Here is a 53,986-nt window from a genome sequence, read left to right as displayed (position 1 = left end):
GGCTGGAGGCGAGCGCCCAGATCGCCCACGCCGAGAGTTCGCGGGGGACGCCGACGTCACGGTGCCGGCCGTGTGCACCACAGCGATCAAGTGTGGTGACGGAGTGGCTGGAGGGGGTGCCGTTGTCCGAGGTGATAACGGACGGCACCCAGAGCAGCGGGACCGGCAGGTCCAGTTGCTGGCCCGCTTTCTCTTCTCGGCACCGCCCGCACGGGACTGCTGCACGCCGACCCGCACCGGGCAACTTCCGTCTGGTCACCGGCGACCACCCCGACGGGCCACCGGAGAAATGGCGCCTGGGCGTCCTGGACTTCGGCACGTGGACCGGCTGCCGCAGGGACTGCCGGCCGAGATCGGGACGGCGCTGCGGCTGACGCTGGACGGCGAGGCCGAGGCGGTCCACGAGCTGCTCCGTGACGAGGGTTCGTCAGCCGAGATCGAGCTCGACCCGGAAGCCGTGCTCGACTATCTGCTGCCGATCATCGAGCCTGCCCAGGTGGACGAGTTCACCTTCACGCCGCGACTGGATGCGGTCCCAGGCCACGCGGATCGCCGATCCCCGCTCTCCCGCGTACCAGCTGGCCCGTCAGCTCAACCTGCCCCACGGCCGTACTTGCCTCATCCACCGGGTGACCACGAGCACCCATAGGGTGACTCTGTCAGCTGGGCGCGACGGTGCGGCTGCGCGACGAGATGGAGGCGTGGGTCCCGGGCTTCGCGGACAGCCGGCCCGGTGGAGGACTGCGGTCAGGGGACTCCGCCTGAGCGGGGCGGGCGGGTCCGCCGGAGGCGCGGGCCCCGTTCCCTCACCACCAGGCGGAGTCGAGATCGGCCCTCGAGTCGCTCTGAGGTTGGCGCGGAGCCAGTCGTACGCCAGAAGTAGTGGCGGCCGCCGTTCTTCCACGGAGCAGGTCAAGGTCGGCGGGAAGCCGTCTGCGGTGGTTCCGCAACGGGCACACGTGAGGGTGGTGCCGGTGGCCTCAGGGTCCAAACTGCGCTTGAATCAGGCGTCTTCTGGTCCACTCCCAGACGACTATCCCCGTGAACGGTTCGTGAGGGTTCAACGCCACCCGAACGCACCGGGGGGGCCGGTCCCTTTCGGACCGGCCCCCCGGTTCACCAAGTCGCGTTCGGCGGAATGGCCTAGTGCTGCATCACGGCCAATGGCCAATGCCCGTCGGGCGCGCAGCGAGGCCCGCTCGGCGCGGCGCTGCACGCGCCGGGCCGCCGCGAGCCGGAACGGCCCTGCCACTCGTGCATATGGGCACGGGCCAGGACTTCTGGGATGAGTTGCATTTCGAGGTTCCTGTTCTGACGCGAGGTGATCGGCGCCGGAGGTGGTGCGTGCGGGGAGGGCGGAGCCGGCGGGCTCGGGGGACCGTGTGGGTGCATCGTCGGTTCCTGCTTCGTGGGGTCGTGTGCGCGAGGGGGAGCGTCGATCGTGCCGGGGAGACTCATGCGGCGACCGGGTTCTTGCGCGGGCGGCCACGGGGGCGCTTGCGGGCCACGACGACGCCCTGGACGAAGAGCTCGCCGCCCCAGACGCCCCACGGCTCGCGACGGTCCTTGGCGCCGTGCGAGGCAGGCCTCGCGCCAGCGGGCAGGTCTGGCAGAGCGACTTGCGTACTCCACGTCCGCCGGCGGACTCGGCGAAGAAGACCTCCGGGTCGTAGCTGCGGCACGGGACCGGTGGCTGCCCAGGTTCTCGATCGCGTCGTCGAGGTCGGTGAGCGCGGTCAGGGGGGGTCAAGGTGTCCTCCGTGGGACGGCGGGGGGATCAGTGTCGGTGGCTACTGACGGGGTGTGTGCCTTGATCTGCACGGTTGGTGTTCCTCGTCTGTTGTTCCGGCTGGTGTCCGGGCTGGTTTCCCCCGGCTGGGGGCAAGCAAAAGGGCCGCGGATCCCGGTGTGGGTCCGCGGCCCTGGAAGGTGCCGACCTGATCTGCCGATCAGGCTGGATTCTCTCAGGGTTCGAGCCCACGCGAAGGCCCACATCGTGTGGTGCTGCGTACTGCTCGTCCGATTCGGCGCCGTTGGTCTCTGCTGCGAAGGCGTGAGAACTGTGCCTCTGCCGCCATTGCCGCTGCCCGTGGGCGCCTTGGTCGGTCGCTCATTCCCCCAGGGCCGCGCGTTGGCCGGGAGGGCGATGGAGGACAGACCGGTGCCGTTGACGGAACCGAGACCGGAGGCGAGGACGACACCGGAGTACGGCGTCGACCGCGCGCAGGCCGAGCGGACGCATGGCGAAGACCGGGCGATCGGTCATTTTGTGCTGGGGATGAAGCTGATCATGGTCTCGCCTCCTCTCGGCGTCTCGGGACGGACCGCGGTCCGTCGCAATCTTCGGTTCAGTACAGCACGGAGCCGGCGGATCCGTAAGGACCCGTCGTTTCCCTGCTCGGAAGGCTATGGGTATGCCCTCCGCGCACGCAAACTATTTTTCCGGAGAGATTTCCGAGCCCTCGCACGACCCCGGCTCGCGGCCGGCGCACAGCGCCAGGACGTCGGCCCCGAACGTGCCGAGCTTGCGCCTTCCCCACACCGGAGATGACGGAAAGCTCGCCTCGGTTCCGGCGCGGCCTCGGCGATCGCCAGCACGCGTCTTGTCGGTGACCACGCAGAAGGCGGGCTGGCCGAGCCGTTCGGCCTGCCCGGCGCGCCAGTCCAGCAGCCGCTCGTGCAGCCCTTCGTCAGCTCGCTGGGGCAGGTGCCTCCGACAGCGCAGCAGCTCTGATCTCCCCCGCGTCGCGTCAGGGTGCGCCGCAGACGCGGGCAGCGGCACCGGTCTGCGCCCTGCGCCCGGGGGGCGGGGCCGTCGCCGGAGCGACGCCGGAGCCGGACGAGCCCGATCCGTACGGAGACGTGGCCCAGCGGACCCGTGGCGTCCGGCTAGCGTGCCCGGGCGGGGGGGCCGTGGAGCCCGGCCGCAGGCCGGACAGGAAGCGGCTGGGGCGACGGGAGGGGCGCCCGCCCGGCGCCCGGGAGAGCGCCCACGACAGGGTCAGGTGGCGCGGCGGGCCCGGGTGACGCCGACGTAGAGCAGCCGGCGCTCCTCCTCGATCTGTCTCGTCCGTCTTCGCGTAGGTGATCGGCAGCATGCCCTCGGTGAGGCCGACCAGGAAGACGGCGTCCCACTCCAGGCCCTTGGCGGCGTGCAACGAGGCGAGCGTCACACCCTCGACGGTGGGGGCGTGTTGCGCCTCGGTCCGCTCCTGCAGCTCGGTGACGAGGTCGGCGAGCGTGGCGCCCAGGGCGGGACCGGGCGAAGTCCTCGGCGAGCCGCACAGGGCGGCGAGGGACTCCCAGCGGTCGCGGACCGCGCCCGAGCCGGCGGGGCGGCTCGGGCGTCCAGCCCCGGGTGGAGAAGACGGCCCGGACCTGGTCGGCCAGATCCTCGGCGGCGGCCAGCCGGGGGTCGGTGCCGTCCGCCGCCCGGGCCGCGCCGCGCAGCAGCACCTGGGCCTCGCGGACCTCGGGGCGCTCGAAGAACCGCTCGGCCCCGCGCAGCTGGTAGGGCACGCCCACGTCGGCGAGGGCCTGCTCGTAGCCCTCGGACTGGGCGTTGATGCGGTAGAGGACCGCGATCTCGCCGGCGGCACGCCGGAGGCGATGAGGTCGCGGACGCGCCCGGGCGACGCCCTCGGCCTCGGCGGGCTCGTCGGCGAACTCCGCGTAGGCCGGCTCCGGGCCGCTCTCCCGCTGGGAGACCAGCTCCAGGCGGTGGTCGGCGGCGCGGGCCCGCGGGCCTGGGCGAGGAGCCCGTTGGCCAGGCGCACCACCTGGGGGGTGGAGCGGTAGTCGCGGACGAGCCGGACGACGTGGCGTTGGGGTGCGGGTGCGGAAGTCCAGCAGGTGGTCCGGGTCGCGCCGGTGAAGAGGAGTAGATCGTCTGGCTGGCGTCGCCGACCACGCAGAGGCTGTCGCGCTCCCCCAGCCAGAGCTCCAGGAGTCGCTGCTGGAGGGGGCTGACGTCCTGGTACTCGTCGACCACGAAGTGCCGGTACTGGCGGCGGACGGTCTCGGCGATGTCGTGCCGGTCCTGGAGGACGCCGACGGTCAGCAGCAGGACGTCCTCGAAGTCGATCACTCCGCGCTCGCGCTTGAGCTGCTCGTAGACGCCGTAGACCTTGGCGATCTCGGCGGTGTCGCGGGGGGGCCTCGCGGCCGCAGCGGACGACGGCGGCCGGATACTCCTCGGGGACGGTCTGGGTGACCTTGCCCACTCGATCTCGGCGGTGGTGTCGCGCAGCTCGCTGCGGTCGAGGCGGACCCGGCAGCGGGCCGCGGCCTCGGCGACGAGCTGGACCTTTGCGCTCGAGCAGCCGGGGCAGCTCGCCGCCGACGGCCTTGGGCCCAGAAGTACTGGAGCTGGCGCAGGCGGCCGAGTGGAAGGTGCGGGCCTGGACGCCGGCGGCGCCCAGCTGGCGCAGGCCGCCGCGCATCTCGCCCGCCGGCGCGGTTGGTGAAGGTGACGGCGAGCACACTCGCGGCTGGAGCAGCCCGGAGCGGACCCCGAGGCGATCCGGTGGTGATGGCGCGGGTCTTGTCCCGTACCCGTCGCCGGCCAGCACGCACACCGGCCCGTCGAGCGCCGTCGCGGACCGCGCGCTGCTCGGGGTCGAGCCCGTCGAGCACGGCGTCGGCGGTCTCCGGCACCTGGGGGAAGAGGGTGGTGTGCGTTGCTGGTGTCACCCCGCCATGCTGCCAGGTTCCGGGAGGCGACCGGGACGGTTGTCCACAGGCGGGGCGCCTGCGGTCGTACTTATGCTGGCACGGGAAGAGCGGCGTCGAGGGAAAGGTGCACGTTCTACCACCGGAGCAGCGCTCCCCCACCACAGCACGATCCTAAGGAGCCCCATGTCACGCCGTGACGATGTACAGCACCACCTGGTGCTGCGTACTGCGTACGCCTCAAGCGCCAGATGGAGCGGGAGGGCATCGAGTACACCGAGGTGAAACATCGAGCCTCGACCCGGAGTCGGCGGTCCTTCGTGGAGAAGGCCAACGGGGGGCAACCAGACGGTGCCGACCCTGCTGTTCGCCGACGGCTCCACGCTCACACCAACCCCTCTCTCGCCCAGGTCAAGGCCAAGATCGGGGTCGGCGTCTGACCCCCGGCTTACGGCAACTCCGCCTACGGCAGGGCGCTCGCCGTACCAGAGCTCGACCAGCCGGGCTGCGATCGAGATTCCGGTGGGAGGCAGCACCTCCCGGACTTGAACGCGGCCCGCAGCTCTTCCCGAGAGAACCAGCGCGCCTCGTGGATCTCCTCGCCGTCCACCTGGATCTCGGAGGAGACGGCACGCGCCCGGAAGCCCCAGCATCAGGCTGGACGGGAACGCCAGGGCTGCTGGCGACGTACTCCACCTCGCCCACCACCACGACCGGCCTCCTCGGCGACCTCGCGCCGCACCGCCTGCTCGATGGGACTCGCCGGGCTCGACGAAGCCGTGCGAGCGTGGAGAAGCGAGGCCTGCTCCGGCCAGTGCATCTGGCGGCCCCAGCATGCGCGGTCCCGGTCGTCCGTGACCAGCATGATCACGCGCGGGGTCGGTCCGCGGGTAGTGCTCGGCGCCGCAGGCCTGGCAGCGGCGGATGTGACCGGCGGCGGCGATGACGGTGCGCTCAGCCGCAGCGCGAGCAGAAGCGGTGCACGCCGCTGCCAGTTCTCCAGGGCCACACCGCGTGCACCAGCAGGCCGGCGTCGCGCGGCGACAGGAGCAGGCCCGCCTCGCGCACGCCCGGCCGGGCGCGCCGACTGGGTCCATGCGGCCGGGCAGGGTGTCCTTCTGCAGGGCGAAGTAGGCCACCCCGTCCTCGTCCTGGCCGAGGAAGTAGCGGTGCGTCTCGGTGACGGGGGCCTCGAAGGCCGGCGTCATCACCAGCTCCGTACGGCCGTCGGGGGTGTCGTCGATCAGCGCCTGTCCCCCGGAGACACACGAAGACCCGGGTCGAGGGGTGGCTCCAGGCCGCCGCCAGCCATGCCTCGTCCAGGCGGTGGTGCGCGGCGCGGTCGATGGCCGCTCGCGCCGCTGAGCGTGATGGGACGGTCGGCCGGGATGCGGTCCAGGTGGTCACGGCTGCTTCCAACTCACCCCCTGTGGTGATGGTCGTGGTGCGTCTGGGGCCGGTGCGGCCGCTAGTGCCCGCCCGGGCCCGCGGCGAGGTCGCCCCAGAGGGTGGGCCGCGGTCTCCACGCCCTTCATGAGGAGGTCGAGCTCGACCTTCTCGTTCGGCGCGTGCCAGCCGTCCGAGGGCACCGAGATGCCGACGACAGCACGGGGACGCCCAGGACGTCCTGCAGGTCGGCGGCGGGGGCCGGAAGCCGCCCGTCGCGGCGTGAAGCGGATCTTCTGCCCGAAGGCGCGGCCCATGGCCCGACGACGGACTGGAGGCGCGGGGTGGTCCAGCGGCGTCAGACAGGGGGCGGGTGGCCCCGGTGAACGTGATCCCGTGACGGATGCCGGCGGGGAGGCGGATCGCCGTCCACTCCCGCACGGCCTGCTGGATCCGGTCCGTGTCCTGGCCCGGGCCACCAGGCGGAACGACAGCTTCAGCCGGGCCGAGTCCGCACGATCGTCTTGGCCGCGGGGCCCTGGTAGCCGCCGCCGATGCCGTTGACCTCGGCGGTGGGACGGGCCCACGACGCGTCTCCAGGGTGGTGAAGCCGGCCCATCGCCCAGCGTGGCGTGCGAGTGCGCGGTGCGCCGCCAGCGCTCCTCGTCGAAGGGCAGCTCGGCGAAGAGCTCGCGCTCACGGTCGTGAGGCTCACGACGCCGTCCGTAGAAGCCGGGGATCGCCACGCGGCGGTCCTCGTCCGTGCAGGGCGGCGACCAGCCGGGCGGCCTCGGTGGCCGGGTTGGGCACGGCCCCGCCGAAGGAGCCGGAGTGGATTGTCCTGGTCCGGCCCGTACAGGTCGATCTGGCACTCGACGAGTCCGCGCATGCCGGTGCAGACCGTCGGGGTGTCCTCGGACCACATGCCGGTGTCGGAGACGATCACGCTGTCGCAGGCGAGGCGGTCGGCGCGGTCGCGGATCAGGGCCGGGAAGTTCGGGGAGCCGAACTCCTCCTCGCCCTCGACGATCAGCTTGAGGTTGACGGCCGGGGCCGTCCGGCCGGTGGCCGCCAGGTGCGCGCGGACACCGAGCGTGTGGAAGAACACCTGGCCCTTGTCGTCGGCGGCGCCGCGCCCGTAGAGCCGGCCGTCCTTGAGGACGGGCTCGAACGGGTCGTGTGCCAGGCCGTCCTCGCGGGCGGCCGGCTGGACGTCGTGGTGGCCGTAGACCAGGACCGTGGGGGCGTCGTCGTCCCCGGAGGGCCACTCCGCGAAGACCGCGGGGGCGCCGTTGCCCTCGCCGCCGTCGCCGTCCGTCCCCGTCTCCCAGACCTCGACGGTCGGGAAACCCGTCTCCCTTGAGCTTCGCCGCGAGCCAGTCGGCGCTGCGGCGGACATGCCAGTCCAGTTACCAGACCTGGGTGGCAGCAGGGCGCAGCGCACCAGCCCGTCCCTGCTCAGCGCCGGGCGCGGGCGCAGCGCCTCGACGCCCTCGTGCGCTCGCGCCCCCCCAGCGGCGCGGCCAAGCCGTTCGGCAAGGGATGAGTCGGACGCCGCCATGCGCCGGTTCTCGCCGATGAGCCACCGTAGCGGTCGCGGGGCGGCCGCGGCGTGCGGGAAGTGGCGCGGAAAGTCTCGAGGTTGCCACGGAGGCGCCCGTCCAGCACCGTATATGGCCTGCCAGGGGTCGCCGACGGGGCGGTGACGCGTGGCCCGTGACCTCCCCCGAAAGGCAGGCGAGCAGGACGCCGTTGGGCACCGGAGGTGTCCTGTAATCGTCGAGAGGACCACCTCGAACTGCTCGACCAGGATCCACGAGCGGCCCAAATCGGGCGGGTACGGGCCCCGCGTCTCGGCGGAGAGGGCTATCTGGTCGCCGAAGTCGAGGAGGATCGCGGCGCGCTAACTCCGCGCGTACGCCTCGACGAGCCGGTCAGCTCGCGGCGGGCGCGGGCGGTCTCGGGGCCTTGACGCAGCGGAGTTCGGTGAGCCTGCCTCCCGAGCCGCGGAGAGCAAGCTCCTCGTCTGGGCCCGCAAGCGGCCGGGTCGACAGGTGCTCGGCAGCATCGCCTCAGGGCGAGGAGGTCGGCGACGAGGTCTGCGAACGGGCGGCCATGTGAGCGCGTGGTGCGGGCCCGGCGAGGCTGCGCAGGACGCTGGGCGGCGACATGGGAAGCGCGGTGGCGTCCGCGAGGAGCCGGCATGTGGGCTACCAGGCCGATGCGCAGCCGTGCCCCCTTGCAGCAAAGGCGGCCGGCGAAAGGCGTTGGTACGTGAGATCCGCGGCTCGCTGGCGTCCTCGTCGGTGGCCTCACGGCGGTGACGCCGGCCTTGGCCAAGCGCCTTGCGGACGCGGCGGCGAGTTCGCCGACCGCCTGTTGTGAAGTGAGGCCGAGTACGCTCTCGTGTGCCACCTAGGACGGCGCCGACCAGCCAGACACGCGGCGGCCACACAGTGGTCTTGCCGAAGCCGCGCCGGCGACGATCACCTGGGGGGCCGGCGCGGCGGCGTACTGCAGGCCGTCTGCTCGGGTGTGAAGGGATGCCGACAGGTCCCTGAGCGCTCGGGGTCCAGTGACGCGCCGGGTCATGTCCCTCACTGTAACGGGGAACGCTGACAGGGCCCGCGGTCCTTGCACACTCCACACCTGCCGCCACCTACGGCCTCGCGAGCACGCTGCCCGGAAGGCACAGTGCGTGCAGTGCTGGCCGTGGGCGCGGGGCGAAGCGTTCGTCCAAGGACCCGGCCGGCCGCCCGTGGCAGGAGTTCGCAGACCCAGCCGTCCCCGAGTCTCCAGGGACTCCTTGCGCCTGGCACCTTCGGCAGCGCGTCCCCGCCCCGTCCCGCTTCAACCGCGCCCTGCCGCAGCTGGACCAGTTCCGCGCCGCCGTACCGGGGCCACTCGCCGTCCGAACAGGTCGTTCACCGCGCCCGCCCGACCCGCCAGCTGGTAGACGGCGAGCTGCGGGTGGCGGGGCGACTCGGCGGCGCTCGGGGCGCTCCTGCCGGTCTTGAAGTCGACCAGTACGCCCGGCCCGCCTCGTCCCTCTCCACGCGGTCCATGGAGCCGGCCGCACCCGCACCGGTACTGCTCCGCCTTCAGCGTGACGTCGAAGGGGTGCTCACTGGCGACCGGCGTGCGCCGCGTTCCAGGAACGTGCCAGCGCAGGAAGCGTTCCAGGGCGGCCGCGCGTTCTCCTTCTCCTGGCGGGACTTCCAGGGGGCATCGAAGGCGAGCGCGTCCCAGACGGTGTCCAGGCGCTCCATCAGGACGGCGAGCCGGCCGGGGTGCGGCCGACGCGACGTCGTCGGCGAGGACCGTGGACCACGTTGCCGAAGCCTGGGCGGGGCCGGCCGGGGCCTCCGCCCGCACCTCGCGCCCCAGGAACCACTGGAGGGAGCAGGTGTCCGCGAGCTGGCCGAGCGCGGAGCCGGAGAGCGCCACCGGCGCTCGCGCGTCGCGCGCGGCACCCCGCTGTGCGTCGGTTCGTACAGCCCCCACCAGCGGTCGGGGTCGGCGGCGGGGACGAGCGGCCGGCTCCTCCGCGCTCAGCGCGGCGGAGCCGGCGAGGCGGGCCGCGGCGGGGACCGCAGGGCGGGGACGCGGCGGGGTCACGGTGGTGGACCGCAGCTCGGCGACGAGGCGGCGACGGCGAGCGGCCGCCGGGGGCGCTGGGTGACGTCCACCGGCTATCGACGCCGAGTTCGGCGAGGAAGCGGGAGGGCTGGTCGCCGTCCTCCGCCGACGCCTTGACCGCCCGTGACGACCAGGCGCTCCCGGGCGCGCGCGTGGCGGCCACGTAGAACAGCCGCCGTTCCTCGGCCAGGAGGGCGCCGGGCGGCAGGGTTCGGCCCGAGGCCGTCGCGCCGATTGCGGTCCGCCTCCAACAGCGGGCGCGGCGGCGAAGGTCGTGCCAGAGGCCCTCCTGGACCGCGGCGACGACGACGAGCCGCCACATCCGTCCCTGGAGCGGGAGCGCTGTCATCAGCCGCGACGGCGTCCGTCCGCACCGGCGGCGGGTGAGGGTGTCGGCGCGATGTCCTGGGCCTCCATGCTCGTCCAGGAGTTGAGGACGTCCGGGCCGCCGACGCGTTTCCCGGCGCGGGCCGCGTCTCGAACAGGGCGCACACCGCGTCCAGTATCGCGGTCCGCGTGCGTCCGACGCCCCGCGCGGTCGCGTCGGCGCGCGCAGCCGGTCGGGCAGGGGGTGCCGTCCCACACGCCAAAGGCGCGTCCTCCGGCGGTGCCGCCGGCCGCAGACGCGCGCGGGCGGTGCGCAGCAGCCGCGCCAGGCGAGGGCGCCCTTGGCGTACCGCCGGGTCTGTGCGCGACCAGCGCTCGCGGATCGGGGAGCGCCTCGGCGACGAGCACTCCGGAGGGCCTGGACGGGGGGTCCGGCCGGCGGCCCGTTCCTCCTCGCGCAGGGCGCGGCACGAGCCGGCGCAGGTCGGTGCAGTCCATGCCGCCGAGCGGCGAGGTGAGCAGCGGCGAGGGGCGGGTCTCGGGGGCGATCGGACGAGGGGGCTGCGGCAGCGTCGGGATCTGCGTGGCGGACCCTGCCCGCCGCCACTGCTCCGCACCACCCGCAGCGCCGTCAGCAGCGGCGCCCACCGGCCGAGTTGTGGCGCAGCGGGGCGTCGTCGCCGTCGACCTCCAAACCGGTACGCCGACGAGGGTCAGCGCGCGGCGCAGCACCGGCAGGGAGCGGGAGCCGGCGCGGGACCAGGACGGCCATTGTCGCCCAGGGGGACGCCGTCCTCCAGGTGGGCGGGCGCAGGATGTCGGCGACGTTGTCGGTCTCGGCGCCTGCGGTGGGGTAGGTGTACGCCTCGACCGGCGACGGGCGGTCGGCGGTCAGGTGCGGTGCGGGCGCGGACGGGGCGGCCGGGAGTCGCGGTGAGCGGCCCAATCCGGGTCGGTGCTGGAGGCCGGGTGGCGGCAGCCAGCGCCGGGCGCGGAGCGGCGCGAAGGTGGTCAGCCACGCGCACCGGGCGGGCGTGCCGTCGCGGCGCGGGAAGTGCGTCCGGGAAGTGAGGATGCCGCCCACGTCCGCCGCCGCGGAAAAGGCGTAGATGACTGGTCCGGATCGCCGAAGGCGATCAGCGGGCGGCCCCCGCCGGCCCAGCGCGCGCAGCAGCCGCACCCTCGCGCGGCGTCCGGTCGTCCTGGTATAGTCCACCGAAGACCGCGTCCGTAGCGCGCGGCCAGGTCCCCGCTACCTCGGCGTTCGGCGCAGCAGGACGGGCGCGGCCTGCAACCAGCTCCCTTGTCAGCGTAGTCGAGCAGCCGCGACGGCGTCGAGACGTCGAGGTACCGTCGATGGAAGGCGCCGCGGCCGCCCAGTCGCCGCGCCGGGGTGCGCTTCGGGATAGGCGGCCAGTTCGCCGGGCCCAGGCCAGTTCGCGGCTGCGGGCGGGGACGGCGCTGCCACCCTGTCGGCGAAAAGCCGCGCGTGGTCAGGCCGCGCGCAGCTCGTACGGCCCAGCGCCACCGCCCCGCGCCCCTCGCGTCCAGCTTCGGCTGGCCGGACAGCAGGTCGCGCACGGTGACGGTCCCTGCTCGGGCCGGAGAGCAGCACGCGGCGGCTCGTACGAAGGGCTCGCTCCGTCGGTCGCGCGCGGACCAGCGGCGTGGCAGCTACGAGTGGAAGGTGGTTAGCCCTGCCGGGGCGCGGGCTCCCACACGAGCCGGGCCGCCATGCGGTCGCGGCAGCGCGGCGCCCTGCGCTGAAGGTGAGGACCAGACGCGCTCGGGGCCGGCGCCCCCGCCCGCACCGTTCGGCGACGCTCTCGACGAGCGTGGTGTCTTTGCCCGTCACGAGGACGGAGATGGCACCAGCAAGCGGCCACCGTGAGTCCAGTGCTCAAACCCACCGCGCGCTGCGCCGCGGACAGCGACCGTGCGGGGACCCGGGAACAGGCGGGGTGCGCACCAGGCGTCACGCGCCGGCGCCCCGTCACGAAGCGTACCGCCGGTGCTCCGGGACCGGTCCGGGCGCGACGAGCCGGAGGGGGATGGGGATCTCACGTGGGTTACGGTCCTGGTCGGTTGACGGGGGCGGTCGGGGCGGTAAAGGGCGAGTTCCCCGACGCTACGCAAGGAGACGGCGGGGCGGCAGATCGTCCCGGGAGTCACCCGGGGCGTTCGAGCACTCATCCGTTCGGGTGGCCAGGGTTGCATCCGTGGACAGGTGTCGCGTTTCACCCGTCGCACACGCGAACCGTCCGGGACGGGCCGTCCCCAGCGCGCCCGCGCCATCGCGAGCGGAACGGTGACCCGTCCGGGCCGGCGCGAACGCAGCGGCCGTCCCCTTCCTCCCGGTGTAGCGCTCCAGGCGCGCCGCCGTGGCCCGGGGAGAGATGCATCCGAGCACGATCCATCGGCGACGCGAAGCGAAGGTGGCTCGAAGGTCGACCCATACCGCGGTCGGGCCTGTGCTGTTCGCGAAACCGGGTCGTGCCGATGTGCGGTCGCAGTGCATGAGGACGAGGGCGTGCACCCCGGCTGGGAGCGGATCGTCCGGCGGCGATGGTGCGCCGTGGGCGTGCTGGGGCTGTTTACTGACGCGTCTCGTCCAAGCGGCCACAATGCGTAAGGCCCTCCGCGGCCCGGTCGGGGCGCGGCCCGGCCCCGCGTCGCGGCAGCTGTGGCGCCGCGGACCCGCCGGGCGGTAACGTCGGGCGTGGTACGAACACGACCCCACGGACAACCAGCCCATCCGGATGCTCCACGACCGCGGTGCTGAGTGAGTACGACACTTTCCGGAGAGGCGAGCGCCGGTCCACCGCGGCCATCGTCTCCGGCGACGGCCCGGCGGTGGGGCCGCGGCTGCCTGGGCGAGTCGTGGCGGTCGGCGCAGAGCGTACGGACACGGTCGAGTCACGGCGGACCGGGTCCTGTACGAACCGGAGGACCGCGCACGCGGTGGAGGCCGCGCTTCGCGACCCACCCCCCCCCCCCCCCCCTGAGCGCGACCTGCACGCGGTGGCCGCGGAGCGGATGGAGGGCTCGGAGACTACGACGGCGTCTGTACCTGTAGATCTGACAGGACCTTGCAGGACCTGTAGCTGGATCATCCCGACGAGACCGCGCACCGTACCGGGTCACGACAAGACGACGACACACCCTGAAGCGAATCACTTCGGAGGTGCGCGTCCGTCATGGCATGGCGCTCTGTTGATCGTCGCCGCAGTCTGCTCGAGTCAGGCTGGTACGATCGGGATGAAGTACACCGACGGGTTTCACGCGGCTGTGTGCGAGCGTGTTCACGGTCGCGGGCATCGTCGGCCAGCATGATCCATGCTGTCGCAGCGGCGCTGCTTCGCTGCGACGGTACGGCGTACGGCGTGTGGACGCTCGGCATCGGGCGCCGAGCCGGCTGGGTGTGCTGGCATGTGCGTGCTGGGCGAGCGGCGGCATCGGCGGCGCGAGATCTTTTTGTGGTGTTGCTGTTGGTGGCGGGGTCGGGCCATGAAGGCGACGTCGGTGTCACTAGGGGGTTCTCTCTCCCGCCCCGCCCTTTCCCCGATTTCCGCTGGGGTCATGCGCCCCTGCGGCCCGCTGGCGGCGCGAGTGCGCGCCGTGGCCCGCGCTCCGCGCGGTGAGGACCGCGGGACCGCGCTCGCGCGAGGTGGGCGGGGCTGCCGCCCTCTGCGCCCCACCGGGGGCTGCGCATGGACCCCTGCCCGGGCTCACCCCCTCGGCCCGCAGCGCCTGCGGGCGCTGTCCTCAAACGCCGCGGACGGGCTGAAATGGCGCGCCGGCCTGAAATCAGCCCGACGGCGGGCAATCAGCCCGTCCGCGCTGAGACAACGCGCGGAGGTCGCGGTTCGCTGGGTCCGCGGGCGGAGCGCCCGGCCGGTCGCCAGGGGCGCCAGCCCCGGTATCGCGGCAGCCGCCGCGTTGTGGGTCGAGGGGCGCGCAGCCGGGAGAACAATGGTTCTTTTGAAAGGGCGGGCGGGGCAGACCCCACACCCGGCCCACGCCTCAGTAGTGCGTACCCGAGCAGATCATGATCGCTCCCCACTCACGTCCTCCCGACGCGATTCGGCCCCCGAGCGTGATGATCGGAGTGACGGTCCGCGCGCCCGTCGGCGGGCACGGTCGGCGGGGCCGCCGCGTCGGCGGGCGCGGCGGGGGCAGTGCGAACGACGTGTCGGCGGACGGCGCGGCGGCGCGGAGGAGGACGGCGGACTGAGGAGGAGAGCGGCGGCGGCGCGACTCAGTCGTAGGGCGACTCCGGCGGCGGGCTCCCGGCCCCCTGCGCCAGCTCCAGGTCGAAGTCCCGCGCGGCGTGACCTCCAGCGCGCCGGCGTGTACTCGGCCAGATCCGCGGCGGTAGCCGCACACACCGTGATGCTGCGCAGCCCGTCGACCCGATAGAGCGACTTCTGCTGCCGCTGTCGGAGTCCTCTGCCCACACTGACGCCACCACGGTCGCCAGGTCGCCCCGGGGTGTAGCCGGCGATTACCAGGCCGCCTTGTCCTCCTCCGCCGTGACCCGTCTTGCACGGCCGACGCGTCCCGCGTTTCCCCGCCCAGGAGTTGCGGGCGGCGGCCGGTTGCGCCGGGGCTGTCGACCGACGCTCTGCAGGGATGGACGTGGTGGTGTCCGCCGATCGTCCGCGGCACACGGCCTGCATTCTTGTCGCCGACGTTCGCAGGTGCAGGCTCTACGCTCGCCTTGCTGGCCTTCATCGACCAGCGTGTATCGGCCGGCCGGCCGTGGTTGGCGAGCGTGGCGTAGGACCTGGGCATGTCCAGGACGCTGCGGTGAGCGGCCCGATGCGCGATACGAGGGCGGAGGCGGTCAGGTCGGGGAGTACTTCTCGCGGGACGCGAGGGCGGATGGCCGTGGCCTTGACCTTCCCGGGGCCGACGTCCTGCGGCCATCTGCGCGACACAGGCGTCGCTGATCCGACAGTCCGTCGCACTGGTGCGGTGATGGGCCCGTAGCTGCGGTCGTCCTCGTTGCAGGGGTTGCTTTTTTATCGCCGACGGGCCCGTCGGGCCCGACGACTGCCGCTTGTCGGTACGCCGGCGTAGCTCGTCGTACAGTGCGTGACTACGTCGGCCCCGACTGCGTCGTCGCGCCGTGCTGCACCGCCGAGGTGAAGACGGGAACCAGACGGCTTGAACGTCGAGCTACGACTTTGGTAGTCGCGAGCGGTGGCTGTTGTTGACGGACACCGTGCTTGGTGTAGTCGATGCCGACAGTAGATGGGCGCGACGACCTTCCGTCGGGGTTCGACGGATAGGACACGCCTTTCAGCCGGCCCGACGTAGGAGTCGTCGACCTTCGGGAGTCGTCTGAGCGCGTCCATCCGCTCGACTTCACGGCCTGGACGAAGCCGTCCTGCTTCTTGCGGTCGATGGTGGTGGTGATCCACGTGTAGCGCCGGCGGCAGCGTCTGACTCATCGACGGATCTTGTGCTGGTGAGGTACGTCCGGACCAGCCTCGACGACGAGGTAGCCGCGCTGAGGCCCGACATCCCCAGCCTCGGCCGGCGACATTGCCGCTGGGGAACTGCAGGAGGCCGACGCTCGGCGGGGATGATGCCAGCCCTCTATCAGACCATGCCAGTCGCGAGGGGACGATAGTTCTACGGCCATGCGCCCGCGGCTGTTGCTCAGGGTGGGCACCGACGTCGTACGCGCTCGTGCGCGTGCAGCAGCGGTCGCCAGGTAGGCGCCCCGCGCGGTGTCGATCTTGTCGGAGTCCTTGCCGTTTAGTACGCCTGCGGACGCGCGCTGGATCCAGTAGGCGTTGCGTCCGAAGTAGCTGGATGTTGAGATAGCCTCGAGGATGCCGTCCTCTCGCTGGACTCGCGGTCCAGCTTGATGCGATGAAGAACTCTTCACTTGCGGCTGATGGTCTGTCCTGGCCGAGGAGTAGCTTTCTTGACGTATGCTGGGTGATCCGTGAACCCGACTGCTTGCCCTTGCCGGTGACGGTGTCGGTGTCCCACGCGCGCGTGTACCATCGCCTCGGGAGTACTGGACGGCGGATCTCCGAGTAGAAGTCCGGTCTCGGCGGCGAGCACGGTCGTGTCTGGACGTCGTTGGGGATGACGTGCTGAGCGGGACGCTCTCCCGTTGACCTCGCCGGCCGCGGCCAGCTGGCTCCGTCGGCGTAGCGGAGACGTTGCTCTCCGCGGTCGCGGCCTTGTTGGCCGCCGGATGTCGACCAGGGTGTACCCCGCGATCGAGTGCGCCCGCGACGAGGAGGACGAATCAGGCACGAACGCCCGAGCACCAGGCGCCACGTGCAGCAGTCGGCGCCACCGGAGCACGCTAGCGTCTGTGCAGCTCCCGCGCTCGCACCCTAGCCTTCGGCACCGCCCACGCACGGTGGCGGGCCGGCAGCCCAGCGTCACGGGGAGGCCGTTGTCGTGAATGCTCGTCGCTACATCTTCCTGGAACTCCTCGGCCGTTAGCCGGGGTTGGCCGCGGCGCAGTCGGTGTCGTGTCGTGTCAGGCGGGCCGTGTACCCGGGGCAGTGCTGCAAAGCAGTGCTGCCGTGCGCGCCCGGGAAGCACTGGCGCATCACGTGTCCCGGACGCGAGGTCCAGTCGCACCCCGTGCGGTGCGAGTGGGGCCGTTCGGATGAGGCCGACCACACGTGACAAATATGCGTGGCTCCGGCTGGACGTACGGCTACGCTCCTGCGTCTCGAGGTGACGGCCCGGCGCGGCGCGCGACTAACAATGGTCAACGAGCCGAGGGGGAGAGACGGCGATGCTGGCTGGTACGCCGCGGTCGCGGTGAGCAGGCTTCCGCCGCGTACGCGACGTACCGGCAATCGCGACCGCCGCCGGTGCTCTCACCAACACGTCTTCGCTTCGTCCTCGCCTATAGTTCATCGCGTTGTGGCACGAACGCCCGCACTGAGGCTGGCTACGACCGGAGCACAGGCCCTGACGTTCGTCTGGTGAGACAGCGCTGCTAGGCGACGGTCTCGCTCGACTCGGCGGGCGGATTCCTAGGACCGCGCAGTCTGCAGGAGCGCGTCCGCAACGGGAACATTCGCGATCGGACGCCGCTACCGCCCCGCGGACCTCGCTCAAAAACTGTGGTGGACTGCGGCGGACCTGAGCTGGCGGGCTTCCAGCTAGCTGGCCGGGGTCTGTGGCGCCGTGCTGCGCGAGGGTGCGCTCTGCTTCGAACTCGCCTGGCGGCCGACCCCTTGCGGTGCTGCCTGTTCCTCTGCGCGGTGCTGATGGCGGCCGTCGTACGGCTTCGCGGTGCACTACCCAGGTGGGGCTAGTGGCGCGTTCGTGCTAGCTCGACGCGGGCGGGCCGTGGCCATGGTGCGGCACAGCCTGCTAGTGCCTGATTCGTCTCCGGCTCGCTGCTGCCGTTTGAACGTCTTCCCGCGACTACTCGGCACGGTGGCCCGGGGCGTTGCCGTGGTCGGCGATTGCTCCAGGTGCCGGTGGACGTGCTGCTCGGCCGGCACGCCGGAAGGGCGCGGCGGGCGCGCTGGCCTTTCCAGGCGGGGTGGGCGGCGGTGCAGCTGGACCTGGGGCGGATGATCCAGGCGGCCGCGCCACGCAGGAAGTGGTGGTCCCAGAGGTGGGTGAGCGGTGGCACGCACCCTGCGCTCGTCACGTCTGCATCGCAGGGATGTGGCGTGCACTCGACGATCGGCGTACCGCTTCACTTGCCCTGACGGCGATCGGCAACTTCGCCCGTGAGCGCCCTGAAATTCGGTCCATACTGCTGATGTCTCGCACATCGACGCGCTAGTGCGGCTTCACCCTTCCCGAGGTCGCGCTGCTGTACGGGACGACCTGCACCTCCTTCGGGACTGGCGGATCTGAGTGAATGGGCAAACGCGGACCGGGTCGGCAGGCGGGCGTGCGACAGACGGCACGTTTCGACCAGTTCCTCGTCCGTTTGTGCCAGGTGCTCGCCGTGGCGGCGCGACCGGTTCGCGCTGCGCCGGATCGGGCGGACGGACAGGGGAGCGATGGTCATGCGGGGGCGGGCAGTGGCCGCACGGGTGACGAGGTGTGACGCCGGGACGGGTCGTCTACTCGAGTGGTGATGGTCGTGACGGGGCGGCGATCTCGCGGCGGTCTTCCTGGCCGGCGCGGCCTTCCAGTACATGGGCGTCCACGCGGTCCGAGCTGTCGAACTCCTTCACCTCGGCGGTGACACGCATGTTGCCAAGTACACACGCAGACGGTAGTTCGCGAAGGAGCTGGTGCGGGGACCGCGACCTTCGTCGTGCCCCTCGCCTTCGACAACTGGCTGCCCAGCGCTGTGGCTTGCTGGGCGCGACGATCCGCTGCACCTGCCCAGGAGTGGGTGGCGTTCTGCGGAACCGGCCTTAAGCCCTGCATGCTGCTCGGGCTCGGTGGTGCATGAGCGGGCGGGGCTCAGGAGCTATCGGAGCAAGGATAGTTGAGAGATGGATGATATGTCAACTCACCGATGTGGAGAAGGTGTTCAAGGTACGGCCGACGGGACGCGGATGCCACACCGGGAGCGGCCGCGACGTGCGGGAAGGTGGGACGGCATCAGCTCCGGGTGCCCGCGACGCGAGATGGTCGGGTACATAAGCCACAACGGGCGGGCAAGTCCACGAAGATCAAGATGCTCAAGGGCATATGGCCCCACAGCCGGGGCAGGCTGCACGTCGCCGGCATCGACCCGTCCCGCGACGCGCAGCGACGCCATCGCCCGGCGCATCTGGCCGTCGTCTTCGGCACAGCGCACGAACCATGTGTGGACCTCCGCTACGGGAATCGTACGGGCTGGTGGCAGCAATGTACCGGATCAACACCCGAAGGCCCGTACCCGCGCCAACCTCGAACGCTGCGTCGAACTCCTGACTGGCCGATCTGTTCTCGGACGTCCCCGTACGCCAGCTCTCGCCGGCACAAGCGGTGCGCGGCGACATCGCGGCCCGCCTGCTGCACGAAACAACGAGGTTGCATAACCTCGACCAGCCGAACGACGGCTCGGGCCGCCGTGACAAGGCGAACGGCCGCTAGCTTCCTGCGAGACGTCAACGCGAGCAGCGGCACGACCGTGCCTCCTCACCCAAGCACGACCTTACGGACATCGAGCAACTGTGCCGACGGCGTGATGGTCATCGACCACGGAGGCTCGTCCACGACGGACACCGTTGGACCAACATGCCACCGGTCGGGCTGATAGCGAGCGGATGCTGGTGGTGGACCTGGAGAGAGAAGTCACCGCCCGGGAGGAATTACAGGGGCGCGGCGTGGTACGCGTGGAGGGGCCGACAGCCAGGGCTGGCCCTTTCCGGCCGCGCCGTCATCGCGGGCGAACGTGAGGGCCGTCGCGAACGGTATCCGCTGGGTAACCTCTCGGTGCGCCGGAGCCGGACATCGAGCAGGCCATCGCACGACTGATACGAAGGGCCGGGGCCTTGCCCCGAGACCGCCCTACCTGATGACCAGTCCGACGTGAACTCCGATCATGCGGCGTGTCGGACGCGGAGCCGACAACGCGTAGCCGAAGTGCTGCGCACGGCCGGTCGCCGAGGCCGCTGGACAATGGAGGAGTTCGGGGAGCGCCTGGACCACGGTCTCTACAAGGCGCGGACGCCCGGCGAACTGCAGCGCCGAGTCCGGACCTGCGGCGGTGCCGGCCCCCGCCTCAGCCCCTGCCCCGGCCGTCGAGGACCGATGCGGCGGGCACGCCGACGTCCTCCTCGGAGTGGCCGTCATGGTCGGCTTCAGGCGCCACGACAGGTTGACGGTGCGCGCCGCTTCACGGCTTCGCGTTATGGGCGGCGGGCAGACGATTGCGCGAGGAGTCCTTCGAGGACGGCGAAGGTGACGATCCGCTGCCACGTCGCACATCATGGGCGGAATCCAGGTCGTCGTGCGCGGACCTGGAGTGCGGGTGGACGGCGTCGGGAACATGGAGGGGCTTCGACTCGAAGGCTCGAAGGGGCGAGGGCGAGGGCTCGAGGGTGAGCGCGCCCGGGGTTAACCGGTGGTGCGTGTCGGGTCCGGTTACCGGGCTGGCCGTTCTAGGGGCGGGGTCGGAGGTCCGTCCGCCTCGAGCGCGGCGAAAGCGAGGGTTAGCGGTCCACCCCGCCCTTTCACCGTTTCAGCAGGGGCTGCGCCACTGCAGCCACACCCCCCCCCCCCGCATTGCGCGCTGCCCGCGCGGGGTCACGCCGCGCGGTGGGCCGGTCCCGCGCTCCGCGCGGTGGGCGGGGCCTTCGCCCCCTGCGCCCCACGGGGGCCTTCGCCCCCTGGACCCCCGACCGGGGCTGCGCCCAGGCCCCCTGAAGCGCCTGCGGGTCCCCAGAGGGGGTACCCCCAGCCTCAAGCGCCGGACGGGCTGATGGTGCGCGCCCGGGCTGCATTGTGCGTACGGGCTGGATTTCAGGACCGGGCGCGCCATTTCAGCCATTTCCGGCACTTGAGGAAACCGCCCGTAGCGCGTCCTGCGCGGGCCGGGGAGGACAGACACCGGAAACAGGGGTGCAGGGGGCGCAGCCCCGGGGAGGAAACGGATTGAAAGGGCGGGGCGGGGCGAACTCACAGGCCCGACGCCGCGCGTCCGCGCCCCAGCACCCCAACATACCACCGCCCCCGCCCATCCGCCGGTACCCCGCGTCGTTCGGATGCAGACCGGTCCCCGCTGTCGTACGCCGGCAGCAACCGCTGCGGATCCGCCGGATCGCGCAGCACCCCGGTCGAAGTCCACGGACCGCGTCGAAAGGACCCGCCGGACCGGATCTCCGCGTTCACCGCAGCCGCACCGTTTCCTGCCGGGGCACGGCCCCCGAGGTGTCCGCCGAACGGCGTCAGCGTGGAAGCCAACGGCGATCAGGCCGCGCTCGTAGGGCGCGGGCCCACCAGCTTTGCTAGCAGCCCGGCGACGATCCGCCGCGGGTCGAGCTGCTGCGGCCGCCCGCAGGAGTCGTTGACGCCGAGTTCCGATCACGACGGCCCCGTACGCCCGTACGGTCCAGCACGTCGCGTCGAACGGTCAGCGCGACTGGGGTTGTTGGCCGGGGACCGGGCCACGGTTGCCAGCAGGATGCGGCTTGACGCTGATGCCCTCGTTGAGGGACCCGAAGCCGAGGCGCCGCGTTCCGTGAGCAGGCACGGCGGCCCGCGAGGCTGGTCGGTCCACCGCTGGTCGGGCCGACGGTCGAGGTGAACGCCGTCCGTGGATGGAAGTCACCAGATCGCGACGACCGCAGCCGAGCCCCGCGCGGGTGCCCCAGACGTCGACGGCGGTGACGTACACGCCAGTACGCGGGTCCGGCGGCGGTGTGCAGCCGCGCCCCGTCGGAGTCCTCCGTCGACGGTCGCACGGCGCGAGCCAGGACAGCCTGCCGGGCGTGCGGATGCAGCGTCACCGGGCCGGACGGGACGGTCCCGAAGTACACAGGTGACCAGCAGATCGACGCAGGCGCGCGACGGCAGGCGGCACGGGATCGCTGACGTCGCCCGCCAGGCGGCACGACGCGGAGGCCCACAGGCCGCCGAAGGTCAGCCGGCGCATGGCAGCCGGGGGGCATTACCCCACACACCCCCCCCGCCGAGCGGCCCACCGTGCGCCGGCCCGCCGAGAGGCCCGATCGCAGGCGTGGGCGATGTGCAGCGGCCGGTTCGAAGAGGTTCGAAGAGCTGCACGCAGGGCACGGCCTACAGCCGACGCTGGTGTGGACGAAGTTGCGGATGCCCGTACCCGCCAGCCCGTTCCGGTGCGCAGGCTCGCCGCGGCCGGCGCGGCGGCCCAGGAGCCCGTCCAGGTGACGGCGGCGGCCGGCGCGGCATCCTGACCAGTCCGGACGGACGCGGCGGCCGTCCGCCAACCGTCGCCCCCGCCGTGCACGCCCGCGCCCGAGGAGGACCCGCGCGGAGATGTGCACCCCCCCCCCCTCTCCCTCCCTCGCCCCCCAACGAGGCCGTCACGACGGCAGGTCCCAGGGCGCACGGTCATCGGACCCACGGCGAGCGCGGGGCTGCGGGACAGCGGGGGCTGGTCATCGCGGGAGTCTCTGGGACGGAGGCAGGCGGACGGCCGGGGGTCGCATACGGCCGCCACCCCACGTCGAACCCCTGAACAACGACATCCTCATGGATTCCACGGGGCGCGGGGAAGGCCCGGGGCGGCCGGGGGCACCGGCAAGACGGGGGCAACTCGGGGGCGTTTCCCCGCAGTCAGTCCGTAGGGGGCCCGCGGAGGACAACGGCTTTCCCGACGCACGGCAGGGAGGCAGCGTGGACAGGCGCCCTGTAACGGACTGACGGCTTCATCCTACAGCGAGGCGGACCGCCATAAAATCCGCCCCGCTGGTGCGCCGGAATGAAGGCTCTTCGCCACCGGCCTCCTCCTCGCCCCGTCGCAGCTCGTCTACGCAATAGCCAATCGCGACCCAAGTCGGCCCGGCGCTGGGAGCCTGGGGCGGGCTCATGTCGGCGGCGCCGCGGACAAGCGGGCCATGGTCCGGCACGCCGTTCCTCACTTGCCCACGACCCTCTGGTTCGCCCCGGTTCCCACCACACGGCGCTCTATCACCGCCGGCCCCCCCGCATCTCGGCGTACTCCTCCACCTGCTACATCCCTCGCCAACGGCGATCATCCGGCAACCATAGCAACCCGCGACAGCTCGGCCAGAGATCGATGTGCTGAGGCTAGCTGGGAGAACTTCCTCTCCGGACGAAGTCGTCACTCAAGGCCCAGACGGCTGCACACATGTGGGGATTCTGGCTGTTCCGCCTCGGCGTGGCTGGCGATAGGGCCCGAAACGCCAGACGGGTTGACGGCACGAAGCTGCGACCGCAGCGCCGCCGGTCGCCACCGCGGTGTGCTGCGCCGATAACGCGGGCCGTCCAGGCAGTGGCCGCAGGTCCCGACCCCCGACGATCACCGCCGCATCGCCCCCGGTATACCGCGAAGTGCCCACGGTAGCACGGGGCTTCCGTGGCGAGTCCGATGCTCGAACGGATCGTCACCGACGGGGCACAACCGCACCGCCGTGGTGGACCCTTTGGTCCGTCCTGCGTCGGCGCAACGCGACGGGCTGTCACGCACGGGGACCGGTGATGCAGCGGTATCGGGCGGAGATCCGGCTGGACGCCGCGCTTCGTCGACCGAAAGGTCGGCGAAGGCGTCTACAAGGAGCTGCTGCGCCTTCGTCACGGAGTATGCGCGACATGCCCGACACCCGGCGCGACGGCGCGGGGACCGATTCCTCGCGGACTTCGCCCGCGGACCTCCACGGCAGACCACGACACCGCCACAGCGTGGAGCGGCTGAAGTCGGAGGTCCTGGGGCGCGGCGAGACCCGAGGTGCAGGACCTCATCACGCCTCGGCGTGGGCCTCGGTCCGGGCGATGGTGGTGGCCGCATCAAGAGAGGACGAAAACGCAGCGAATGGTCTGCGCATCCGCGCCCGTGGCCGCGATCCTCTCGCTCGGGCGCCCACGGAGTCCTCCGGACGAGAAGCTGCGAGGCGAAGTGGGACGGGCTGGCTGGAGGACGCCCAGCGTGGTGCATGTCCGTTGCCGAGTACGGACGAGATCACTTCCTGCATCACGGAGGACGGTGGCGGGTGGGACGCGGAGCAGACGCGCGGAAGATCATGAGGCACCATCATATCGGGCGGGACCTGACAGTTCATCAGGATACACGGCAACGGTGGTGGAGGGCGCGGCGGGATTGCTGATCTAACGGCTCCGTCGAGGTGTTGGTGTCCTGTGCACCACTGGTCCCGCTCCTCCCCAGAGGGGGCTAACCCACATTTCGCGTTTCCCGCAGGGTCTGCCGCCGTGCCAACGCGTGCGCAGCGCGTCGCGGGTCCTGGGGCGACCAGCCCGGAAGAACACGGTGAAGGGCGGGGGGGTGCCAAGGAAGAAAAAACCCACCCGCAAACATCGGGTTGCCCGCACGATGCTGAACGTCACGCCATCCTCTGTGTCATGGCCCACCCTACTGTGCTCTACTCGGAGCCCTCCCACCTCGTCGACGCGTCCACCAACCGTCCTCGGGCCTCCCCTTCCTCGTCTTCTGCGCTCCTTCCAGGCCACCCTTCCCTCAACCCGTTCGCCGTCTCACCTCCGACCCGCGAGCGACCGTAAGCGGCGGCCGCGCATGAGCAACGATTCCGCCGTCGCCGACAACGGTCTTCGGCGCTACTTTCCATGACTCGTTCCACCATGTACGCCCCTTCGGCCTTCCTCAGCCGTCCCGGTGGCCGGGGCGCAGCACGCGCGGCGGCAATCACCGAGGGGTCCGTCGGCCGACGCAGCCCGGGCACGGTATGATATGGGTTGCTGATGGCCGGCGAGGCATTCACCAGCTTCAGGATACCTGGGCGCGGCCGGCTGGGGCTACAACTTCGGCGCCCCCCGTCTTATCGTCCTCGCCTAACCTCTCCTGCGGCACGGATCGGCTACGTCGTCGGACCGACCCTGTGGTCGTACGCGCGCGAAGCACGGCAATGGTCTCGATGCACCGACTTGGTCGCCCACCGCTACGGGAAGCCCTGGCTCGTGACGCACTGTCGACGGCCTCGCGGACCGTCTGACCTGCCTGCTCCTCCATCCCACGCTGCAGATCCACCGGCATGGGCGTCGTCGTCTCGTAACAATATCCTACGGCTCGCGATAATCAGCCTCGACGGGCCTATTCATCGACACCTTCGCCGTCACACGGCCATTCGTCGTGAGTCAGCGGATCTCGCGCCGAGCGCAGCGCCTGGGTCATCGCAGTCCTCACAGGACGTGCTTCGTCATCGGCACGCTCAGTCGTTTCCTCGCGATCTCACATCCACCGCGCACTACATTCGACGGCGAGGGCCCTCCTCGGACCGCGCGGTGGCCGAGAAGCCGCAAGTGGCTGACGCTCATGCGGCCAAGGCTGGCAGCGGCCTGGGCGGGCACCTGGTTCGCGACCACGAGAATTCTCAATCGCTCACGTCGTCATCTTTCACCGACGACGTGGCGGTATACCTCGGCGCGCGCAGCGCCCGACGACCTGCACGGACGCAAGCGGTTGTGCTGCTGCCGGTAATACAAACGTTGCTTGCTGTTGTGCCATGCTGCGGGCTGGCCGCGCTCTTTCGTCTCTCGTACCCGGACTGACCGGCGGGGTTTCAACCCTGGCGCTGTTCAAGCTGGTCGTTGGGACTCCGCTCCCGGCCTGGCTGGTCGGTCGTCGGCGTGGCGGCGGCGACGCTGTCGTACATCGTCCATGGCCGTGTTCTGCTGGTCATCGGCACGATGGGGGCAAGAGCGTGCTCGGCTGTTCCCCGCGCCCACGGTGCGTCCGCGGCGGCTAAGCTCGTCTCGTTCTTGCCCACTCCCTGCGCGCGGGGCGCAGACGTGGCATTGGCTAGCTGAGCTGTCACGCGAATTCTCTGAACCCTTCTGACTCTGTTGTCTTACGACTTTCCATCGCATCTCCAAAACCATACGGCCGTAGTCCGGTCCCCCTCTATTTCCTACGAGGGCATCGTGCCCACGCATTGTACCTCCGCATCTATTATGTCCTATTGCGATTCCTCGCTAGCTCTCTGTAGGCTGGTTTCCTATACCCGTGACGAATAGGTGCGCTGCCCTCTCCTCCCTCTTTTCATTCTGAGACGGTATCGTACATCGGACGGCAGCTTTCTCTCTTCCCCCGCACACTGGTTACTGCGACAGCTTGGTACTTACTCACCGAGCCCATCCGACCGCCGTCCTTTCCTCCGGGGGCGTTGAACGCGGGCCAAGTCGCCTGGGCCAGGTGGCCCGCTGAACGCCGCGCCCGTGCCCTCGCGGTCGTCTTGCTCGGTGCCCGAAGCGAGTGACGACCGTCGGACGCGGAGGTGCTTGGGCCAGTGATATCGCACACCTCCCGCGTCGCTTGCCTCGTCTCATGTGGCGACGTTTTTAGTATTAGTGAAGACCTATTGTACCAGCGTCAACCGAACCGCTTCCCGATCGAGGGGAGGCACGCGATGACACACACTTTTCGTTGGTATAACGCCACGCCCACCCGCTCAAACACGCCCGTTGTTCCTCCACGCCCTCTGCTCGCCGAACTGCTGCTCGCGCAGAGGCGGCTTGGTGAGAGGTCCCTGATGAGCGGCGGTCGCCATCGCTCGACGACCCGCATCGGAGCGGCCCTGGGCGCTGTGCGCCCGCGCTGTCTCCGCGTCGGCACGGGCGGCCGATCACTCCAGCGCCATACGCATCTCGCCATCTAAGGACACCAGGTTGACTGCGACCGCACTGCGTCATCTCTGTCCCATGCATGCGACCCCACTGACCCAGAGGACGGCGCAGCATGGGCACCATGGCCGTCCTCGTCCTCAGACGGCGCGTAGGTGCCCGAACTTTTTTGCCCGCCGTGAGCTACTCGCGCGGTCGTCACGCCGAATTGCACTTCCTCGGCACGACCGAGATCCCTGAAGGGCTTGTCAGCTCATGTCCTTTTCGTTCCCTGTGTGTAATGCGTGAACGTGCCGACATGTTACTTCTGAACTCCGACGTCTCCCTTCACGGCGCCTTGATCAACGCCGCAGATCTCCACGCGCGTCCTCACCGCACGTGGCGTTTGTCTCTCACTGTGTCTATTTCAGGTCGCTGCAAACCCCTGCCTGGTTCCACGCCGCCCGGGGCGAGCGGGCAGGACCGTCCGCGCTCCCCACAAACTGGGCCGATTCGTGGTCGCAAGCGAAGCTTGTGAATGCATAACCCTCTGCCGCGGCTTGCAGAGGCCAGACGAGCTCACCGGAAGGGACAATTCACGGGACAGTGATCACCTCTCTCTTTTTCCACTGTAACTCAACTCTCATCCGTTTGTAGCTGCGTTGCTTCCTGCTGCGAGTACCCGCATCGACCTCAATCACGTGTCGATATCTCCTTCGGTAGAGCTCGGTCATGCCTGCTGCAGCCGCTCGGGGTTCTTCCCGTGCTTGCGCCGCAGCTCGGCCAGTTGGGGCGCGAGAGCGGTCCTGGCCCGCTCGCCCCGGGCGGCGGAACGGGCCAGGGGGTGCAGGGCGAGCCGTACGCACAGGGTGAGGACCACGATCGCGGCGGCCGTCGCCGAGGCGCCGAGGACGGGTTCGAGAACGTCGGCGACGTGCGACAGCAGTGCGCCAAGGGAACGGAAAAAGGACATGGTTGAGCCCTTCGGGGTCTCGTCGTGCCGGAGAAGTGCATTCGGCGTGACGAGCCGCGCTGTGGCTCGGCGGGAAGAAAGGGCGAGCGCCTACGCGGCCGTCGGGAGGAGACGGCCGGGTGCCCTGGGCCTGCGCCGGCCCCGGGCGTCGGGGTCGCGCTGGGACAGGAAGGCGGTGCGCGACTCCCTGTCCTTGATGGCGGTGCGTATGCGCGTGGGAGTGAGCGGGCCGCCCGTGCCGACGGCGGAGACGAGCGCGGCGCACAGCGCCAGGGCCGCTCCGATGGCGGTCGTCGAGGCGATGGCGACCGCGCTCATCAGGACGCTCACCAAGCCGCTCTGCGCGAGCAGCAGTTCGGCGAGCAGGGCGAGGAACACGCTGACGTGCGTGCGTACCACGGTGTTCATCGCGTCCTCCCCCGTCGAAGCCCGTTCGTTCGTTCAGTCGTTCCGATACTAGACGTCGCCACTGACAGCCGCACCGGGCGGGTGCGGATCACTGGCCAGCACCTCCGCGTCCGGCCGGTCGTCCACCGGCTTCGGGCCCAGCAGGGACACCGCGAGGGCGACGACGAGGTTCACGCCCAGGGCCAGCGCGCCCGCGTTCACGCCCCACACCGGGTCGTGCTCGGTGAAGACCAGCGCGCAGACGAGTGCGCCGCCGGCGACGAGGCCGCTCAGCGCGCCCCATAGCGTCAACTTCCGCCACACCAGGCCCAGGAGGATCATGGGGACGAGCTGGGCCATGCCCTCGTAGGAAATGAGGGAGAGACGGACGAGCGTGTTGGGGGCGGCGTACGTCAGGGCGAGGGCCAGGGCGCCCGCTGCCACGACCACGGTCTGCGCCGCGAACCGCTGCCGCCGCGGACGCCCGTGGAGCGCGGGGACGAGCCCGAGCACGCTCTTGCCCCACATCGTGCCGATGACCAGCATGAACACGGCCATGGGGACGATGGACGACAGCGCCGCCGCCACGCCGACGAGGCCGACCAGCCAGGCCGGGAGCGAGTCCACGACCAGCTTGAACAGCGCCAGGTTGGAACCCGCGCCGGTCAGTCCGGGGACGACGAAGAGCGCGGCCAGGCCCAGCAGCATGGGCACGAACAGCAGCACGTTGTAGACCGGCAGCAGCACCGCGTTGCGCCGCAGGGCGTCGGCGCTGCGCGCGCCGAGGTAACCGGCCACGGTCGTCGGGAAGATGACGACGGTGAGCGAGTTGAGGAAGCTCGTGGTCGCGAACCAGGTGCCGCCCAGGCCGCTGCCGCCGTGGCCGCTGAGCGTCAGCCACTGCGGCTTCTCGGCCACCAGCCGGTCGAGGAAGGGCCCGTAGCCGTCGAAGTAGTGCGCGGGGATGTAGATCGCGAGGAACGCGAGCGTGCCGATGACGAGCACGTCCTTGAGGACCGAGACCCAGGCGCTGCCGCGCAGTCCGCTGACCACGACGAAGGCCGTGGTGACGGCGAAGGCGATGAAATAGGCCCAGTCGAGGCTGATCGCGCCGTAGGAGATGGTCGAGACGACGACGCCCATGCCGGTGATCTGCAGCTGGATGTAGGGCAGGAGGCAGACGGTCGCGAGGACGGCGACGAGGGCGCCGAGCCAGGGCTTCCCGTAGCGGTGGGCGACCATGTCGGTGATCGAGACCAGGCCGTGCTCGCGCGCGTACGACCACAGGGTCGGGCCGACGACGTAGCCGATCGCGTAGCCGCAGGAGAGGTAGGCGATGACGTAGAGGACGGGGGCGCCGAAGTTGTAGCCCCAGCCGGCCGCGCCCAGGTAGCTGAAGCTGGTGTAGCCCTCGCCGGCCATCAGCACCCAGATCATCACCGTGCCGAGGCTGCGTCCGCCGACGGACCACTCGGTGATGCCGCCGCCGGCGCCCCGGCCCCGGACGGCGAGGAGGCCGAGGGCGACGGTGAGGAGCATGAAGGCGCCGAAGACCGTTGTCGCGACGGCGGAATCGGTGCTCATGCGCGGCCCCGCTTACGGTCGCTGCGGCGGGCGAGGTGGACGGCGACGGGGGTGAGGAGGGTGGCCAGGAGGAGCCAGAAGAAGAGGAAGGGGAGGCCGAGGACGGTGGGGTGGACGCGGTCGGCGAGGGGGAGGGCTCCGAGGTAGAGCACGTAGGGGGCCAGGAGCCAGAGGAGGGCGGGACGTTTCAGCACGGGGGCAACCCTAGGTTGCGGGTGGGTTTTTTCCTTGCCCCTCCCCGCCCTTCACCGTTTCTTCCGGGGCTGCGCCCCGGGGCCCGCGACGCGGCTGCGCCGCGTTGGCAGGGGCGCAGCCCCTGCGGGAAACGGCGAAATGGGGGTGCCCCCTCTGGGGGAGGGACCGGGGCCGGTCACACCACCAACCGCGACGCCGTATAGATCAGCAATCCCGCCAACGCCCCCACCACCGTGCCGTTGATCCGGATGAACTGCAGATCCCGCCCGATATGGGCCTCGATCTTCCGCGACGTCTGCTCCGCGTCCCAGCCCGCCACCGTCTCCGTGATCAGGGACGTGATCTCGTCCCGGTACGTCGTCACGACATGCACCGCCGCGTCCTCCAGCCAGCCGTCCACCTTCGCCCGCAGCTTCTCGTCCGAGGACATCCGGGCGCCCAGCGAGAGGATCGCGGCCCGGGCGCGGATGCGCAGTTCGCTGCGTTCGTCCTCGGCGGCGGCCACCACCATCGCCCGGACCGAGGCCCACGCCGAGGCGATGAGGTCCTGCACCTCGCCGCGCCCCAGGACCTCCGACTTCAGCCGCTCCACGCGGGCGCGGGTGTCGGGGTCGGACTGGAGGTCGCGGGCGAAGTCCGCGAGGAAGCGGTCCACCGCGCCGCGCGCCGGGTGGTCGGGCATGTCGCGCATCTCCGTGACGAAGCGCAGCAGCTCCTTGTAGACGCGCTCGCCGACCTTGCGGTCGACGAAGCGCGGCGTCCAGCCGGGAGCGCCGCCGGAGACCGCCTGCATCACCGAGTCCCCGTGCGTGATCAGCCAGTCGCGGGCCCGGACGCACACCAGGTCCACCACCTTGCGGTGGCCGCCGTCGGTGACGATCCGTTCGAGCATCCGGCCCAGGCCCGGCGCGACCTCCTGCGCGTCCGCGCGGCGGGTGATCGCCTCGCCGACCACGGCCTGGACGTCCGCGTCGCGCAGCACCCGCAGGGCACCGCGCAGCGCGGTCGCCAGCTCGGCCGTCACCCGGTCGGCGTGTTCGGGCTCGGCCAGCCAGGCGCCGAGGCGGGAGCCGATCCCCACGGTGTGCAGCCGGCGCCGTACGACGTCGCCGGAGAGGAAGTTCTCCCCCACGAACTCACCGAGGCTCTGGCCGAGCTGGTCCTTCTTGGTCGGGATGATCGCCGTGTGCGGGATGGGCAGGCCGAGCGGCCGGCGGAAGAGCGCCGTGACCGCGAACCAGTCGGCGAGCGCGCCGACCATGCCCGCTTCCGCGGCGGCCGCCACATAGCCCGCCCAGGCGCCCGCGCCGGCCGACTGCGCCCATTTGGCGAGGGCGTAGACGAGCGCGACGGCGAGGAGGAGGCCGGTGGCGAAGGCCTTCATCCGGCGCACGCCACGGCGTTTGAGGGCGTCCGCCTCGCTGTAGATGAAGCCGGTCATCCGTACCACCCGTCCACGCTGCCTCCCTCTCGTCGGGAAAGCCCATTGTCTCCGCGGGCCCCCTACGGACGACTCGGGGAACGCCCCCGAGGTTCCCCCCGTCTTGCCGGGTGCCCCCGGCCGCCCCGGCCTTCCCCGGCACCCCGTGGAATCATGAAACCCGGTGATCGTTCCGTGGGGCGCCCGTGCGGACCCCCGGCGTCCGCCGCCTTCCGTCCCAGGAGACTCCCGCGATGACCAGGCCCCCGCTGTCCCGCAGCACCGCGCTCGCCGTGGTCGCCGCGCTGGCCGCCGTCGTGACGCTCGTCTCCGGCGCGGTCCTCCTCGGGGCGGCGGGCGGGCACGGCGGGGGCGACGGGGGCGACGGGCCGCCCGCGGCCGTCCGGACGCAGGAGGCCGCGCCGGCCGCCGCCGGCACCTGGACGGGCTCCTGGGCCGCCGCGCCGGCCGCGGCCGAGCCGCGCACCGGGGGGAACGGGCTGGCCGGTACGAGCATCCGCAACGTCGTCCACACCAGCGTCGGCGGTACCGGGGCCCGCGTGCAGCTCTCCAACCTCTTCGGCAACCGGCCGCTGCACATCGCCCACGCCTCGATCGCCGTCTCGGCCGGGCCGCGCACGGCCGCCGCGGTACCCGGCTCCATGCGCCGGCTGACCTTCGGCGGCCGGGCCGCCGCGGTCGTGCCCGCCGGGCGGGCGACCGTCAGCGATCCCGTGCCGCTGCCGGTCGCGCCCGCGTCCGATCTGCTCGTCACCGTGTACTCGGCCGTCCCGTCCGGCCCGGTGACGCTGCATCCGCACGCCCGGCAGCTGTCCTGGCTCGCCCGGGGCGACCGGACGGAGGACGCCGACGGGGCGCGCTACACCACCCGGACCGCGTACTGGCGGTACGTCACCGCCGTCGACGTCTGGGGCACCCGCGCGGCCGGCTCGGTCGTCGCGATCGGCGACTCCATCACGGACGGCGTCACCTCGACCGTCGGCGCCGACCAGCGGTGGACCGACCACCTCGCGGCCCGCCTGCGCACGGAACGCGGCGCCCCGCGCTTCGGGGTCCTCAACGAGGGCATCAGCGGCAACCGCATCCTGCTGAGCAACCGTGGCCGGTCCCCGGCCAACAACCCCAGCGCGCTGGACCGCTTCGACCGCGACGTGCTGGACCGTACGGGCGTACGGGCCGTCGTGATCGAACTCGGCGTCAACGACATCCTGCGGCGGCCGCAGCAGCTCGACCCGCGGCGGATCGTCGCCGGGCTGCAGCAGCTGGTGGCCCGCGCCCACGAGCGCGGCCTGATCGCCGTCGGCTCCACGCTGACGCCGTTCGGCGGACACCTCGGGGCCGTGCCCCGGCAGGAAACGGTGCGGCTGGCGGTGAACGCGGAGATCCGGGCCGGGCGGGTCTTCGACGCGGTCGTGGACTTCGACCGGGTGCTGCGCGATCCGGCGGATCCGCAGCGGTTGCTGCCGGCGTACGACAGCGGGGACCGGCTGCATCCGAACGACGCGGGGTACCGGCGGATGGCGGGGGCGGTGGATGTGGGGGTGCTGGGGCGCGGACGCGCGGCGTCGGGCCTGTGAGTTCGCCCCCGCCCCGCCCTTTCACCGTTTCTCCCGGGGCTGCGCCCCCGCACCCCTGTTTCCGGGGCTCCGCCCCGGACCCCGCAACCGCGCTCCGCGCGGTTGTCCTCAAGTGCCGGACGGGCTGAAATGGCGCGCCCGGACCTGAAATCCAGCCCGGCGCACAATGCAGCCCGGGCGCGCACCATCAGCCCGTCCGGCGCTTGAGGACTGGGGGTACCCCCTCTGGGGGAGCCCGCAGGGCGCTTCAGGGGGCCAGGGGCGCAGCCCCGGTCAGGGGGTCCAGGGGGCGAAGCCCCCGGTGGGGCGCAGGGGCGAAGCCCCGCCCACCCCGCGCGGAGCGCGGACCCGCGGCCCACCGCGCGGAGCGCGGACCCCGCGCGGCAGCGCGCAAGCGGGGTGGCGCAGGGGCGGCAGCCCCTGCGGGAAACGGTGAAAGGGCGGGGTGGGGGACCGGCTAACCCTCGCGTTCGCCGCGCTCGCGGCGGACCACCTCCACCCCGCCCCAGAACGCCAGCCCGGTCACCCGGACCCGGACCCGCACCACCGGTGAACCCGGCGCGCTCCCCTCGCCCTCGCCCTCCCCCTTCGAGCCCTTCGAGTCGAAGCCCCCCATGATCCCGACGCCGTCCACCCGCACGTCCAGGTCCGGCGGCACGACGACCTGGATGCCGCCCATGATGGCGACGCAGCGGATCGTCACCTCGCCGTCCTCGAAGGACGCCTCGCGCAGATCGATCTGCCCGCCGCCCCAGAACGCGAAGCCCGTGAAGCGGCGCGGCACCGTCCACCGGCCGTGGCGCCGGAAGCCGCCCATGACGGCCACTCCGAGGGAGGACGTCGGGCGGCCGCCGACACGGGCCTCGACGGCCGGGGCAGGGGCGGAGGCGGGGGCCGGCACCGCCGGCAGGTCCCGGACCAGCGGCTCCAGTTCGCCGCGCGTCCGCGCCTTGTACGCCGCGTCCAGCCGCTCCCCGAACTCCTCCATGTCCAGGCGGCCCTCGGCGACCGCCGTGCGCAGCACCTCGGCGACGCGTTCGCGCTCCGCGTCCGACACCCGCATATCCGGAAGTTCACTCGACATGGTCATCAGAGTAGGGCGTCGTCGGGGCAAGGCCCCGGCCCTCGTACAGCCGGGCGATGACCTGCTCGATGTCCGGCTCCCGCACCGAGAGGTCCACCAGCGGATACCGTTCGGCGACGGCCGCCACGACCGGCGCCGCGGACCGCGCGGCCGGAAAGGCCAGCCACTGGCGCGGCCCCTCCACGCGTACCACCCGCGCCCCTGGAACGTCCTCCATCGGCGGTGACTCCCGCTCCAGGTCCACCACCAGCATCCGCTCGCTCTCCCCGACCGTGTGCAGTCCGTCCAACGTGCCGTCGTGGACGAGCCGTCCGTGGTCGATGACCATCACCCGTCGGCACAGTTGCTCGATGTCCGTCAGGTCGTGCGTGGTGAGGAGCACGGTCGTGCCCCGCTCGGCGTTGACGTCGCGCAGGAAGCCGCGGACCTTCGCCTTGCTCACCACGTCCAGGCCGATCGTCGGCTCGTCGAGGTAGAGCACCTCGGGGTCGTGCAGCAGCGCCGCCGCGATGTCGCCGCGCATCCGCTGCCCCAGCGAGAGCTGGCGGACGGGGACGTCCAACAGATCGGCCAGGTCGAGGAGTTCGACGCAGCGTTCGAGGTTGGCGCGGTAACGGGCCTCGGGGATCCGGTACATGCGGCGCACCAGCCCGTACGAGTCCCGCAGCGGGAGGTCCCACCACAGGGTCGTGCGCTGGCCGAAGACGACGCCGATGCGCCGGGCGAGGCGCGTGCGGTCGCGGGACGGGTCGATGCCGGCGACGCGCAGCCGGCCCCGGCTGGGGACCAGGATGCCCGTGAGCATCTTGATCGTCGTGGACTTGCCCGCACCGTTGGGGCCGATGTACCCGACCATCTCGCCGCGCGGCACCCGGAAGCTGATGCCGTCCACCGCCCGCACCTCGCGCCGCTCCCGGCGCAGCCGTCCCGTCCGTCGCCGTACCTCGAACACCTTCTCCACATCGGTGAGTTCGATCAGATCATCCATCTCTCAACTCCCCGTGCTCCGATAGCTCCTGAGCCCCGCCCGCCATGCCAGCCCCGAGAGCCCGAGCAGCAGCAGGGCGACGGCCGGTCCGCAGAACGCCACCCACCCGGGCAGGTGCAGCGGATCGTCGCGGCCCAGCAGCCACAGCGCGGGCAGCCAGTTGACGAAGGCGAGGGGCACGACGAAGGTCGCCCCGCGCACCAGCTCCTTCGCGAACACCGTCGGCGGGTACTGCAACAGCGTGCACCCGCCGAAGGTGAAGGAGTTCGACACCTCGGACGCGTCGGACGCCCAGAACTGGAAGGCCGCGCCGGCCAGGAAGACCGCCGCGAAGATCGCCGCCCCCGTCACCACCATCACCACCGCGAACAAACACCCGTCCCGGCGTCCACACCACGTCCACCCGCGCCACGCCCCACCCCAGCACCACCGCCCCCTGCCCGATCCGCCCGATCCGGCGCAGCGCGAACCGGTCCGCCGCCACCTGGACGAGCACCGGCACCGGACGGACGAGGAACTGGTCGAACGTGCCGTCGCGCACCCGCCGCCCGACCCGGTCCGCGTTGCCCAGCACCAGATCCGCCAGCCCGAAGGAGGTGCAGGTCGTCCCGTACAGCAGCGCGACCTCGGGAAGGGTGAAGCCGCCCAGCGCGTCGATGTGCGAGAACATCAGCAGGATGGCGACGAAGTCCAGGGCGCTCACGGCGAAGTTGCCCAGCGCCGTCAGGGCGAAGGACAGCCGGTACGCCATCGTCGAGCGCACCCACATCCCGGCGATCAGACCGTACGAGCGCAGGGCGTGCCACCGCTCACCCACCCTGGACCACCACCTTCCGCGTGGCGCGCGCCTGCATCAGCCGCCCCAGGGCCAGCAGCACCGCCGCCCACCCCGCCTGGAAGGCCAGCGCGCCCGCCGCGCCCGTCCCGGCGTGCCGGCCGAGCAGCACGTCCACCGGCACCTGGAGCATCGCCGACCACGGCAACGCCCGGGCCACCGTGCCGAAGAGTCCGGGGAAGACGTTCAACGGCAGCAGCGAGCCGGAGAAGAACAGGCACAGCAGCTGGCCGACCATGGCCACGCCCGCCCCGTCGAGCAGCCAGAACGCGCACAGCCCCACCAGGTAGTGCACCGCGAAGCCGACGACGACCGCCAGCAGCACCGCGCAGAGGAACAGCAGCCACCGCAAGGGGTCGGCCGGCAGGGCGAGTTCGAAGCAGAGCGCACCCGCGAGCAACGGCGCCACGCCCCGGCCCAGCAGCTGGAAGCCCGCCCGGCCCAGGTCCGCCGCCAGCCACCACAGTTGCAGGTCCGCGGGGCGGTAGAGGTCGATCGCGATGTCCCCGTTGCGGACGCGCTCCTGCAACTCCTCCTGGAATCCGCCCCCGAGCAGCGAGACCGTCGCCAGCATCGCCTGGCTCACCCAGACGAACGTCAGGGCCTGTGCCCGGTCGTAGCCGCCCAGGTGCGGGCGTTCGTGCCACAACGCGATGAACGTATAGGCGAGGACGAAGCCGAAGACCGTGTTGGTGAAGACACCGGCGGCGGTCGCGATCCGGTACGTCGCGTACCGGCGGAAGCCGCTCACCGCGACCGCGGCGTACAGCCGCATCCCGTCCCCCCTCGGCTCGTTGAACCTTGTTAGTCCGCCGCCCGGCCGGGCCGTCACCCGAAACGCAGGAGCGTAGCCGTACGTCCCAGCCCGGAGCCACGCATTTGTCACCCCCCGGTGTGGTCGGCCTCATCCGAACGGCCCCACCGCACCGCACGGGGTGCGCTGGACCCCTCCGGCCGGGACACGTGATGCGACAGTGCTTCCGGGGCGCGCACGGCAGCACTGCTTTGGCAGCACTGCCCCGGGTACACGGACCGCCTGACACGACACGACACCGCTGCGCCGCGGCCAACCCCGGCAACGGGCCGAGGAGTTCCAGGAAAGATGAGCGACGAGCATTCACGACAACGGCCCCGTGACCGGGCTGCCGGCCCGCCACCGGCCTGGGCGCCGAGAGGCGAGGCCGCCCGCCCCCGCAAGCGCTCCGGATGGCGCCGACTGCTGCCCACGTGGCGCCTGGTGCTCGGGGCGTTCGTCCTGATCGTCCTCCTCGTCGCGGGCGGCCTCATCGCGGGGTACACCCTGGTCGACATCCCGGCGGCCAACAAGGCCGCGACCGCGGAGAGCAACGTCTTCCTCTACGCCGACGGGAGCCAGCTGGCCCGCGACGGCGAGGTCAACCGGGAGAGCGTCCCGCTCAGCCGCATCCCCAAGAACGTCCAGCACGCCGTGCTCGCCGCCGAGGACCGGGACTTCTACTCGGAGTCCGCCGTCAACCCCGAGGCGATGGTCCGCGCGGCGTGGAACACCGTCACCGGCAAGGGCAAGCAGTCGGGTTCCACGATCACCCAGCAATACGTCAAGAACTACTACCTCGGCCAGGAACAGACCATCAGCCGCAAGGTGAAGGAGTTCTTCATCGCCATCAAGCTGGACCGCGAGTCCAGCAAGGACGACATCCTCGAGGGCTACCTCAACACCAGCTACTTCGGCCGCAACGCCTACGGGATCCAGGCCGCGTCCCAGGCGTACTACGGCAAGGACTCCGACAAGATCGACACCGCGCAGGGCGCCTACCTGGCGACGCTGCTGAACGCGCCGAGCGCGTACGACGTCGGGGCCCACCCCGAGAACAAGCCGCGGGCCATGGCCCGGTGGAACTACGTCCTCGACGGCATGGTCAAGAAGGGCTGGCTCAGCCCCGCCGAGCGCGCCTCCCTCAAGTTCCCCGCCCCCGGCAAGTCCCGGCCGAGGCTGGGGATGTCGGGCCAGCGCGGCTACCTCGTCGAGGCGGTCAAGGACTACCTCACCAGCAACAAGATCGTCGATGAGCAGACGCTGGCCGCCGGCGGCTACCGGATCACCACCACCATCGACCGCAAGAAGCAGGACGCCTTCGTCAAGGCCGTGAAGTCCGAGCTGATGGACGAGCTCAGCGACTCCCGGAAGGTCGACTCCTACGTCCGGGCCGGCGGCGCCTCCGTCGAACCCCGGACGGGGAAGGTCGTCGCCCTCTACGGCGGCATCGACTACACCAAGCAGTACGTCAACAACGCCACCCGCCGCGACTACCAGGTCGGCTCGACGTTCAAGCCGTTCGTCTTCACCTCGGCGGTGCAGCACGGCGCGACGACGCAGTCGGGCCGGACGATCACCCCGTACACGATCTACGACGGCACCGACAAGCGGCAGGTCGTCGGGCCCGACGGGCCCGTCGGCTACAACCCCGCCAACGAGGACGACCGCAGCTACGGGCCCATCACCGTCACCAAGGCGACGGACCTGTCGGTCAACGCCGTGTACGCGCAGATGGCCCAGGACGTCGGCCCCGGGAAGGTCAAGGCCACGGCCATCGCCCTCGGCGTCCCCGAGAAGACCCCCGACCTGACCGCCTCCCCCTCGATCGCGCTCGGGCCGGCCACCGCCAGCGTCCTGGACATGGCCCAGGCCTACGCCACGCTCGCCAACCACGGCCGGCACGGGCCGTACACGCTGGTCGAGAAGGCCAGCAAGGGCGGCGAGAGCCTGCACCTGCCGAACGTCGGCGACAAGAAGCAGGCCGTGCCGCGGGACGCGGCGGACACCACCACGTCCATCCTGCAGAGCGTCGTCGACAGCCCCGGCGGCACCGGGGCCGCCGCCCGCAACTCCGGACGGCCGTCGGCCGGCAAGACGGGCACGGCGGAGGAGGACAAGGCGGCCTGGTTCGCCGGCTACACCCCCGACCTGGCGACCGTGGTGGCGGTCATGGGGCAGGACTCCGACAGCGGCGAGCAGAAGTCGCTCTACGGGGCGACGGGGCTGCCGCGCATCAACGGGGGCGGCTACCCGGCGCGGATCTGGGCCGAGTACACGGCCGGCGCGCTGGAGGGCACGCCGGCGCGGGACTTCGACCTGGAGCTGGAGCAGGGGGCCGGGAGCCCGCCGCCGGAGGCGCCCTCGACGTCGGCGCCCGCCGCCGGTCTCCTCCTCGCCGCCGGTCTCCTCCGCGCCGCCGCGCCGTCCGCCGACGACGTCGTTCGCGCCCCCGCCCGGCCCGCCGACCGGCCCACCGGCCCCGCCGACCGGCCCGCCGACGGGCCCGCCGTCACTCCCGATCATCACGCTCGGGCCGAATCCGGGGGGTCGGGAGGGACGGGGTGGGGAGCATCATGATCTGCTCGGGTACGACTACTGAGGCCGTGGGGCCGGGGGGTGGGGTCTGCCCCGCCCCGCCCTTTCACCATTTCTCCCGGGGGCTCCGCCCCTCGACCCACAACGCGGCTGCGCCGCGATACCGGGGCTGCGCCCCTGGCCCCTGCCGGGGCTCCGCCCCGGACCCAGCAACCGCGCTCCGCGCGGTTGTCCTCAAGCGCCGGACGGGCTGATTGCCCCGCCCGGGCTGGATTTCAGGCCCGGGCGCGCCATTTCAGCCCGTCCGGCGTTTGAGGACAGCGCCCGCAGGGCGCTTCGGGGGCCAGGGGGTGGAGCCCCGGGCAGGGGTCCAGGGGGCGCAGCCCCCGGTGGGGCGCAGGGGCGGAGCCCCGCCCACCTCGCGCGGAGCGCGGACCCGCGGTCCCACCGCGCGGAGCGCGGGCCCGGCGCGCACCGCGCGCCAGCGGGGGTGCCGCAGGGGCGCAGCCCCAGCGGAAACGGGGAAAGGGCGGGGCGGGGAGAGAGAACCCCCTAGTGACCCGACGTCGCCTTCAGGCCCACCACCGCCACCAACAGCAACACCACAAAAAAGATCCGCGCCGCCGTCGCCGGCTCGCCCAGCACGCACATGCCCAGCACCGCCGCCCCGGCGGCCCCGATGCCGACCCACACGCCGTACGCCGTACCGATCGGCAGCGAACGCGCCGCCTGCGACAGCAGGATCATGCTGGCCACGATGCCCGCGACCGTGAACACGCTCGGCCACAGCCGCGTGAAACCCTCGGTGTACTTCATCCCGATCGACCAGCCGACCTCGAGCAGACCGGCGACGATCAACAGAACCCATGCCATGACGGACGGCACCTCCGGAAGTGATTCGCTTCAGGGGTGCGTCGTCTTGTCGTGACCCGGTACGGCGCGTCTCGTCGGGATGAATCCAGGCTACAGGTCCTGCAAGGTCCTGCAGATCTACAGGTACAGACCCGTCGAGTCCTCCGAGCCCTCCAGCCGCTCCGCGGCCACCGCGTGCAGGTCGCGCTCGCGCATCAGGACGTACGCGACGCCGCGGACCTCCACCTCGGCGCGGTCCTCCGGGTCGTACAGGACCCGGTCGCCGGGCTCGACCGTGCGTACGCTCTGCCCGACCGCCACGACCTCGGCCCAGGCCAGCCGGCGGCCCACCGCCGCCGTCGCCGGGATGACGATGCCGCCGGTGGACCGGCGCTCGCCCTCGGGAATGTCGGTACGCACCAGCACCCGGTCGTGGAGCATCCGGATGGGCAGCTTGTCGTGGGTCGTGTTCGTACGCACGCCACGACGTTACCCGCCCGGGCGGGTCCGCGGCGCCACAGCTGCCCGACCGGGGCCGGGCCGCGCCCCGGACCGGGCCCGGGAGGGCCTTACGCCTTGTGGCGCTTGGACGAGACCGTCAGCAGCCCCAGCACGCCCACGGCCACCATCGCCGCCGGGACGATCCGCTCCAGCCGGGGCACGCCCTCGTCCGTCATGAACTGCGACCGCACATCGGCGACGACCCGGTTCGCGAACGCACAGGCCCGACCCGCGGTGTGGTCGACCTTCGAGGCCACCTTCGCCTTCGCGTCGCCGATGATCGTGCTCGGATGCATCTGCTCCCGGCCACGAGCGGCGCGCCCTGGAGCGCTACCGGGAGGAGGGGACGCCGCTGCGTTCCGCCGGCCCGGCGGGGTCCGTTCCGCATCGCGATGGCGCGCGGAGCGCGCTGGGGACGGCGTCCCGGACGGTTCGCGTGGTGCGGACGGTGTGAAACGCGACACCTGATCCACGGTGCACCCGGGCCACCCGAACGGATGAGGTGCTCGAACGCCCGGGGTGACTCCCGGGACGATCTGCGCCCCGCCCGTCTCTGGCGTAGCGTCGGGGACCGCCCTTACCGCCCCGACCGCCCCCGTCACCGACCAGGACCCGTACCCACGTGAGATCCCATCCCCCCTCCGGCTCGTCGCGCCCGGACCGCCCGGAGCACCGGCGGGACGCTCCGGACGGCGCCGGCGCGTACCGCCTGGTGCGCACCCCGCCGGGTCCCGCGGTCCCCGCACGGCTGACGCGGCGCAGCGCGCGGTGTGTGAGCACGGCTCCGGGCCGCTGCTGGTGCTCGCCGGCCCGGGACGGGCAAGACCACCACGCTCGTCGAGAGCGTCGCCGAACGGGTGCGGCGGGGCGCCGGCCCCGAGCGCGTCCTGGTCCTCACCTTCAGCAACGCAAGGCCGCCGTCGAGCTGCGCGACCGCATGGCGGCCCGGCTCGGCGGAGCCCGCGCCCCGCAGGCGACCACCTTCCACTCGTACTGCCACGCCCTGGTCCGCGCGCACCGGGACGCGGAGCCCTTCGGCGAGCCGCCGCGGCTGCTCTCCGGCCCCGAGCAGGACGTCACCGTGCGCGACCTGCTGGCCGGCCAGACCGAGCTGGAGGCGCGAGGGGCGCGGGGCGGTGCGCTGGCCGGACGAGCTGCGTCGCGTGCCTGACCACGCGCGGCTTCGCCGACGAGGTGCGCGCCGTCCTCGCCCGCAGCCGCGAAACTGGGCCTGGGGCCCGGCGAACTGGCCGACTTCGCCGAGCGCACACCCGGCGCGGCGACTGGGCGGCCGCGGCCGCCTTCCTCGCGAGTACCTCGGACGTCCTCGACGCCCGCGGCGTGCTCGACTACGCGGAACTGGTGCACCGCGCCGTCCTGCTCGCCGAACGGCCCGACGGTAGCGGCGACCTGGCCGCGCGCGCTACGACCGGTCTTCGTGGACGAGTACCAGGACACCGACGCCGCGCAGGTGCGGCTGCTGCGCGCGCTGGCCGGCGGGGGCCGCCCGCTGATCGCCTTCGGCGATCCGGACCAGTCCATCTACGCCTTCCGCGGCGCGGACGTGGGCGGCATCCTCGACTTCCCGGACGCCTTCCGCGCGCCGCGACGGCACGCCCGCCCCGGTGCGCGTGCTGACCACCTCGCGCCGCTCCGGCGCCGCGCTGCTGGCCGCCACCCGGCTCCTCACCGCCCGGATGCCGCTCACCCGCCTCCCGGCCGCCGCCGTCCGCGCCCCACCGCGACCTGACCGCCGACCGCCCCGGCGGCCGGGTCGAGGCGTACACCTACCCCACCGCAGGCGCCGAGACCGACAACGTCGCCGACATCCTGCGCCGCGCCCACCTGGAGGACGGCGTCCCCTGGGGGCGACATGGCCGTCCTGGTCCGCGCCGGCTCCCGCTCCCTGCCGGTGCTGCGCCGCGCGCTGACCTCGGCGGGCGTACCGGTGGAGGTCGACGGCGACGACGTCCCGCTGCGCCACGAACCGGCGGTGGCGCCGCTGCTGACGGCGCTGCGGGTGGTGGCGGAGCAGGTGGCGGCGGGCAGGGTCCCCGACGACGATCCCGACGCCTGCGCAGCCCCCGCGTCCCTCGCCCCCGAGACCGCCCTCGCCCTGCTCACCTCGCCGCTCGGCGGCATGGACGGCACCGACCTGCGCCGGCTCGGCCGCGCCCTGCGCGAGGAGGAACGGGGCCGCCGGCCGGGACCGTCCCCCGGCCCTCGGACGTGCTCGTCGCCGAGGCGCTCGCCGAGCCCGAGCGCCTGGTCGCGCACGACCCGGCGTACGCCAAGGGCGCCCAGCGCCTGGGCGCGCTGCTGCGCACCGCCCGCGAGCGGCTGGCGGCCGGCGGCACCGCCGAGGACGCCCTGTGGGCGCTGTGGGGACGGCACCCCCTGGCCCGACCGGCTGCGCCGCGCCGCGCACCGCGGCGGGGCGGCCGGACGCAACGCGGACCGCGATCTGGACGCGGTGTGCGCCCTGTTCGAGACCGCGGCCCGCGCCGAGGAACGCGTCGGCGGCCGGGACGTCCTCAACTTCCTGGACGAGCTGGAGGCCCAGGACATCGCCGCCGACACCCTCACCCGCCGCCCGGTGCGGACGGACGCCGTCCGGCTGATGACCGCGCACCGCTCCAAGGGCCTGGAGTGGCGGCTCGTCGTCGTCGCCGGCGTCCAGGAGGGCCTCTGGCCCGACCTGCGCCGCCGCGGCTCGCTGCTGGAGGCGGACCGCATCGGCCGCGACGGCCTCGCCGAACCCCTGCCGCCCGGCGCCCTCCTGGCCGAGGAACGGCGGCTGTTCTACGTGGCCGCCACGCGCGCCCGGGAGCGCCTGGTCGTCACGGCGGTCAAGGCGTCGGCGGAGGACGGCGACCAGCCCTCCCGCTTCCTCGCCGAACTCGGCGTCGAGCCGGTGGACGTCACCCAGCGCCCCCGGCGGCCGCTCGCCGTCGCCGCGCTCGTCGCCGAGCTGCGGTCCACCACCGTGGACCCCGCCGCGTCCCCCGCCCTGCGGTCCGCCGCCGCGGCCCGCCTCGCCCGGCTCGCCGCGCTGCGCGACGAGGAGGACCGGCCGCTCGTCCCCGCCGCCGACCCCGACCGCTGGTGGGGGCTGTACGAACCGACGCACAGCGGGGTGCCGCTGCGCGACCGCGAGCGCCCGGTGGCGCTCTCCGGCTCCGCGCTCGGCCAGCTCGCGGACACCTGCTCCCTCCAGTGGTTCCTGGGGCGCGAGGTGCGGGCGGAGGCCCCGGCCGGCCCCGCCCAGGGCTTCGGCAACGTGGTCCACGTCCTCGCCCGACGACGTCGCGTCCGGCCGCACCCCGGCCGACCTCGCCGTCCTGATGGAGCGCCTGGACACCGTCTGGGACGCGCTCGCCTTCGATGCCCCCTGGAAGTCCCGCCAGGAGAAGGAGAACGCGCGGGCCGCCCTGGAACGCTTCCTGCGCTGGCACGTCCTGGAACGCGGCCGCACGCCGGTCGCCAGTGAGCACCCCTTCGACGTCACGCTGAAGGCGGAGCAGTACCTGGTGCGGGTGCGCGGCTCCATGGACCGCGTGGAGAGGGACGAGGCGGGCCGGGCGTACGTGGTCGACTTCAAGAACCGGCAGGAGCGCCCCGAGCGCCGCCGAGGTCGCCCGCCACCCGCAGCTCGCCGTCTACCAGCTGGCGGTCGGGCAGGGCGCGGTGGACGACCTGTTCGACGGCGAGCGGCCCCGGTCCGGCGGCGCGGAACTGGTCCAGCTGCGGCAGGGCGCGGTGTGAAGCGGGACGGCGGGGACGCGCTGCCGAAGGTCCAGGCGCAGGAGTCCCTGGAGACCTCGGGCGACGGCTGGGTCGGCGAACTCCTGGCCACGGCGGCCGGCCGCGTCCTGGACGAAACGCTTCGCCCCGCGCCCCGGCCAGCACTGCACGCACTGTGCCTTCCGGGCAGCGTGCTCGGCGAGGCCGGAGGGGCGGCAGGTGGTGGAGTGAGCACGCCCCGGGCCCTGTCAGCGGTCCCCGTTACCGTGAGGGACATGACGCCGCGCCTCACACCGACCCCGAGCAGCTCAAGGACCTGCTCGGCATCCCCTTCACCCCCCGAGCAGACGGCCTGCATCACCGCCCCGCCCGCCCCCCAGGTGATCGTCGCCGCGCCGGCTCCGGCAAGAACCACCGTGATGGCCGCCCGCGTCGTCTGGCTGGTCGGCACCGGCCAGGTGGCACCCGAGCGCGTACTCGGCCTCACCTTCACCAACAAGGCGGCCGGCGAACTCGCCGACCGCGTCCGCAAGGCGCTGGCCAAGGCCGGCGTCACCGCCGGTGAGGCCACCGACGAGGACGGCCCCGGCGAGCCGCAGATCTCCACGTACCACGCCTTCGCCGGCCGCCTCCTCAAGGAGCACGGCCTGCGCATCGGCCTGGAGCCCACCGCCCGGCTCCTCGCGGACGCCACCCGCTTCCAGCTCGCCGCCCGCGTCCTGCGCTCCTCGCCGGGCCCGCACCCCGCGCTCCACACCGCCCGTTCGCCGACCTCGTCGCCGACCTCCTCGCCCTCGACGGCGAGCGTCGCCGAGCACCTGGTCGACCCGGCCGCCCTGCGGGCCCACGACGAGGAGCTGCTCTCCGCGCTCGAAGGAGCCCGGCTCACCAACGCCGACCTGCGCAAGGCCCCCGAGACCGCCCGCGCCCGCCGCGAGCTGACCGGCCTCGTCGAGGCGTACCGCGCGGAGAAGCGCGCCCGCGACCTCCTCGACTTCGGCGACCAGATAGCCCCTCTCCGCCGAGACCGCCCGCACCCGCCCCGAGGTCGGCCGCATCCTGCGCGAGCAGTTCGAGGTGGTCCTCCTCGACGAGTACCAGGACACCTCCGTCTCGCCCAACGCCTCCTGCTCGCCGGCCTGTTCGGGGCCGGCACGGGCCACGCCGTCACCGCCGTCGGCGACCCCTGCCAGGCCATCTACGGCTGGCGCGGCGCCTCCGTGGCCAACCTCGACGACTTCCCGCGCCACTTCCCGCACGCCGACGGCCGCCCCGCGAACCGCTACGCCCTCGGCGAGAACCGGCGCAGCGGCGGGCCGCCTCCTCCGCCTGGCCAACGGCCTGGCCGCGCCGCTGCGCGAGCGCCACGAGGGCGTCGAGGCGCTGCGCCCCGCGCCCAGGCGCCGAGCACGACGGCTGGTGCGCTGCGCCCTGCTGCCACCCAGGCCGAGGAACTGGCTGGCTGGCCGACATCGACAGCGTCCAACCTGGTGCGACACGGGCCACGTCGCGCCCCGGCGACGTCGCCTGTCCTGTGCCGCCACGCCACCGACTTATTCTGCCCGCATCCGGCGCCGCGCATACGCGCAGGGCGGGACGTGGCCCCGTGCGAGGTCGTCCCCGGCCTGTCCGGCTGTCTGCACTGCCGGAGATCGACCGACCTGGTTGTCTCGTCTGCGAGGTATGCTCCAGGACCCCACGAGTCCACGCCGACCGCTCGTCCGGCCTGTAGACACCGGCCCAGCGCTGAGAGGCGCATCGTGTCGCCCGTGACCTGAGGCGCTCCTACGTGAGCCGCACGCGCGCGCGCACGCTCATCGTCCCGTACGGCGCCGCCGGGATCACGGACCCCGGACGCCGGCTCGCCGAGGCCACGTCGAGACAGGGCGCGCGAAGCCCAGGCGAGATGACATCTGTCCCTCGCACGACGCAGCGCTCAGACAGGCACATTTCCTCACGGACCGGGGATGCGCCGCGGGACGTGTGACGGCGCTGCACGTTCTCGGCCGACGCCAACGGCGAGTCGCTTCGCCCGCCTCGACGGAGCGCGCAGACGACTGCGGCGCCTGCCTGGCACGATCCGCTGATGGATCGTCTGCACCGCGTCCATCTGCGACCCCGGTCCTGGACGTCGAGCTCGTACTCCGCACATCCCCGCACGCGCATGCTGGCCCGCCGTGCCGCGAGACGCTCGCGAACACATGTTCCTCGGACCATCGCCGCGGCGGCATACGCCGGCCTGGACGGGGACGCCAGGCTCTCCGCCTTCCTGGTGAACACTCCTGCGTCAACGGCCGTGCAAGTGGCGACGAGAGGGCACTCCGACAGCCGACGCTAGCCCGGGCGGAGGACACGGTACAAGGTCCCTCCACCGCCCACAAGTGCGATAGCGGCCTGGAGTGCGGACGTCGTCGCCGTCCCCGGTCTCGTGTCGCGACGCGACGTTCCTACTCGCCCAGCGAGCAGAAAGCCGCGCGAATATGTCTGGACGGCACCCAGGCACCGGTCCTGCGGCACGCCCTGCAGCGGCGACGCGGACACCCTCACCCCGACGTCACACGTCCTGGCGCCAAGGGCGCTGGCGGCGCGTTCAGACGAGATGAGGGGAAGCACCAGTCCGTCGAGGAGCCAGCTATACCGCTCGGCTAATCGTCAGCCTCTTCACCTCGCGCAGCTGCCACAGCTCGCTAGGGGCCTCCACGGGCCACTGGTGGGGCCTCACACAGAGACAGAAGCGCCCCCGACAGCCCGCCACGCGACCTCTCTCGCACGCCCTGTCGCGAGCACTGCGAGGCGGCCACGGCGAGATCGGGCGCGCTGGCGGAGCGCGCACCCGAGGAGGCCGACGAGAACCCGGCCCTGACCCCGCCGCGCCGCCGATGTCCGCCGCAGCGCCGACTGGCTCGCGGCGAAGCTCAAGGAGACGGGTTTCCCGACCGTCGAGGTCTGGGAGACGGGGACGGACGGCGACGGCGGCGAGGGCAACGGCGCCCCCGCGGTCTTCGCGGAGTGGCCCTCCGGGGACGACGACGCCCCCACGGTCCTGGTCTACGGCCACCACGACGTCCAGCCGGCCGCCCGCGAGGACGGCTGGCACACCGACCCGTTCGAGCCCGTCCTCAAGGACGGCCGGCTCTACGGGCGCGGCGCCGCCGACGACAAGGGCCAGGTGTTCTTCCACACGCTCGGTGTCCGCGCGCACCTGGCGGCCACCGGCCGGACGGCCCCGGCCCGTCAACCTCAAGCTGATCGTCGAGGGCGAGGAGGAGTTCGGCTCCCCGAACTTCCCGGCCCTGATCCGCGACCGCGCCGACCGCCTCGCCTGCGACAGCGTGATCGTCTCCGACACCGCATGTGGTCCGAGGACACCCCGACGGTCTGCACCGGCATGCGCGGACTCGTCGAGTGCCAGATCGACCTGTACGGGCCGGACCAGGACATCCACTCCGGCTCCTTCGGCGGGCCGTGCCCAACCCGGCCACCGAGGCCGCCCGGCTGGTCGCCGCCCTGCACGACGAGGACCGCCGCGTGGCGATCCCCGGCTTCTACGACGGCGTCGTGGAGCTCACCGACCGTGAGGCGCGAGCTCTTCGCCGAGCTGCCCTTCGACGAGGAGCGCTGGCGGGCGCACCGCGCACTCGCACGCCACGCTGGGCGAGGCCGGCTTCACCACCCTGGAGCGCGTCTGGGCCCGTCCCACCGCCGAGGTCAACGCATCGGCGGCGGCTACCAGGGCCCCGGCGGCAAGACGATCGTGCCGGACTCGGCCCGGCTGAAGCTGTCGTTCCTGCCTTGGGGCCGGCCAGGACACGGACCGGATCCAGCAGGCCGTGCGGGAGTGGACGGCGATCCGCCTCCCCGCCGGCATCCGTCACGGGATCACGTTCACCGGGGCACCCGCCCCTGTCTGACGCCGCTGGACCACCCCGCGCTCCCAGTCCGTCGTCCGGGCCATGGGCCGCGCCTTCGGGCAGAAGATCCGCTTCCACCCGCGAGGGCGGCTCCGGCCCCGCCGCCGACCTGCAGGACGTCCTGGGCGTCCCCGTGCTGTTTCCTCGGCATCTCGGTGCCCTCGGACGGCTGGCACGCGCCGAACGAGAAGGTCGAGCTCGACCTCCTCATGAAGGGCGTGGAGACCGCGGCCCACCTCTGGGGCGACCTCGCCGCGGGCCCGGGCGGGCACTAGCGGGCCGCACCGGCCCCAGACGCACCACGACCATCACCACAGGGGGAGTTGGAAGCAGCCGTGACCACCTGGACCGCATTCCCGGCCGACCGTCCCATCACGCTCAGCGGCGCGAGCGGCATCGACCGCGCCGCGCACCACCGCCTGGACGAGGCATGGCTGGCGGCGGCCTGGAGGCACCCCTTCGACCCGGGTCTTCGTGGTCTCCGGGGGGACAGGCGCTGATCGACGACACCCCCGACGGCCGTACGGAGCTGGTGATGACGCCGGCCTTCGAGGCCCCGTCACCGAGACGCACCGCTACTTCCTCGGCCAGGACGAGGACGGGGTGGCCTACTTCGCCCTGCAGAAGGACACCCTGCCCGGCCGCATGGACCAGTCGGCGCGCCGGCCGGGCTGCGCGAGGCGGGCTGCTCTGGTCGCCGCGCGACGCCGGCCTGCTGGTGCACGCGGTGGCCCTGGAGACTGGCAGCGGCTGCACCGCTTCTGCATCGCGCTGCGGCGAGCGCACCGTCATCGCCGCCGCCGGTCACATCCGCCGCTGCCAGGCCTGCGGCGCCGAGCACTACCCGCGGACCGACCCGCGGTGATCATGCTGGGTCACGGACGACCGGGACCGGCGCCCTGCTGGGCCGCCAGATGCACTGGCCGGAGGGCCCGCTTCTCCACGCTCGCCGGCTTCGTCGAGCCGGCGAGTCCCATCGAGCAGGCGGTGCGGCGCGAGGTCGCCGAGGAGGCCGGCGTGGTGGTGGGCGAAGGTGGAGTACGTCGCCAGCCAGCCCTGGCCGTTCCCGTCCAGCCTGATGCTGGGCTTCCGGGCGCGTGCCGTCCTCCTCCGAGATCCAGGTGGACGGCGAGGAGATCCACGAGGCGCGCTGGTTCTCCCGGGAAGAGCTGCGGGCCGCGTTCAAGTACGGGGAGGTGCTGCCTCCCACCGGGAATCTCGATCGCAGCCGGCTGGTCGAGCTCTGGTACGGCGAGCCCCTGCCGTAGGCGGAGTGCCGTAAGCCGGGGGGTCAGACGCCGACCCCGATCTTGGCCTTGACCTGGGCGAGAGAAGGGGTGGTGAGCGTGGAGCCGTCGGCGAACAGCAGGGGTCGGCACCGTCTGGTTTTGCCCCCGTTGGCCTTCTCCACGAAGACCGCCGACTCCGGGTCGAGCTCGATGTTCACCTCGGTGTACTCGATGCCCTCCCGCTCCATCTGCGCTTGAGGCGTACGCAGTAGCCGCACCAGGTGGTGCTGTACATCGTCACGGCGGGACATGGGGCTCCTTAGGGATCGTGCTGTGGTGGGGGAGCGCTGCCTCCGGTGGTAGAACGTGCACCTTTCGCCATTCCCGGCCAGCATAAGTACGACCGCAGGGCCCCGCCTGTGGACAACCGTCCCGGTCGCCTCCCGGAACCTGGCAGCATGGCCGGGGTGACACCAGCAGACGCACACCACCCTCTTCCCCAGGTGCCGGAGACCGCCGACGCCGTGCTCGACGGGCTCGACCCCGAGCAGCGCGCCGGTCGCGACGGCGCTCGACGGGCCGTGTGCGTGCTGGCCGGCGCGGGTACGGGCAAGACCCGCGCCATCACCCACCGGATCGCCTTCGGGGTCCGCTCCGGGCTGCTCCAGCCCGCGAGTGTGCTCGCCGTCACCTTCACGCAACCGCGCGGCGGGCGAGTATGCGCGGCCGGCTCGCCAGCTGGGCGCCGCCGGCCGTCCAGGCGCACCTTCCACTCGCGCCCTGCGCCAGCTCCAGTACTTCTGGCCCAAGGCCGTCGGCGGCGAGCTGCCCCGGCTGTCGAGCGCAAGGTCCAGCTCGTCGCCGAGGCCGCGGCCCGCTGCCGGTCCGCCTCGACCGCAGCGAGCTGCGCGGACACCACCGCCGAGATCGAGTGGGCCAAGTCACCCAGACCGTCCCCGAGGAGTATCCGGCGCCGTCGTCCGCTGCGGCCGCGAGGCCCCCCGCGACACCGCCGAGATCGCCAAGGTCTACGGCGTCTACGAGCAGCTCAAGCGCTGAGCGCGGAGTGATCGACTTCGAGGACGTCCTGCTGCTGACCGTCGGCGTCCTCCAGGACCGGCACGACATCGCCGAGACCGTCCGCCGCCAGTACCGGCACTTCGTGGTCGACGAGTACCAGGACGTCAGCCCCCTCCAGCAGCGACTCCTGGAGCTCTGGCTGGGGGAGCGCGACAGCCTCTGCGTGGTCGGCGACGCCAGCCAGACGATCTACTCCTTCACCGGCGCGACCCCGGACCACCTGCTGGACTTCCGCACACCGCCACCCCAACGCCACCGTCGTCCGGCTCGTCCGCGACTACCGCTCCACCCCCCAGGTGGTGCGCCTGGCCAACGGGCTCCTCGCCCAGGCCCGCGGCCGCGCCGCCGACCACCGCCTGGAGCTGGTCTCCCAGCGGGAGAGCGGCCCCGGAGCCGGCCTACGCGGAGTTTCGCCGACGAGCCCGCCGAGGCCGAGGGCGTCGCACCGGCGCGTCCGCGACCTCATCGCCTCCGGCGTGCCCGCCGGCGAGATCGCGGTCCTCTACCGCATCAACGCCCAGTCCGAGGGCTACGAGCAGGCCCTCGCCGACGTGGGCGTGCCCTACCAGCTGCGCGGGGCCGAGCGGTTCTTCGAGCGCCCCGAGGTCCGCGAGGCCCAGGTGCTGCTGCGCGGCGCGGCCCGGGCGGCGGACGGCACCGACCCCGGCTGGCCGCCGCCGAGGATCTGGCCGACCAGGTCCGGGCCGTCCTTCTCCACCCGGGCTGGGACGCCCGAGCCGCCCGCCGGCTCGGGCGCGGTCCGCGACCGCTGGGAGTCCCTCGCCGCCCTGGTGCGGCTCGCCGAGGACTTCGCCCGGTCCCGCCCTGGCGCCACGCTCGCCGACCTCGTCACCGAGCTGCAGGAGCGGACCGAGGCGCAACACGCCCCCACCGTCGAGGGTGTGACGCTCGCCTCGTTGCACGCCGCCAAGGGCCCTGGAGTGGGACGCCGTCTTCCTGGTCGGCCCCTCACCGAGGGCATGCTGCCGATCACCTACGCGAAGACGGACGAGCAGATCGAGAGGAGCGCCGGCTGCTCTACGTCGGCGTCACCCGGGCCCGCCGCCACCTGACCCTGTCGTGGGCGCTCTCTCCGGGCGCCGGGCGGGCGCCCCTCCCGTCGCCCCAGCCGCTTCCTGTCCGGCCTGCGGCGGGCTCCACGGCCCCCCGCCCGGGCACGCCGGACGCCACGGGTCCGCTGGGCCACGTCTCGTACGGATCGGGGCTCGTCCGGCTCCGGACGGTCCGCTCCGGCGACGGCCCCGCCCCCCGGGCGCGGCGCAGAACCGGTGCGCTGGCCGCGTCTGCGGGCCGCACCCTGAACGACGCGGGGGAGATCAAGCATGCTGCGCTGCGAGGACTGCCCCAGCGAGCTGGGACGAAGGGCTGCACGAGCGGCTGCTGGACTGGCGCGCCGGGCAGGCCGAACGGCTCGGCCAGCCCGCGCCTTCTGCGGTTCACCGACAGACGCTGCTGGCGATCGCCGAGGCCGCGCCGGGAACCCGAGGCGGAGCTTTCCGTCATCTCCGTGTGAAGGCGCAAGCTCGGCACGTTCGGGGCCGACGTCCTGGCGCTGTGCGCCGGCGCGAGCCGGGGTCGTGCGAGGGCTCGGAAATCTCTCCGGAAAAATAGTTTGCGTGCGCGGAGGGCATACCCATAGCCTTCCGAGCAGGGGAACGACGGATCCTACGGATCCGCCGGCTCCGTGCTGTACTGAACCGAAGATTCGACGGACCGCGGTCCGTCCCGAGACGCCGAGAGGAGGCGAGACCAATGATCAGCTCATCCCCAGCAACAAAATGACCGATCGCCCGGTCCTTCGCCATGCGTCCGCTCGGCCTGCGCGCGGTCGACGCCGTATCCGGTTGTCGTCCTCGCCTCCGGTCTCGGTTCCGTCAACGGCAGCCGGTGCTGTCCTCCATCGCCCTCCCGGCCAACGCGCCGCCCTGGGGAATGAGCGACCGACACAAGGCGCCCACGGCAGACAGGCAATGGCGGCAGAGGCACAGTTCCACGCCTTCGCAGCAGAGACCAACGGCGCCGAATCCCGGACGAAGCAGTACGCAGCACCACACGATGTGGGGCCTCCGTGGGCTCGAACCTGGAAGAGATCCAGCCTGATCGGCAGGATCAGGTCGGCACCTTCCAGGGCCGCGGAACACCCACACCGGGATCCGCGGCCCTTTTGCTTGCAGCGGGGAAACCAGCCCGGCCACCAGCCGGAACAACAGACGAGGAACACCAACCGTGCAGATCAAGGCACACACCCCGTCAGTAGCCACCGACCTGATCCCCCCGCCCGTCCCCACGGAGGGACACCTTGACTGACCGCGCTCACCGACCTCGACGACGCGATCGAGAACTGGGCACCCCGGTCCCGTGCCGCAGCTACGACTCCGGAGGTCTTCTTCGCCGAGTCGCCGGCGGACGTGGAGTACGCCAAGTCGCTCTGCCAGACCTGCCCGCTGGCGCGAGGCCTGCCTCGCCGGCGCCATAGGACCGTCGCGAGCCGTGGGGCGTCTGGGGCGGCGAGCTCTTCGTCCAGGGCGTCGTCGTGGCCCGCAGCGCCCCCGTGGCCGCCCGCGCAAGAACCGGTCGCCGCATGAGGTCTCCCCGCACGATCGACCTCCCCCTCGCGCACGACCCCACGAAGCAGGAACCGACGATGCACCACACGTCCCCGAGCCCGCCGGCTCCGCCCTCCCCGCACGCACCACCTCCGGCGCGATCACCTCGCGTCAGAACAGGAACCTCGAAATGCCAACTCATCCCAGAAGTCCTGGCCCGTGGCCCATATGCACGAGGGCAGGGCCGTCCGCTCGCGGCGGCCCGGCGCGTGCAGCGCCGCGCCGAGCGGGCCTCGCTGCGCGCCCGACGGGCATTGGCCATGGCCGTGATGCAGCACTAGGCCATTCCGCCGAACGCGACTTGGTGAACCGGTGGGCCGGTCCCGAAAGGACCGGCCCCCCGGTGCGTTCGGGTGCGTTGAACCCTCACGAACCGTTCACGGGGTATATCGTCTGGGAGTGGACCAGAAGACGCCTGATTCAGCGCAGTTGGACCCTGAGGCCACCGGCACCACGCCTCACGTGTGCCCGTTGCGGAACCACCGCCGACGGCTTCCCGCCGACCTGGACCTGCTCCGTGGAGAACGGCCGGCCGCCCACTACTTCTGCGACGACTGCTCCAGCGCCAACCTCAGAGCGATCGAGGGCCGACTCGACTCCGCCTGGTGGTGAGGGAACGGGCCCGCGCCTCCGGCGGACCCGACCCGCCCGCTCAGGCGGGAGTCCCCCTGACCGCAGTCCACTCCACCGGGCCGGCGTCCGCGAAGCCCCGGGACCCCACGCCTCCATCTCGTCGCGCAGCCGCACCGTCCGCGCCCAGCTGACAGAGCACCCCTATGGTGCTCGTGGTCACCCGGTGGATGAGCAAGTACGCCGGGGGCAGGTTGAGGCTGACGGGCCAGCTGGTACGCGGGAGAGCGGGGATCGGCGATCCGCGTGGCCTGGGACCGCATCCAGTCGCGGGTGAAGGTGAACTCGTCCACCTGGGCAGGCTCGATGATCGGCAGCAGATAGTCGAGCACGGCTTCCGGGTCGAGCTCGATCTCCGGCTTGAACGAACCCCTCGTCACGGAGCAGCTCGTGGACCGCCTCGGCCTCGCCGTCCAGCGTCAGCCGCAGCGCCGTCCGATCCTCGGCCGGCAGTCCCTGCGGCAGCCGGTCCACACGTGCCGAAGTCCAGGACGCCGAGGCGCCATTTCTCACCGAGTGGCCCGTCGGGGTGGTCGCCGGTGACCAGACGGAAGTTGCCCGGGTGCGGGTGCGGCGTGCAGCAGTCCCGTCGCGGGCGGTGCCCGAAGAAGAGAAAGCGGGCCAGCAACTGACACTGCCCGGTCCCGCTGGACTCCTGGGTGCACGTCCGTTATCACCTCGGACAACGGCACCCCCTCCAGCCACTCCGTCACCAGCACTTGATCGCTGTGGTGCAACCACGGCCGACACCGTGACGTCGGCGTCCCCCGCGAACTCCTCGGCGTGGGCGATCTGGGGCCCGCTCGCCTCCAGCC

The 53,986-nt window shown here is 72.3% G+C and carries 26 protein-coding genes, 19 pseudogenes and 1 riboswitch; of the genes and pseudogenes, 17 read left to right on the top strand and 28 right to left on the bottom strand.

Annotated elements, in window-relative coordinates; genetic code table 11:
- Positions 1 to 765 (top strand): annotated as a pseudogene (locus ABD794_RS17600) (AarF/UbiB family protein); the annotation flags it as partial.
- A 689-nt stretch (positions 766 to 1,454) separates the two neighbouring features.
- Here ABD794_RS17600 and ABD794_RS17590 read toward each other — a convergent pair.
- The 5 genes and pseudogenes from ABD794_RS17590 to ABD794_RS19180 all read right to left on the bottom strand — a co-directional run.
- Positions 1,455 to 1,821: pseudogene (locus ABD794_RS17590) on the bottom strand (WhiB family transcriptional regulator).
- A gap of 613 nt (positions 1,822 to 2,434) precedes the next feature.
- Positions 2,435 to 2,617 (bottom strand): hypothetical protein, encoded by a 183-nt coding sequence (locus tag ABD794_RS19195; RefSeq protein ID WP_425586057.1) that lies wholly within the window; start codon positions 2,615 to 2,617, stop codon positions 2,435 to 2,437.
- Positions 2,618 to 2,750: 133 nt separating this feature from the next.
- Positions 2,751 to 3,599, bottom strand: coding sequence for a 3'-5' exonuclease (locus ABD794_RS19355; RefSeq protein ID WP_486389123.1), 849 nt, complete (start codon positions 3,597 to 3,599; stop codon positions 2,751 to 2,753).
- Positions 3,484 to 3,717 (bottom strand): annotated as a pseudogene (locus ABD794_RS19185) (ATP-dependent DNA helicase); the annotation flags it as partial. The pseudogene ABD794_RS19185 and the gene ABD794_RS19355, both read right to left, overlap by 116 nt.
- A 220-nt stretch (positions 3,718 to 3,937) precedes the next feature.
- Positions 3,938 to 4,135, bottom strand: a pseudogene (locus ABD794_RS19180) (UvrD-helicase domain-containing protein); the annotation flags it as partial.
- 738 nt (positions 4,136 to 4,873) lie between these two features.
- On the opposite strand from ABD794_RS19180, the pseudogene ABD794_RS17580 reads away from it, so the two are divergent.
- A pseudogene (locus ABD794_RS17580) lies at positions 4,874 to 5,111 on the top strand (glutaredoxin domain-containing protein).
- Between the two features lie 36 nt (positions 5,112 to 5,147).
- Here ABD794_RS17580 and nudC (ABD794_RS17575) read toward each other — a convergent pair.
- From nudC (ABD794_RS17575) to ABD794_RS17545, 7 genes and pseudogenes are all read right to left on the bottom strand, one after another.
- Positions 5,148 to 6,078: pseudogene (gene nudC, locus ABD794_RS17575) on the bottom strand (NAD(+) diphosphatase); the annotation flags it as partial.
- Complete coding sequence (locus tag ABD794_RS17570) at positions 6,075 to 6,374, bottom strand: hypothetical protein (RefSeq protein WP_344964484.1); 300 nt, start codon at positions 6,372 to 6,374, stop codon at positions 6,075 to 6,077. The gene ABD794_RS17570 and the pseudogene nudC (ABD794_RS17575), both read right to left, overlap by 4 nt.
- 179 nt (positions 6,375 to 6,553) lie before the next feature.
- Positions 6,554 to 7,618, bottom strand: coding sequence for a M20/M25/M40 family metallo-hydrolase (locus ABD794_RS17565; protein WP_344964481.1), 1,065 nt, complete (start codon positions 7,616 to 7,618; stop codon positions 6,554 to 6,556).
- A gap of 1,289 nt (positions 7,619 to 8,907) precedes the next feature.
- A complete protein-coding gene (locus tag ABD794_RS17560; protein ID WP_344964479.1) occupies positions 8,908 to 9,675 on the bottom strand; it encodes a PD-(D/E)XK nuclease family protein in 768 nt (255 codons plus the stop codon).
- A 369-nt stretch (positions 9,676 to 10,044) separates the two neighbouring features.
- Complete coding sequence (locus tag ABD794_RS17555; RefSeq protein WP_344964477.1) at positions 10,045 to 10,671, bottom strand: hypothetical protein; 627 nt, start codon at positions 10,669 to 10,671, stop codon at positions 10,045 to 10,047.
- A complete protein-coding gene (locus tag ABD794_RS17550) occupies positions 10,655 to 11,239 on the bottom strand; it encodes a hypothetical protein (RefSeq protein ID WP_344964475.1) in 585 nt (194 codons plus the stop codon). Before ABD794_RS17550 ends, ABD794_RS17555 begins: the two co-directional genes overlap by 17 nt.
- Positions 11,240 to 11,329: 90 nt before the next feature.
- The gene (locus ABD794_RS17545) at positions 11,330 to 11,638 is read right to left on the bottom strand and encodes a hypothetical protein (RefSeq protein ID WP_344964473.1); all 309 of its coding nucleotides are present in this window, start codon (positions 11,636 to 11,638) and stop codon (positions 11,330 to 11,332) included.
- Positions 11,639 to 12,782: 1,144 nt separating this feature from the next.
- Here ABD794_RS17545 and ABD794_RS17540 point away from each other — a divergent pair.
- Together ABD794_RS17540 and ABD794_RS17535 are read left to right on the top strand one after the other, a co-directional pair.
- A pseudogene (locus ABD794_RS17540) lies at positions 12,783 to 13,083 on the top strand (co-chaperone GroES); the annotation flags it as partial.
- A gap of 1,048 nt (positions 13,084 to 14,131) precedes the next feature.
- On the top strand, positions 14,132 to 14,257 hold the full coding sequence (locus ABD794_RS17535; RefSeq protein WP_344964472.1) for a hypothetical protein: 126 nt from the start codon (positions 14,132 to 14,134) through the stop codon (positions 14,255 to 14,257).
- A 3,838-nt stretch (positions 14,258 to 18,095) separates the two neighbouring features.
- Here the strand turns inward: ABD794_RS17535 and ABD794_RS17530 are convergent.
- The 7 genes from ABD794_RS17530 to ABD794_RS17495 all read right to left on the bottom strand — a co-directional run bounded on the left by ABD794_RS17530 (position 18,096) and on the right by ABD794_RS17495 (position 30,950).
- On the bottom strand, positions 18,096 to 18,227 hold the full coding sequence (locus ABD794_RS17530; RefSeq protein WP_344964470.1) for a hypothetical protein: 132 nt from the start codon (positions 18,225 to 18,227) through the stop codon (positions 18,096 to 18,098).
- Positions 18,228 to 21,043: 2,816 nt separating this feature from the next.
- Positions 21,044 to 21,307, bottom strand: a complete 264-nt coding sequence (locus tag ABD794_RS17520) for a hypothetical protein (protein WP_344964468.1) — start codon at positions 21,305 to 21,307, stop codon at positions 21,044 to 21,046.
- Between the two features lie 5,625 nt (positions 21,308 to 26,932).
- The gene (locus tag ABD794_RS17515) at positions 26,933 to 27,175 is read right to left on the bottom strand and encodes a hypothetical protein (protein ID WP_344964466.1); all 243 of its coding nucleotides are present in this window, start codon (positions 27,173 to 27,175) and stop codon (positions 26,933 to 26,935) included.
- 90 nt (positions 27,176 to 27,265) lie between these two features.
- Positions 27,266 to 27,583: a DUF6412 domain-containing protein gene (locus ABD794_RS17510; protein ID WP_344964464.1), complete on the bottom strand. Its 318-nt coding sequence runs from the start codon at positions 27,581 to 27,583 to the stop codon at positions 27,266 to 27,268.
- 48 nt (positions 27,584 to 27,631) lie between these two features.
- On the bottom strand, positions 27,632 to 29,146 hold the full coding sequence (locus ABD794_RS17505) for a sodium:solute symporter family protein (protein ID WP_344964462.1): 1,515 nt from the start codon (positions 29,144 to 29,146) through the stop codon (positions 27,632 to 27,634).
- Complete coding sequence (locus ABD794_RS17500; protein ID WP_344964460.1) at positions 29,143 to 29,340, bottom strand: DUF3311 domain-containing protein; 198 nt, start codon at positions 29,338 to 29,340, stop codon at positions 29,143 to 29,145. Before ABD794_RS17500 ends, ABD794_RS17505 begins: the two co-directional genes overlap by 4 nt.
- 176 nt (positions 29,341 to 29,516) lie before the next feature.
- Positions 29,517 to 30,950, bottom strand: a complete 1,434-nt coding sequence (locus tag ABD794_RS17495; protein WP_344964487.1) for a DUF445 domain-containing protein — start codon at positions 30,948 to 30,950, stop codon at positions 29,517 to 29,519.
- 65 nt (positions 30,951 to 31,015) lie between these two features.
- Between ABD794_RS17495 and ABD794_RS17490 the strand changes: the two genes are divergently transcribed.
- Complete coding sequence (locus ABD794_RS17490) at positions 31,016 to 32,359, top strand: SGNH/GDSL hydrolase family protein (protein WP_344964458.1); 1,344 nt, start codon at positions 31,016 to 31,018, stop codon at positions 32,357 to 32,359.
- Positions 32,360 to 32,816: 457 nt separating this feature from the next.
- Here ABD794_RS17490 and ABD794_RS17485 read toward each other — a convergent pair whose 3' ends face one another.
- The 4 genes and pseudogenes from ABD794_RS17485 to ABD794_RS17470 all read right to left on the bottom strand — a co-directional run bounded on the left by ABD794_RS17485 (position 32,817) and on the right by ABD794_RS17470 (position 36,041).
- Complete coding sequence (locus tag ABD794_RS17485; protein ID WP_344964485.1) at positions 32,817 to 33,443, bottom strand: DUF1707 SHOCT-like domain-containing protein; 627 nt, start codon at positions 33,441 to 33,443, stop codon at positions 32,817 to 32,819.
- A complete protein-coding gene (locus ABD794_RS17480; RefSeq protein WP_344964456.1) occupies positions 33,433 to 34,431 on the bottom strand; it encodes an ABC transporter ATP-binding protein in 999 nt (332 codons plus the stop codon). Before ABD794_RS17480 ends, ABD794_RS17485 begins: the two co-directional genes overlap by 11 nt.
- Before the next feature lie 3 nt (positions 34,432 to 34,434).
- Positions 34,435 to 35,200, bottom strand: a pseudogene (locus ABD794_RS17475) (ABC transporter permease).
- Positions 35,201 to 35,240: 40 nt separating this feature from the next.
- A complete protein-coding gene (locus ABD794_RS17470; protein ID WP_344964454.1) occupies positions 35,241 to 36,041 on the bottom strand; it encodes an ABC transporter permease in 801 nt (266 codons plus the stop codon).
- A 327-nt stretch (positions 36,042 to 36,368) separates the two neighbouring features.
- Between ABD794_RS17470 and ABD794_RS17465 the strand changes: the two are divergent.
- Positions 36,369 to 38,661, top strand: a pseudogene (locus ABD794_RS17465) (transglycosylase domain-containing protein).
- 488 nt (positions 38,662 to 39,149) lie between these two features.
- Here ABD794_RS17465 and ABD794_RS17460 read toward each other — a convergent pair.
- The 3 genes and pseudogenes from ABD794_RS17460 to ABD794_RS17450 form a co-directional block, all read right to left on the bottom strand.
- Positions 39,150 to 39,470, bottom strand: a complete 321-nt coding sequence (locus tag ABD794_RS17460; protein WP_199890111.1) for a DMT family transporter — start codon at positions 39,468 to 39,470, stop codon at positions 39,150 to 39,152.
- A gap of 35 nt (positions 39,471 to 39,505) precedes the next feature.
- Positions 39,506 to 39,573: riboswitch (guanidine-III (ykkC-III) riboswitch) on the bottom strand.
- Between the two features lie 14 nt (positions 39,574 to 39,587).
- The gene (locus ABD794_RS17455) at positions 39,588 to 39,890 is read right to left on the bottom strand and encodes a GroES family chaperonin (RefSeq protein WP_048831771.1); all 303 of its coding nucleotides are present in this window, start codon (positions 39,888 to 39,890) and stop codon (positions 39,588 to 39,590) included.
- 128 nt (positions 39,891 to 40,018) lie between these two features.
- Positions 40,019 to 40,249: pseudogene (locus ABD794_RS17450) on the bottom strand (DUF3618 domain-containing protein); the annotation flags it as partial.
- Between the two features lie 413 nt (positions 40,250 to 40,662).
- On the opposite strand from ABD794_RS17450, the pseudogene ABD794_RS17445 reads away from it, so the two are divergent.
- The 4 genes and pseudogenes from ABD794_RS17445 to nudC (ABD794_RS17430) all read left to right on the top strand — a co-directional run bounded on the left by ABD794_RS17445 (position 40,663) and on the right by nudC (ABD794_RS17430) (position 48,873).
- Positions 40,663 to 43,925: pseudogene (locus tag ABD794_RS17445) on the top strand (ATP-dependent helicase).
- Between the two features lie 44 nt (positions 43,926 to 43,969).
- Positions 43,970 to 45,472, top strand: coding sequence for a UvrD-helicase domain-containing protein (locus tag ABD794_RS17440; protein ID WP_344964446.1), 1,503 nt, complete (start codon positions 43,970 to 43,972; stop codon positions 45,470 to 45,472).
- Between the two features lie 1,085 nt (positions 45,473 to 46,557).
- A pseudogene (locus tag ABD794_RS17435) lies at positions 46,558 to 47,880 on the top strand (M20/M25/M40 family metallo-hydrolase); the annotation flags it as partial.
- Between the two features lie 60 nt (positions 47,881 to 47,940).
- Positions 47,941 to 48,873, top strand: a pseudogene (nudC, locus tag ABD794_RS17430) (NAD(+) diphosphatase).
- 23 nt (positions 48,874 to 48,896) lie between these two features.
- Here nudC (ABD794_RS17430) and ABD794_RS17425 read toward each other — a convergent pair.
- Positions 48,897 to 49,129 (bottom strand): annotated as a pseudogene (locus ABD794_RS17425) (mycoredoxin).
- 172 nt (positions 49,130 to 49,301) lie between these two features.
- On the opposite strand from ABD794_RS17425, the gene ABD794_RS17420 reads away from it, so the two are divergent.
- From ABD794_RS17420 to ABD794_RS17395, 7 genes and pseudogenes are all read left to right on the top strand, one after another.
- Positions 49,302 to 49,904: a UvrD-helicase domain-containing protein gene (locus ABD794_RS17420; protein ID WP_344964444.1), complete on the top strand. Its 603-nt coding sequence runs from the start codon at positions 49,302 to 49,304 to the stop codon at positions 49,902 to 49,904.
- Positions 49,901 to 50,092 (top strand): annotated as a pseudogene (locus ABD794_RS17415) (UvrD-helicase domain-containing protein); the annotation flags it as partial. The gene ABD794_RS17420 and the pseudogene ABD794_RS17415, both read left to right, overlap by 4 nt.
- A gap of 118 nt (positions 50,093 to 50,210) precedes the next feature.
- A complete protein-coding gene (locus ABD794_RS17410; protein ID WP_344964442.1) occupies positions 50,211 to 50,987 on the top strand; it encodes a 3'-5' exonuclease in 777 nt (258 codons plus the stop codon).
- Between the two features lie 7 nt (positions 50,988 to 50,994).
- A complete protein-coding gene (locus ABD794_RS17405) occupies positions 50,995 to 51,546 on the top strand; it encodes an HRDC domain-containing protein (protein ID WP_344964440.1) in 552 nt (183 codons plus the stop codon).
- Between the two features lie 615 nt (positions 51,547 to 52,161).
- A pseudogene (locus tag ABD794_RS17400) lies at positions 52,162 to 52,506 on the top strand (WhiB family transcriptional regulator); the annotation flags it as partial.
- A gap of 10 nt (positions 52,507 to 52,516) precedes the next feature.
- Positions 52,517 to 52,822, top strand: a pseudogene (locus ABD794_RS19175) (hypothetical protein).
- A gap of 134 nt (positions 52,823 to 52,956) precedes the next feature.
- Positions 52,957 to 53,153, top strand: a pseudogene (locus ABD794_RS17395) (hypothetical protein).
- 96 nt (positions 53,154 to 53,249) lie between these two features.
- Here the strand turns inward: ABD794_RS17395 and ABD794_RS17390 are convergent.
- A pseudogene (locus ABD794_RS17390) lies at positions 53,250 to 53,986 on the bottom strand (AarF/UbiB family protein); the annotation flags it as partial.

This window comes from Streptomyces thioluteus (assembly GCF_039535865.1).
The sequence above is the reverse complement of the archived record's forward strand: the minus strand, read 5'-3'. Positions and strand labels throughout refer to the sequence as shown.

Bases quoted from the DNA above. Each gene is read 5' to 3' on its own strand.
- ABD794_RS17470 (WP_344964454.1), bottom strand. From the start codon at position 36,041: ATGCGGCTGTACGCCGCGGTCGCGGTGAGCGGCTTCCGCCGGTACGCG.
- ABD794_RS17570 (WP_344964484.1), bottom strand. From the start codon at position 6,374: ATGGGCCGCGCCTTCGGGCAGAAGATCCGCTTCACGCCGCGACGGGCG.
- ABD794_RS17455 (WP_048831771.1), bottom strand. From the start codon at position 39,890: ATGCTCCACGACCGGGTGCTGGTGCGTACCGACATTCCCGAGGGCGAG.
- ABD794_RS17480 (WP_344964456.1), bottom strand. From the start codon at position 34,431: ATGGATGATCTGATCGAACTCACCGATGTGGAGAAGGTGTTCGAGGTA.
- ABD794_RS17510 (WP_344964464.1), bottom strand. From the start codon at position 27,583: ATGAACACCGTGGTACGCACGCACGTCAGCGTGTTCCTCGCCCTGCTC.
- ABD794_RS17505 (WP_344964462.1), bottom strand. From the start codon at position 29,146: ATGAGCACCGATTCCGCCGTCGCGACAACGGTCTTCGGCGCCTTCATG.
- ABD794_RS17530 (WP_344964470.1), bottom strand. From the start codon at position 18,227: ATGCGTGTCACCGCCGAGGTGAAGGAGTTCGACAGCTCGGACCGCGTG.
- ABD794_RS17440 (WP_344964446.1), top strand. From the start codon at position 43,970: ATGACGCCGCGCCTCACACCGACCCCGAGCAGCTCAAGGACCTGCTCG.
- ABD794_RS17565 (WP_344964481.1), bottom strand. From the start codon at position 7,618: ATGGCGGCGTCCGACTCATCCCTTGCCGAACGGCTTGGCCGCGCCGCT.
- ABD794_RS17485 (WP_344964485.1), bottom strand. From the start codon at position 33,443: ATGTCGAGTGAACTTCCGGATATGCGGGTGTCGGACGCGGAGCGCGAA.
- ABD794_RS17490 (WP_344964458.1), top strand. From the start codon at position 31,016: ATGACCAGGCCCCCGCTGTCCCGCAGCACCGCGCTCGCCGTGGTCGCC.
- ABD794_RS17460 (WP_199890111.1), bottom strand. From the start codon at position 39,470: ATGGCATGGGTTCTGTTGATCGTCGCCGGTCTGCTCGAGGTCGGCTGG.
- ABD794_RS17515 (WP_344964466.1), bottom strand. From the start codon at position 27,175: ATGTCCTTTTTCCGTTCCCTTGGCGCACTGCTGTCGCACGTCGCCGAC.